This window comes from Belliella baltica DSM 15883, assembly GCF_000265405.1.
Lineage (GTDB): Bacteria > Bacteroidota > Bacteroidia > Cytophagales > Cyclobacteriaceae > Belliella > Belliella baltica.
The window spans coordinates 2,298,026-2,355,696 of the sequence record NC_018010.1 but is presented as its reverse complement, the minus strand read 5'-3'; the positions used below and the strand labels follow the sequence as shown (position 1 = coordinate 2,355,696).

The 57,671-nt window shown below is 37.3% G+C and carries 41 protein-coding genes (2 of these 41 running past the window's edge); 16 read left to right on the top strand and 25 right to left on the bottom strand.

What is annotated here, in order from left to right; translation table 11 throughout:
• A protein-coding gene (locus BELBA_RS10800; RefSeq protein ID WP_014772727.1) for an ATP-dependent Clp protease ATP-binding subunit crosses the window boundary here: on the top strand, positions 1-1,388 show its 3' portion. The gene continues 1,144 nt to the left of window position 1, outside the view; the window shows 1,388 of its 2,532 coding nt (coding positions 1,145-2,532); its start codon lies off the left edge, out of view; it ends in the stop codon at positions 1,386-1,388.
• 71 nt (positions 1,389-1,459) lie between these two features.
• Positions 1,460-1,702 (top strand): VF530 family protein, encoded by a 243-nt coding sequence (locus BELBA_RS10795; RefSeq protein WP_014772726.1) that lies wholly within the window; start codon positions 1,460-1,462, stop codon positions 1,700-1,702.
• Between the two features lie 72 nt (positions 1,703-1,774).
• Here the strand turns inward: BELBA_RS10795 and BELBA_RS10790 are convergent, their stop codons facing one another.
• Entirely contained in the window at positions 1,775-2,857 is a 1,083-nt protein-coding gene (locus BELBA_RS10790; protein ID WP_014772725.1) for a BamA/TamA family outer membrane protein, read from the bottom strand.
• A 126-nt stretch (positions 2,858-2,983) separates the two neighbouring features.
• On the opposite strand from BELBA_RS10790, the gene BELBA_RS10785 reads away from it, so the two are divergent.
• Positions 2,984-4,222, top strand: a complete 1,239-nt coding sequence (locus tag BELBA_RS10785; protein WP_014770852.1) for an IS256 family transposase — start codon at positions 2,984-2,986, stop codon at positions 4,220-4,222.
• A 133-nt stretch (positions 4,223-4,355) separates the two neighbouring features.
• On the opposite strand, the gene BELBA_RS10780 is transcribed toward BELBA_RS10785, so the two are convergent.
• The gene (locus tag BELBA_RS10780) at positions 4,356-5,276 is read right to left on the bottom strand and encodes an IS1595-like element ISBeba1 family transposase (RefSeq protein WP_014770856.1); all 921 of its coding nucleotides are present in this window, start codon (positions 5,274-5,276) and stop codon (positions 4,356-4,358) included.
• 167 nt (positions 5,277-5,443) lie between these two features.
• On the opposite strand from BELBA_RS10780, the gene BELBA_RS10775 reads away from it, so the two are divergent.
• The 5 genes from BELBA_RS10775 (at position 5,444) to BELBA_RS10755 (ending at position 9,129) form a co-directional block, all read left to right on the top strand.
• Entirely contained in the window at positions 5,444-6,289 is an 846-nt protein-coding gene (locus BELBA_RS10775) for an SDR family oxidoreductase (RefSeq protein ID WP_014772724.1), read from the top strand.
• 18 nt (positions 6,290-6,307) lie between these two features.
• Positions 6,308-6,880, top strand: coding sequence for a pentapeptide repeat-containing protein (locus BELBA_RS10770; protein WP_014772723.1), 573 nt, complete (start codon positions 6,308-6,310; stop codon positions 6,878-6,880).
• A 114-nt stretch (positions 6,881-6,994) separates the two neighbouring features.
• Positions 6,995-7,426 (top strand): DUF1801 domain-containing protein, encoded by a 432-nt coding sequence (locus BELBA_RS10765; protein ID WP_014772722.1) that lies wholly within the window; start codon positions 6,995-6,997, stop codon positions 7,424-7,426.
• 45 nt (positions 7,427-7,471) lie between these two features.
• Positions 7,472-7,891 carry a DUF5655 domain-containing protein gene (locus BELBA_RS10760; RefSeq protein WP_014772721.1) on the top strand — a complete coding sequence of 140 codons (420 nt, stop codon included), beginning with the start codon at positions 7,472-7,474 and terminating at the stop codon, positions 7,889-7,891.
• A gap of 137 nt (positions 7,892-8,028) precedes the next feature.
• Positions 8,029-9,129 carry a glycoside hydrolase family 43 protein gene (locus BELBA_RS10755; RefSeq protein ID WP_014772719.1) on the top strand — a complete coding sequence of 367 codons (1,101 nt, stop codon included), beginning with the start codon at positions 8,029-8,031 and terminating at the stop codon, positions 9,127-9,129.
• Positions 9,130-9,250: 121 nt separating this feature from the next.
• On the opposite strand, the gene xylA is transcribed toward BELBA_RS10755, so the two are convergent.
• Genes xylA through uxuA form a run of 4 tightly spaced genes read right to left on the bottom strand, consistent with a single transcriptional unit; the run spans position 9,251 to position 16,228 of the window.
• Positions 9,251-10,564: a xylose isomerase gene (gene xylA, locus BELBA_RS10750; RefSeq protein ID WP_014772718.1), complete on the bottom strand. Its 1,314-nt coding sequence runs from the start codon at positions 10,562-10,564 to the stop codon at positions 9,251-9,253.
• Positions 10,565-10,609: 45 nt separating this feature from the next.
• On the bottom strand, positions 10,610-12,103 hold the full coding sequence (locus tag BELBA_RS10745) for a xylulokinase (RefSeq protein WP_014772717.1): 1,494 nt from the start codon (positions 12,101-12,103) through the stop codon (positions 10,610-10,612).
• Positions 12,104-12,157: 54 nt separating this feature from the next.
• Positions 12,158-15,010 carry a glycosyl hydrolase 115 family protein gene (locus BELBA_RS10740; RefSeq protein WP_014772716.1) on the bottom strand — a complete coding sequence of 951 codons (2,853 nt, stop codon included), beginning with the start codon at positions 15,008-15,010 and terminating at the stop codon, positions 12,158-12,160.
• Between the two features lie 42 nt (positions 15,011-15,052).
• On the bottom strand, positions 15,053-16,228 hold the full coding sequence (uxuA, locus tag BELBA_RS10735) for a mannonate dehydratase (RefSeq protein WP_014772715.1): 1,176 nt from the start codon (positions 16,226-16,228) through the stop codon (positions 15,053-15,055).
• A 792-nt stretch (positions 16,229-17,020) separates the two neighbouring features.
• Between uxuA and BELBA_RS10730 the strand changes: the two genes are divergently transcribed.
• The 8 genes from BELBA_RS10730 (at position 17,021) to BELBA_RS10695 (ending at position 26,632) form a co-directional block, all read left to right on the top strand.
• The gene (locus BELBA_RS10730) at positions 17,021-18,058 is read left to right on the top strand and encodes a LacI family DNA-binding transcriptional regulator (RefSeq protein WP_014772714.1); all 1,038 of its coding nucleotides are present in this window, start codon (positions 17,021-17,023) and stop codon (positions 18,056-18,058) included.
• A 33-nt stretch (positions 18,059-18,091) separates the two neighbouring features.
• Positions 18,092-20,218 carry an alpha-glucuronidase family glycosyl hydrolase gene (locus tag BELBA_RS10725; protein WP_014772713.1) on the top strand — a complete coding sequence of 709 codons (2,127 nt, stop codon included), beginning with the start codon at positions 18,092-18,094 and terminating at the stop codon, positions 20,216-20,218.
• 237 nt (positions 20,219-20,455) lie between these two features.
• Positions 20,456-21,205, top strand: coding sequence for an SDR family NAD(P)-dependent oxidoreductase (locus BELBA_RS10720; RefSeq protein ID WP_014772712.1), 750 nt, complete (start codon positions 20,456-20,458; stop codon positions 21,203-21,205).
• Between the two features lie 26 nt (positions 21,206-21,231).
• Complete coding sequence (locus BELBA_RS10715) at positions 21,232-22,350, top strand: endo-1,4-beta-xylanase (RefSeq protein WP_014772711.1); 1,119 nt, start codon at positions 21,232-21,234, stop codon at positions 22,348-22,350.
• Positions 22,351-22,528: 178 nt separating this feature from the next.
• Entirely contained in the window at positions 22,529-24,343 is a 1,815-nt protein-coding gene (locus tag BELBA_RS10710) for a 7TM-DISM domain-containing protein (protein WP_245531054.1), read from the top strand.
• Positions 24,344-24,510: 167 nt separating this feature from the next.
• Positions 24,511-24,819, top strand: coding sequence for a helix-turn-helix domain-containing protein (locus BELBA_RS10705; RefSeq protein WP_014772709.1), 309 nt, complete (start codon positions 24,511-24,513; stop codon positions 24,817-24,819).
• The gene (locus BELBA_RS10700; RefSeq protein ID WP_014772708.1) at positions 24,816-26,054 is read left to right on the top strand and encodes a type II toxin-antitoxin system HipA family toxin; all 1,239 of its coding nucleotides are present in this window, start codon (positions 24,816-24,818) and stop codon (positions 26,052-26,054) included. The genes BELBA_RS10705 and BELBA_RS10700 overlap by 4 nt, the downstream gene beginning before the upstream one ends.
• 47 nt (positions 26,055-26,101) lie before the next feature.
• Positions 26,102-26,632, top strand: a complete 531-nt coding sequence (locus BELBA_RS10695; RefSeq protein WP_280956348.1) for a 6-bladed beta-propeller — start codon at positions 26,102-26,104, stop codon at positions 26,630-26,632.
• A gap of 229 nt (positions 26,633-26,861) precedes the next feature.
• Here the strand turns inward: BELBA_RS10695 and BELBA_RS10690 are convergent, their stop codons facing one another.
• The 19 genes from BELBA_RS10690 to BELBA_RS10600 form a co-directional block, all read right to left on the bottom strand.
• The gene (locus tag BELBA_RS10690; protein WP_041779624.1) at positions 26,862-27,698 is read right to left on the bottom strand and encodes an alpha/beta hydrolase; all 837 of its coding nucleotides are present in this window, start codon (positions 27,696-27,698) and stop codon (positions 26,862-26,864) included.
• Positions 27,699-27,804: 106 nt separating this feature from the next.
• Positions 27,805-29,286, bottom strand: coding sequence for a Gfo/Idh/MocA family oxidoreductase (locus tag BELBA_RS10685; RefSeq protein WP_014772705.1), 1,482 nt, complete (start codon positions 29,284-29,286; stop codon positions 27,805-27,807).
• Positions 29,287-29,409: 123 nt separating this feature from the next.
• Positions 29,410-30,567 carry an endo-1,4-beta-xylanase gene (locus BELBA_RS10680; RefSeq protein WP_014772704.1) on the bottom strand — a complete coding sequence of 386 codons (1,158 nt, stop codon included), beginning with the start codon at positions 30,565-30,567 and terminating at the stop codon, positions 29,410-29,412.
• Between the two features lie 46 nt (positions 30,568-30,613).
• A complete protein-coding gene (locus tag BELBA_RS10675; protein ID WP_014772703.1) occupies positions 30,614-31,978 on the bottom strand; it encodes a glycoside hydrolase family 43 protein in 1,365 nt (454 codons plus the stop codon).
• A 41-nt stretch (positions 31,979-32,019) separates the two neighbouring features.
• Positions 32,020-33,996: a glycoside hydrolase family 97 protein gene (locus BELBA_RS10670; protein WP_014772702.1), complete on the bottom strand. Its 1,977-nt coding sequence runs from the start codon at positions 33,994-33,996 to the stop codon at positions 32,020-32,022.
• 74 nt (positions 33,997-34,070) lie between these two features.
• A complete protein-coding gene (locus BELBA_RS10665) occupies positions 34,071-36,173 on the bottom strand; it encodes a glycoside hydrolase family protein (protein WP_014772701.1) in 2,103 nt (700 codons plus the stop codon).
• Positions 36,174-36,244: 71 nt separating this feature from the next.
• The gene (locus BELBA_RS10660; protein ID WP_014772700.1) at positions 36,245-37,189 is read right to left on the bottom strand and encodes an alpha/beta hydrolase; all 945 of its coding nucleotides are present in this window, start codon (positions 37,187-37,189) and stop codon (positions 36,245-36,247) included.
• A gap of 55 nt (positions 37,190-37,244) precedes the next feature.
• Complete coding sequence (locus BELBA_RS10655) at positions 37,245-39,020, bottom strand: glycoside hydrolase family 43 protein (protein ID WP_014772699.1); 1,776 nt, start codon at positions 39,018-39,020, stop codon at positions 37,245-37,247.
• An 87-nt stretch (positions 39,021-39,107) separates the two neighbouring features.
• Positions 39,108-39,944, bottom strand: coding sequence for a sialate O-acetylesterase (locus tag BELBA_RS10650; RefSeq protein ID WP_014772698.1), 837 nt, complete (start codon positions 39,942-39,944; stop codon positions 39,108-39,110).
• Between the two features lie 15 nt (positions 39,945-39,959).
• A complete protein-coding gene (locus BELBA_RS10645) occupies positions 39,960-42,356 on the bottom strand; it encodes a glycoside hydrolase family 95 protein (RefSeq protein WP_245531053.1) in 2,397 nt (798 codons plus the stop codon).
• Between the two features lie 138 nt (positions 42,357-42,494).
• Positions 42,495-43,898, bottom strand: coding sequence for a family 43 glycosylhydrolase (locus BELBA_RS10640; protein WP_014772696.1), 1,404 nt, complete (start codon positions 43,896-43,898; stop codon positions 42,495-42,497).
• A 6-nt stretch (positions 43,899-43,904) separates the two neighbouring features.
• Positions 43,905-45,473 carry a glycoside hydrolase family 43 protein gene (locus tag BELBA_RS10635; protein WP_014772695.1) on the bottom strand — a complete coding sequence of 523 codons (1,569 nt, stop codon included), beginning with the start codon at positions 45,471-45,473 and terminating at the stop codon, positions 43,905-43,907.
• Between the two features lie 275 nt (positions 45,474-45,748).
• Entirely contained in the window at positions 45,749-46,897 is a 1,149-nt protein-coding gene (locus BELBA_RS10630; protein WP_014772694.1) for an endo-1,4-beta-xylanase, read from the bottom strand.
• Between the two features lie 60 nt (positions 46,898-46,957).
• The gene (locus tag BELBA_RS10625) at positions 46,958-48,151 is read right to left on the bottom strand and encodes a cellulase family glycosylhydrolase (RefSeq protein ID WP_052307625.1); all 1,194 of its coding nucleotides are present in this window, start codon (positions 48,149-48,151) and stop codon (positions 46,958-46,960) included.
• Positions 48,152-48,501: 350 nt separating this feature from the next.
• Positions 48,502-50,622 (bottom strand): endo-1,4-beta-xylanase, encoded by a 2,121-nt coding sequence (locus tag BELBA_RS10620; protein ID WP_014772692.1) that lies wholly within the window; start codon positions 50,620-50,622, stop codon positions 48,502-48,504.
• 27 nt (positions 50,623-50,649) lie between these two features.
• Positions 50,650-51,681, bottom strand: a complete 1,032-nt coding sequence (locus tag BELBA_RS10615; RefSeq protein WP_014772691.1) for a DUF5627 domain-containing protein — start codon at positions 51,679-51,681, stop codon at positions 50,650-50,652.
• A gap of 49 nt (positions 51,682-51,730) precedes the next feature.
• Positions 51,731-53,506, bottom strand: coding sequence for a RagB/SusD family nutrient uptake outer membrane protein (locus BELBA_RS10610; RefSeq protein ID WP_014772690.1), 1,776 nt, complete (start codon positions 53,504-53,506; stop codon positions 51,731-51,733).
• A 12-nt stretch (positions 53,507-53,518) separates the two neighbouring features.
• Positions 53,519-56,548: a SusC/RagA family TonB-linked outer membrane protein gene (locus BELBA_RS10605; RefSeq protein WP_014772689.1), complete on the bottom strand. Its 3,030-nt coding sequence runs from the start codon at positions 56,546-56,548 to the stop codon at positions 53,519-53,521.
• 36 nt (positions 56,549-56,584) lie between these two features.
• Positions 56,585-57,671, bottom strand: partial view of a RagB/SusD family nutrient uptake outer membrane protein gene (locus BELBA_RS10600; protein ID WP_014772688.1) — the 3' portion only. The gene runs 827 nt beyond the window's last position; 1,087 of the gene's 1,914 nt are visible here — the last part of the coding sequence; its start codon lies off the right edge, out of view; it ends in the stop codon at positions 56,585-56,587.

The following is a 57,671-nucleotide window of genomic DNA, read 5'->3' as shown; positions in this document are numbered from 1 at the left end:
AAGATAAGTACGAAGATCACCACAACGTGATCTATACAGATGCAGCAATTGAGGCCTGTGTAAAATTATCAGATAGATATATTTCAGATAGATTCTTGCCTGACAAAGCTATTGATATTTTGGATGAAGCAGGGGCTCGCGTGCACATCAATAATATCCACGTACCAGAGGATATCCTCAAATTGGAAGAAGAAGTTGAGCAAATCAAAGTAGAGAAAAACAGAGTCGTAAAAAGTCAGAAATACGAAGAGGCTGCACAATTGCGAGATAAAGAGAAAAAACTCTTAGAGCAATTGGAAACTGCAAAATTGAAGTGGGAGGAAGAAAGCAAATCCAAAAGGTACAAAGTTGAAGAAGACAATGTAGCTGAAGTAATAGCGATGATGACTGGAATCCCTGCTAAAAGGATTGCACAAAAAGAAGGTGCAAAACTACTCAATATGGCTGAAGAGCTTAAGGGGAAAGTCGTAGGTCAGGAAGATGCAATCAAAAAGTTAACTAAAGCTATTCAAAGAACTAGAGTTGGGTTGAAAGATCCTAAGAAACCAATCGGTTCTTTTATTTTCCTTGGCCCTACAGGTGTAGGAAAAACAGAGTTAGCCAAAATGCTCGCAACTTATCTTTTTGACAAAGAAGATTCCTTGGTTAGAATTGACATGTCCGAATACATGGAGAAATTCAGTGTATCGAGATTGGTTGGAGCACCTCCAGGATATGTAGGATACGAAGAAGGTGGTCAATTGACGGAGAAAGTCAGAAGAAAACCATATTCGGTTGTTCTTTTGGATGAAATTGAAAAAGCCCACCCGGACGTTTTTAATATTCTTCTTCAAGTCTTGGACGATGGGATTTTGACTGATGGATTAGGAAGAAGAGTTGATTTCAGAAATACAATCATAATTATGACATCAAATATCGGAGTGAGAGATCTGAAAGATTTTGGTGCAGGAATCGGTTTTGCAAATAAAGCCAAATCTGATAATATGGATGAAGTAATGAAATCTACAATTCAAAGCGCTTTAAAGAAAGCCTTTAGTCCTGAATTCTTGAACAGATTGGATGATGTAGTAGTGTTTAATTCACTAGACAAATCACATATCCATAAAATCATTGACATCAGCTTGACTAAATTATTTAGTAGAATTACTGATCTAGGGTATAAAATTGAATTGACTGAGCCTGCTAAAGATTTCTTGGCAGAGAAAGGATATGATCAACAGTATGGTGCTAGACCTCTAAATAGAGCTATTCAAAAATATCTAGAAGATGCCTTGGCAGAAGAAATCCTTAAAGGAGAATTGTCTGAAGGAGACATCATAATGGCGGATTATTCTGGAGAAGGTGAAGAACTTAGTATAACAGTAAACAAAAAAGAAAAAGCTGAATAAAATCAAGCTTGATCAAAATAAAACAAAAGCAGTTAGAAATTCTAGCTGCTTTTTTTGTTTAAATTTGCTCCATGAATGATAATAATAGAGAATCAAATCAAATAAATAATCCTTTACATGGTGTAAGATTGATTGATATGCTAGAGTACTTGGTAAATTACTATGGTTGGAATAGTCTAGGTGCAAAAATCAACATCAACAGCTTCAATAATAATCCTTCTATCAATTCAAGTTTAAAGTTTCTCCGTAAGACAGATTGGGCGAGAAAAAAAGTCGAAGATCTCTACATTCGAACCAAAGAGAGAGAAAGCTGAAAATAATTAAGAAATTCTCTAATTATTTAAGGTGTTTAAATTTATAACAGAAAAAGTAGCCCAACTCTAGTTTTAAAAAGCTTCGCCAAAAGTCAGGTAAATTCTCAAATCTTCATTTGGGGAACTAGCAATATCGAGCCTTAGGTTTAGCTTTTCCTTTTTGCTCAGCTGAAACCTTCCACCAATTCCATAAGTGAACTTACTTTGGTCGATTTGAAACAGATTTTCTTTTGAAAAGACATTTCCAATACCCGAAAAAGCCGCTGCTCCCCAACGGGGTAAAAACCTCCATCTATACTCAGCTTGAACTAAGGCAAGTCGTTCATCTCTAAATTTCCCTTCAAACAACCCTCTTAAAAGCCGATTGCCTCCAACTAGTGGTAATCCGAAAAAAGGAGGCTGACCAGTTATAAACTCCCCATAAACATTCCAGACAAATACAGATTTTTTACGGATTGAATGTACACTTCGAAAATCTACCAGCCAGCGATTAAAATTAAATTCACTACCGATTGAATTGTGAAATGTTTGGAAACTCGCTTCTGCAAAAAATCCTTTTGTAGGATAAATTTGGCTGTCACGGGAATCATAATAGATCATAGGCCCCAAGCCACTGATCCTCCCTCCTTCTCTTCCTCTGATATTTTGATTATCCAATATTCCGCCTTCTTCAATTGAAGTGATTTCAAAATCGTCAAAATGATAGCGAAGTCCGAGATACAGATTAGTTCTTAATTTTCTCAAATAATCAAATCTCAACCTTGGAAAAGTGGCATCAAATCGCTCTCTGTCTATTTCTTGAACATTTGGGCCTATTCCATAGAAAAAATAAACATAACGATACCAACCAATTTCTCCTGCAAAAAGCTGTTTATTTTCAGTTGTAAAAACCCTCCAACTTCCATATGCTAAAAATTGGTTGAATAACGTATATGCTCCACCCAAGGCTATCTGACTTTTATAAGTTTCAAGTAAAGGGTTACCAATTTTAAAATTCCCAACTGCTCCTACACCAAAAGACCAAGAAGTCTCAGGGGTGTAATATACCAAAGGTAAAACTGAAATTACAGGCTTTGTAGAAATTGAATCTTCTTGTGCAAACAAAGTACAAGTGAATAAAAAGAATAAAAACAAGCACCCAAATCTTAAGATCATATAGCAATGTACGGATTTTATGAAAGTAGGAGATTACTTTTTGATGATTGAAAAACTATTTATAGTAGATAAAAAAATAAAATTCAGAGACTGTTCATTTAAGTGTGTCTGCTAACTTTACACAAGATGAACAAGAAAAAGACAATTGAGGATTTATTAAATGATCCAAAGATGAGTGACCGTCTAAAAGAGCGGTTATACAGCAAGAAGGGCTTGCTGGGCAAAGAGAGCCCCTTTAGTGAGATTTTACAACAAATGGTGAATACCATGCTTGAGGGAGAGATTGAGAGTTTTCTATTAGAAGAGCGGGCCTCTGGCCATGTTAATAAGCGTAATGGCAGGACTCCCAAGCGAGTGGTGAGCGATGCCGGTTTTCTGGATATTTCTACTCCCAGAGACCGTAATGGAGACTTTGAGCCCGAACTGGTAGGCAAACGTGAACGTGAACTGAGCAGCGGCCTTGATGATCAGATACTGGCGCTGTATGCGCAGGGTAATTCAGTGGAAGACGTAAGACGTCTGCTGGAGGAGATTTACGGGGTGAGTATCTCAGCAGGCCGTATCTCCCAGATTACCGATAAGGTGCTCCCTGAGATTCAGGAATGGCGTACAAGAAGCCTTCAAAGCTTTTATCCCATCGTGTACCTGGATGCCATACACTTCAAAGTACGCCAGGAGGGCAAATACATCAGTAGCGCCTTCTATACAGTATATTCGGTGGATTGGGAAGGGAATAGGGACGTATTAGGTCTTTACATCAACTCGGGCGGAGAAGGAGCTAAAAAATGGGGCCTGGTAATGGAAGATCTTAAATCAAGAGGAGTAGCCGATATTTTGGTGGTCTGCACGGATGATCTACAGGGATTTTCCGAACAGATTCAGGAAGTGTTCCCTGCTTCAGTTGTCCAAAAGTGCATTGTTCATCAAATGAGGAATTCGCTGAAATATGTGGATGAAGCTGATAAGAAGGCTTTAATAAAGGACTTACGTCAGGTATACACCTCCACCACTGAAGAAGGTGCGAAAACAGCATTGTCAGCCTTTGAAGCCACATGGGGCAAGAAATATAAGTATATAGTACGGCAATGGCGTGACAACTGGACTGAGCTGATGGCATTCCTGGATTTTCCTGTAGGGATGCGGAAGATGATCTATACAACAAATCCGGTAGAGGCCCTACATCGGATCATGCGAAAACTGATAAAAAGCAAAGCTGCATGGGCATCGGAAACAGCACTGTTAAAGCAGCTCTATTTATCGATCAGTCGGAACGAAAAGTCATGGAAGAAAAATGCAAGGGGATGGACTTCCATCCAGCGTGAAATCATGGAGCTGTACCCGGATAGGGTGCCACAAAAAAACTGAATTTTCAGCCTACTGTCTTAGTTGCCTTAAGGCAACTAAGACAGTAGGCTGAAAGAAAGATTAAACCTTAGACACAGTTTAATGAACTATTCCAAAATTCATTAAAATTTCTAATCTTTATTCTCTAATATGATTATCCGCTTGTATACAAGTAGGGGCAAATGCTTGCAATAACCAATCTGTCAAATAGTTTTTCACCAAAGTATCTTCGGTTTAGTTTGTAACAGAATTCATTGAGATAGTTTTGAAGCATCTTTTCTGAAACCATATGGTACTTCTGCAGATCTCTTTTGAGGTTACTTATTGCTATATGTACCCATTTGAGATTGAACTTACCTTCTTTTGTGGAGGATAGTTCGCTTACATGGACATCGATACAATCTTCTAGGTTAGAATAAGTCGTACTTTCATCAGTCTGAACCACAGCTTTCTTGTCAATCAGGCCTTTTATCAGTTTTTCGGCTGTTTTTGCCTTCAAGTTATCTATTTTGACCATCTTGAAATATCTGCAGCTTTTGTCCTTTTCTCCGGTAATTAAGTCTTCAAGAATAGATGATTCAGCCATGACAGCAACGGAAGCTTGTTTTTGACTTCCGCGTCCTTTCTTCAGCTTCATCCTTTCCGAAGATTTTGTTGCCTTGCTTACAAAAGCCTCATCATATTCAACCATATCCTCTAGTTTATATTGGCTATCACGTTTACCCATTGCTTCTCGGAGCTTGTGGTACAGCCTGAAAACAGTCTCGTATCTACTATGCCCCATCTGCCTCTGGAGTTCCAGGCAGCTAAACCCCTTCTTGGTTGCACTTACAAGTGTCATTGCAAGCAACCAGATCCTTAATGGCAACTTGCTGTTTTCCATAACGGTACCATTCTTCAGGCCTGTCCTAAATTCACAATGTTTACATTGAAACATATTGAGAGAATTAAGCCAGTAGTGTTCTCTGGACTTACATTTCTTACAAATAATGCCTTCCCTTTCTCTTTGTTCCTTAAAGAAATGAATGCAACTTGCCTCATCTGGATATCTTTCATTGAATTGTAGGATAGTCATGGCTTCTTTCTTTATTTCAAGCCAATTAAACACTTAAAATACAGCCCTGAAAGTTATTGACACGTATTGTCAAAGTATAAAATTTGCCTACTTGTACGTAGGCGGATATTCATATTCTCTAATAAGCTTTTAAATTTAACTCAAATTGTAATCAAAAACTCATCAACATGAACCAACAGCAATCAAGCCTTGCGGGCAAAGTAGCAGTAATCACTGGTGGATATGGAACATTATGTCAGGCTTTAGCTAAGGCTTTAGCCGATCAAGGCGTCAAGATTGCAATACTTGGAAGAAACCTTGAAAAGGCTCAAAATTTCGCATCTGAATTGAATAAACTAGGCGCAAAAGCTATTGGAATCAAAGCAGATGTACTCAACAAAGAGGAACTGGAACAGGCAAATTTTGAAATAAAAGAAAAACTTGGACCTTGTGATTTTTTGATCAATGGAGCAGGCGGAAACCATCCAAATGGAACTACGACAAAGCCTATCATGGAAGAGGGAGATTTGGAAAACAAATCACTGAAGACTTTTTTTGATCTAGATTTAGAAGGTTTCAAATACGTTTTTGACTTAAATATGCTCGGAACCTTGCTTCCCACGCAGGTTTTTTCAAAAGAAATGATTGGAAGGGCTGAATGCACAATTATAAATATTTCATCAGTTGCTGCAATAAAACCCTTATCAAAAGTACTTTCCTATGGAAGTGCAAAAGCTGCTATCTCAAATTTCACGGAATGGCTTGCTGTACATTTTTCTCAAATGGGAATACGTGTCAATGCAATCGCTCCAGGATTCTTTTTGGCTAACCAAAATAGAACTTTGTTAACGAATCCTGATGGGTCATTGACTCCAAGAGGTCAACAAATTATTCAAAATACTCCTTTGGGAAGATTTGGTAAACCAGAAGATTTGAATTCTACATTACTTTGGCTTTTGGATCCAAAGTCGGCTTTTGTAACAGGAATTATAGTTCCTGTAGATGGTGGATTTACAGCTTACTCAGGAGTTTAAATTAGTCGTATAAGAATCATGTCTCCTACCTACTTCCAAGATCAAAAATTCAGTAATATTAATTTTATCGACAAACCTTTATCAAAAGGTGAATATGATGGCTGTCAATTTCTAAATTGTAATTTTTCGTCAATCAAGCTCTCTCACTATAGATTTTTGGACTGTAAGTTTGTCAACTGTAATTTATCCCTCGTAAAAACAGATAAAACAGCATTCATTGAGGTTAAATTCTCAGAATGTAAAATGTTAGGAATAAGGTTTGACAGTTGTGAAAGCATTGGACTTGATTTTTCTTTTGACAATTGCCAGCTGGCAAATAGTTCTTTTTACAATCTAAAGATCAAAAAGACGAAATTCAGTAATTGTAATTTGCAGCATGTTGATTTTGGATCAACGGATCTTTCTGGGGCTACATTTGAAAATTGTGACCTAGGCCAAGCAATATTCGAAAATACGATTCTCGAAAAGGCTAATTTTTCTACTGCCTACAATTTTAGCATTGATCCTGAAAATAATAAAATCAAAAAAGCTCGCTTTTCTTTAAATGGATTATCAGGCTTATTAGGAAAATATGACTTAATAATTGAATAGGAAATTTATCATTTTCGAATGACTAAAAATAAGGATTTTAAAGTCATACATGCTTGCCTTTTTATAAGGAGAAAATTAATCTTAAATTAATGTTTTAAAATTAATAGAAATACCATGGCTGAGCTTAAAACACAAGAAAACGATGCAAATGTCAAGAAGTTTATTCATGAATTTGCTAATTCAGAACAGAAAATTACGGACAGCCTTATACTTCTAGACTTGATGGAAAAAGTTACAGGTTTTGAACCAAAGATGTGGGGACCTTCTATCATCGGATTTGGTAAATACCACTATAAATCAGAAAGAAGTAAGCAAGAAGGCGATTGGCCTTTGGTGGGATTTTCTCCAAGAAAAACTGCTATTTCACTCTATATATATTCTGGAGGTGCAAATCAGGATGATTTGTTAAATAAGCTAGGAAAATTTAAAATGGGAAAAGGTTGCATTTATGTTAAAAAACTTTCAGATATAGATCCAGAAATCCTGAAAAAAATGGTTCTTTCTACTATGGATTTTCTACAAAAAAAATATGGGAAACTAGGATAGAATTCACAAAAAAATAAACATTCAAAAAACTCAAATCAATTATTTATGACTTGGATCTGTCCAAAATGCGAAAGAAGACTAAGATTTTCTAATCAATATCACTCTTGCGTAAATCAGGACTTAGATTCACTTTTTGAGGGGAAAAACAAAGAATTAATTTTCATTTTTGACAAAATATTATCTCACGTTGCTGATTGGGAAAATACACATATCAGCACTACAAAAAACTGTATTGTATTTGTCAATACCCAGACATTTTTGGTCATAAAACCTATGCAAAAAGTCTTAAACATCAAATTCTATTCAACTGATCCAATTCAAAGTCCTTTAATTTTCAAAAACACCAAATATCACAATAGAGATGAATGTCATATTCGAATTTCATCCCTTGAAGAAGTGGCTCCACAAATAATAAAATGGATTAGAGAATCCTATGATATATTTCAAAAAGGCGACTCCAATTAGATCAAATTTACCCCACTTGGTTTGAATAAAGAATATTCATAAAAATCACCCCAAATATTATCATTTTTAATTTTGAAACCGATTTCATTTATCATATTTTAGATTTTTAATAAAACATACTTAAAATCAATCTACCTATGAACCTAAAATCAACAAGAAGTTTGATCGCTATGTCAACTGCTTCTCTCTTGTTGTTTTCCTCTTGTGGAAAACAAGAAAGTGCAGAAGAAACTGTGATTGTAGAAGAAGAAAAAAGCACTTTCTTATCCCCACCATTGATCAGCCATATATACACAGCTGATCCTTCTGCACATGTTTTCGATGGAAAAATTTACATCTACCCTTCCCATGATGTGGAATCAGTAGTGGAAGAGGACGATTCAGGAGCTCATTTTAACATGAGAGATTATCATGTTTTCAGCATGGAAACTATCGATTCAGAACCTGTGGATCATGGCATTGCGCTGGATGTGGATGATGTTCCTTGGGCAAAAAGACAAATGTGGGCACCCGATGCCGCTCAAAAAGATGGGAAATATTATTTATACTTCCCTGCGAAAGATTATGATGATATTTTTCATCTAGGAGTTGCAGTAAGTGATAGCCCAACTGGACCTTTCACAGCGCAACCTGAACCAATGAAAGGATCCTACAGTATTGATCCAGCTGTATTTCAAGATGGCAATGATTACTTTATTTACTGGGGAGGAATCTGGGGAGGTCAACTGCAGAAATGGAGAACTGGTGAGTACTTGTCGACAGGGGATTCACCTTATGATGATGAACCTGCTGATGACGAGCCTGCAATCAGCCCAATGGTCGCCAAACTTAGTGGTGATATGTTAGAATTTGGTGAAGCGCCTAGACAAATTGAAATTTTAGATCAAGATGGCTCACCGATTTTAGCTGGTGATCATGAGAGAAGATTCTTTGAAGCAGCTTGGGTTCATAAGCATAATGACAAATATTATTTCTCTTATTCCACCGGAGACACACATAACATCGCTTATGGCATTGGAGATTCTCCTTATGGTCCATTTACCTACCAAGGTGTGATTTTGAAGCCTGTCCAAGGCTGGACAAATCATCATTCAATCGTTCAAGTGGATGAAAAATGGTACATTTTCTACCATGACACAGAAATATCTGGAGAAACGCATTTGAGAAATTTAAAAATGACTGAATTGACTCACAATGCTGATGGTTCTATTAATACTATCGAACCAATATTGAAATAAGATAATCACTTGTATAAGAAAAAGTTGATTGGTAATTAGTTAAAAAGTTAACAGTACAACTAAATAAAAGCCCTTTCAAATCACTTTGAAAGGGCTTTTTACTAATAAATTTCGGATCAACTTAAATAAACTGATTCAAGATATTCTCATATCTCTCTTGCTTTCCACTTGTTTTCTTAGGTTCACCAACAGCAAGTGCATGTGTTCTAAGGTCTTCAAGGGTAAGTTTGCCATTTTCGAACTCATTTCCTTTACCGACATCAAATGACGCATATCTCTCTTTTCTTAAAGATTTGTAGTCAGATTTCTGTAAGATTTCGTCTGCAATGATCAATGACCTTGCGAAAGCATCCATACTTCCAATGTGTGCATGGAAAAGATCCTCCATATCAGTTGAGTTTCTTCTTATTTTTGCATCAAAATTCACTCCTCCTCCATCGATTCCGCCGCCTTCAAGGATGACAAGCATTGACTCGGTAAGCTCTTGAAGATTGATTGCAAATTGATCTGTATCCCAGCCGTTTTGGTAATCTCCTCTGTTGGCATCTACACTTCCCAACATCCCTGAATCAACTGCTACCTGTAACTCATGCTGAAAAGTATGTCCCGCCAAAGTTGCGTGATTCACTTCCAAATTCAATTTGAAATCTTTATCTAACCCATGTTGTCTCAAGAAACCAACTACAGTAGCAGCATCGTAATCATACTGATGTTTTGTTGGCTCCATAGGCTTAGGCTCTATCAGGAAGTTTCCTTTGAAACCTTTAGATCTAGCATAATCTCTAGCCATGGTAAGAAATTGTGCCAAATGGGAAGTTTCACGCTTCATATCCGTATTCAATAAGGACATATATCCTTCTCTACCACCCCAGAACACATAATTCTCACCACCAAGTTTGATCGTGGCATCTATTGCATTTTTCACTTGTGTACCTGCCCAAGCCAAAACATCAAAGTCAGGATTGGTAGAAGCACCATTCATATATCTTGGATTTGAAAACACATTTGCAGTACCCCAAAGTAACTTTACTCCTGTTTCCTTTTGCTTTTCCAAAGCATAATCTGTGATGATTTTCATGCGCTCTTCGTATTCCTCAATGGAATCACCTTCGTCTATCAGGTCAACATCATGGAAACAATAATAAGGCGCCCCGATTTTCACAAAAAATTCAAATGCAGCATCCATTTTATCTTTTGCTCTTTGGACAGCATCCTCGCTAGCATCCCAAGGATGAACGATTGTTCCAGGTCCAAATGGATCACCACCAGTTCCACAGAATGAATGCCAGTAAGCAATCGCAAATTTGAAATGCTCCTTCATGGATTTTCCTGCGACAACTGTATTTTCATCATAGAATTTGAAGGCAAAAGGGTTTTGAGACTCCCTCCCTTCAAATTTGATTTTGTCAATATTTGGGAAATAAGTTTTTGACATTGGATTGTAGATTTAATTTTTGATATTTTATTTTATAATTTGATTTTAAGATTTCAAAACGCCTTTTAAAGCTTCCTGCCATTTCATATAGACTTCTTGATAGCTTTGAATTTTAGCTTTTTCTGGTTCCAGCGAAGCAAGTTTTTCCAGCCCAACAAATGCATCCTCTATTCCAAAAATACCTGCTCCAATTCCAGCTCCTCGTGCAGCACCTTGCGAGCCATCTGTATCATAAAGTTCTAGAGCTACTTCATTCATATTGACAAATGCTTCTCTGAATAATGGACTCAAAAACATATTCGCATGACCTGCTTTCACGGTATTGAGATTCAGTCCCATTGATTTCATGATATTAAAACCATAAGTCAAAGAGGAAACAATTCCTTCTTGCGTCGCACGAAGCACATGTCTATGATCATGATTCAACAAGTTCAATCCATTCAAATGAGCTCCAACATGCTTGTTTTCCATGATTCGCTCTACGCCATTGCCAAATGGTATAAAGCTCAAGCCTTCTGCTCCAATCGGAACTTCCGCAGCTAACGCATTCATCTGAGGGTATGAAATGTTATCACCACTCAATAATTTCTTCACCCAAGAATTCAAAATCCCTGTTCCATTGATGCAAAGAAGTACACCGTAGCTTGGATTTTCCTTAGAATGATTCACATGGACAAAGGTATTGACGCGAGATTGAGGATCGTAAAGCGGCTTGTTTGCTACTCCATAAACGGTTCCAGAAGTTCCTGCTGTCGTTGCGAGTTCGCCGTCTTTGAGCACATTGAGTGAAAATGCATTATTTGGTTGATCTCCCGCACGGTAAGTAATTGGAATACCTGCTTCTATTCCCAAGATCTCTGCACTATCTGCGTTTACTTTTCCTTGATTCGAGAAAGAAGGAACTGCCTCAGGAAGAAGTCCTTTGTCAATTCCATAATGATCCAAAAGATTCTGCGCAAGTCCATTTTCCTTGAAATCCCAAAAAATCCCTTCAGACAATCCTGACTCAGAAGTAAGAATTTCACCTGAAAGCTTCATGGCAATATAATCTCCCGGAAGCATGATCTTGTGGATTTTTGAATAATTTTCCGGTTCGTTTTCTTTAACCCATTTCAATTTGGAAGCAGTGAAATTACCAGGTGAATTCAACAAATGAGGAAGGCAATAATCTGATCCCAAGGCTTCAAAAGCTGAATTTCCATAGTTCACAGCTCTACTGTCACACCAAATAATCGAAGGCCTGATCACGTTTTGATTTTGATCGACGAGAACAAGGCCATGCATCTGATAGGAAATCCCGATGGCTTTGATTTCACCTTTTTGAACATTAGCAGATTTGACGATTGATTGCGTCGTCTCCACAATGTTTTTCCACCACATCTGCGGATCTTGTTCAGCCCAATCTTTCTGAGGTGCATGAATAGGCATTTCTACCTTTGGAAGACCTTCTGACGCAACAGCTCTACCAGTATCTGCATCGAGTAATGTTGCCTTTACCGAAGAACTCCCTATATCATATCCAATTAATAACTTTCTCATTTTTTGATAATTAATCTAGTTTTTGCCTATTGCAACAACTTTATCTCTATTCTCTTAATACTTAAAGAAACTCTCTTTTGGTCCAAGATTGCTTTCTTGCAAACCTCCAGCATCTATGATTATTTTCTGGAAAACTACTCCTGGATTGACCATATACAATTTGAGCTGATTGTGACCTTTTTGAAAATTCAGCTTTCTTTTCGTCACATTAATTGAGTTGGAAACCCAAGTATCCCATCTTCTTTGTCTTTCGTTTTCATGAATCGAGACCAAAATCGGTTCACCTTCATTGGCTGCAAGTCCATATTGAATTCCTTTCTCAGCATTCAAATAGTTTAAAGTAGGACCTGTCAAAACATTTACTTCATATTCCCCGGCTTCTTCAAACCAAACATCATATGTCAAATAGCTACCCTGTATCGTATCTGATTCCGTAAAAGCAATTTCCGGAGTAGCCATTATTGAGTTGCCAGTTTTACCCAAGTCCTCTACAACCTGCCATCTAACTGGATTCTCTTCGTATTTAGAAGAAAAGTGATCCGCTTCCATTGCGAGGACTCCGAATGAAGGCACGAATCCTTTAAATGATTCCTCAATTTCATAACTATGAATCGGAACTTCCACCTTTACCTTATCTTTTCCACTTCTTATTTCAAATTCAGCTATGGATTTTCCTTTTGGAGCGAGTGACCAATCAACTTCAAGCACAACATCAACCTGTGTTTCTATTTCTCCTGATTCTAAGCTGGTTTTTAACCATTTTGACTTATTGTTGATTTTGAAATCAATAGATGATTCACCTCTGTTGAACAGCTCCAGTTTCACTTTTTGATTGTCAAAAGGAGATAAAGTCACTGATTTGAGTGATTTACTTTCCGGGAAAAATGCTGTGCTTTCTGAAATTGAAACACCTAGTGATCCTTTCTCCGGCACTTCTAGGTAATCTATCTGTGGAATTACATTCGTTCGGGGTTCTTGCCAACTTGTGTAACCAATATGGGTCTGATCCATCATGTGTGACCATTTTCCATCGGCAAGTGAGTTATTATAAAATGCTGAAATCAAAGCATCATTTTCAAAATAAGTTTTGACTTCGTCAGCTTTCTTATTCGTTAGATTTCGGCCTTGCGCATGATACAATTCATTTAAAGCCGTACTTTCATAAAGTCGGTGAAGATTTGCAGATGCTTTGATTGGATGTTCTACCAATTGGTAATAAGCGTCGTGATAAGTAATCGCGAGTTTTGATTTTACAAAATCACTCAATATTTCAAGTTCCTTCCATTCTTCCGAAACAGAAGACATTTCATTATAAAAATGAACACTATATGTTTTATGATTCAATAGTTCCGGCTTTCTTCTCCCACTCAATTTTCCAAATCCTGAAACAAGCTGAGCAATCTCTGATGCATACTCCGATCCGAACTGATTTCCTACCCAATCCTTGGTGTACTGCGAAATCGAAGTGGAAGGCATCGCATCGGGATTCCATGCAAAATCCAAGAAAAAAGAAATTGGCATCTCCATTGGCTTGATATCTCCGACATTGACTACCCAAAGTTCATCCACTCCATGTTGATAGGTCCGGTTCATCTGCTCCCAAATTTTTGGCAACGGATTCGTATTGATCCACTTGTAATTTCTCGGACCACCAACATAATCAAAGTGATAATACATCCCATAACCACCTTTTCGGTCTTTTGCTCCAATAGCAGGAAGTTTGCGGACATTGCCCCAGTTGTCATCACATAACAGCAGTGTGACATCATCAGGAACTCGCATTCCTTTATCATAGTACTCTTGAACTTCTTTATACAATGCCCAAAATTGTGGAGTTTCAGAAGCTGGTTTCCCAGTTACTTCTTCTATGATTCTTCGTTGATCCGCAACAATTTCTTCAAGCAATGCTATATTATTTTCTTCACTCATGGGCTCATCACCATCACCTCTCATACCGAGCGAAACAGTAGCTTCCATACTCCCCTGTCTTTCCATGCCAGTTTTCCAAAAATCCTGCAAGACTTTCTTATTGGTCTGGTAATTCCAATCTCCTTCACCGTACTTTGACCATTCAGCATGAGCTCGCATCAAAGGTTCGTGATGTGAAGTACCAATCACAATACCATATTTATCAGCCAAAGGCCCATTCAAAGGATCATCATCATAAAAAGCGCGACCCCACATGGCTGGCCATAGATAATTACCCTGCAATCTTAAAATCAACTCGAAAACGTGACCGTAAAATTTATGGTTAAAACCACCAAATTTTTCTTGTGTCCAACCCGATAAAGCAGGTGCCTCGTCATTGATAAAAATCCCTCTGTATTTTACTGCTGGTGTTCCTTTGGAATAAATCCCATGATGAATAAAAATAGCAGACTTTTCCTTTACAGGAACATCTGCCCACCAATTCCAAGGGGAAACCCCGATTTGCTTTGAAAGCTCATAAATGCCGAAAATCGTTCCTCTTTTATCGCTTCCTACGATTACTAAAGCTTGATCAATTCCTGGAAGTGGATTTTGTATGGTTTGAATTTGAAATGTCTCCCATTTGTTTGCTAGATGAGAAATTTCGATCCTTCCCTTTTTAACCAATTCATCAATCAAAATACTTTCGCCCAACTGCCCAATGATCAAAACCGTATTTTCCGCTTCTATCCCCCTTTTCAGATCAGCGCTTTTACCTGAAACAGCTTGAATATCCTTTTGTAAATTTTCAACTGCCAAAAGTATCCCCTCATCAGTTCCATCGAAGATAATTGGCGCAGCAGTTCCTTCAACCAACGGAAAGCTGTTTAAAGAGGAATGCGTAGATACAAATTGAGGAATATTTGATTGCGCATAAATTGAACTCCACATAAAAATGAAGAGGTGAAAAATAAATAAGCTTTTAAAATACTGGTTCATTGGTTAGGTTTAAGGTTAATTGGAAATCAGTTTTTTGTTAGTCTAGCCATCTAGCATCATTCTCTTTATCCCCATTTCCAAACCTCTTAACTCTGCAAGGCCTTTTAATCTTCCGATCGCAGAATACCCCGGATTTGTCACTTTATGTAAATCATCTAGCATTTGATGACCATGGTCTGGTCTAAATGGTATAGGCTCAATTCTGTTTTCGTTGAATTTGATCAATTCTTTCATAACAGCAAACATATCTACATCACCATCCAAATGATCCGATTCATGAAAATTCCCAAAATGGTCCTTCTTAACATTTCTCAAATGGGCAAAATAAACGCGATCGCCTAAATCATGAAGAATTTTCGGAATATCATTGAATGCACCTGCTCCCAAAGAACCGGTGCAAAAACAAATGCCATTGAAAGGTCGATCTACAGCATTCAAGATCCATTTGAGATCTTCATGATTCGAAGCTATTCTCGGTAATCCCAAAATTGGAAAAGGCGGATCATCTGGATGAATCGTCATTTTCAAATCATAGGACTCACAAACATCGGCAATAGCCTCTAAAAATAATGCGAGATTTTTTCTCAATCCGTCCTTTCCTATATTCTCATAAATAGCCAAGCTTTCATGAAGCTGTTCCAAATTCACACTTCCTTCTGTGGGAACCCCCATGCAGATTATTTCATTTAAAGCAGCTACTTTTTCAGGAGTGTAAGTATCCAATCTTTTGTTCAAAATAGAAATCACCTGATTGGAGTAATCTGCTTCTGCTCCTTCTCTTTTGAGCATGTAAATATCAAAATAGGCCAAATCAGCCCAATCTAAACATAAAGCTTTTGCTCCATTTGGTAAAGCAAAGTTCAGGTCAGTTCTCGTCCAATCTAAGACAGGCATGAAATTATAGCAGATTATTTTTAAGCCCGCTTTAGCTAGATTCTTGAGAGATATTTTATAATTTTCTAAAAATTTTGGCGCTTCGGCACTATTTGTTTTAATCGCTTCATGAACAGGGACTGATTCGACAACTAACCATTTTAGACCTGCTGCTTCGATGATTTTTTTTCGTTCCAAAATATCATCTAATTCCCAAATATCACCATGAGGCACATGATGGAGTGCTGATACCACCGCAGTAGCTCCAGCTTGACGGATATCCTGAAGACTAACAGGGTCATTGGATCCGTACCAACGCCAAGATTGAATTAGACTATTTCTCATTCACTATTTTCACTTCAATTAATACGAGCTTTTCTTAGATATTCTTGTTTAAACTGACCAAAAATCAATTCACCGAACTTTAAAAAGTAAAAGTGAAGAGTTTATATTTTTTGGACATAAATAAAACCGGAAGTTCCCAGAAGGAACTCCGGTAATGAATAATAAACCCTAATATTTATTGAACTATGTATAACAGCTGCATTTTGAAATTCAAATTGCAGCATGCACCAAAGTTTGATCCAAAGAAATGATATGCATTTGGCTTTTGTTTTGAATTACATCTTTATGAATTCTTCAAAAACTAATTCCCAACAAATAAGTTGAGAAGCATTTCACTTTCGAATTATAAACTTGAGAAAAAATAAATAAAAATGCAACCGATTTCATTTTTTTATCAAAATTTTCTTAAAAGTGTCAAGATTTAGAAATAAAAACTTGATCCTTTCAGATCATAGAAATACTATTTTTAAAAGAAAATCAACTCATTATTCAATTAGTTAGAATTTCCATTTTTCTCTATTTTATTAAGGTTTTTACAGTTAAAAACCTTAATATCAAAAGTATAACTTTAATAAACTTGGCTTTTGAAAGAAGTCTGTTGATAATTTCGGAAAAGAGAATAGCGAAATTCTTAAAACATAAAAAATATAAATACAACCGATTTCATAAAAAAGCTTTGAAATAAATCATAAAAAGAATACTTTTGAACGATACCTATTTTTATGTCTTAGAAAAATGAATGTTTATTATCTTACAAAGAACTGAACATTTGTCATAAGATTAAGATCATTCATGGAGAAAGAAATAACGATATACGATATAGCAAAAGGCTTAGGAGTTTCCCCTACGACTGTAAGTAGGGCATTGAACAATCATCCTGCTGTAAAAGAGAAGACAAAAAAGAAAATCTTCGATGCTGCATCTGAATTAGGTTATCAATCGAATATTTTTGCAGCAAACCTAAGAAGCAAAAGAAGTAATAACATTGGGGTAATTGTTCCTAGCTTAAAAAGTAACTTCCAAGCTTCTGTACTTGCTGGAATGGAAAAAGTAGCGAGTGAAGCAGGGTTTAACTTGGTCATAAGTCAATCTTTGGAATCAAGTGAAAAGGAAATTGCAAATACAAAGTCAATGTTCAATAGTAGAGTTGATGGGCTTTTGATTTCTTTGGCAAGTGGTGCTGAGAATTTGGAGCATTTTTCACCCTTCTACAAAAAAGGGATTCCAGTTATTTTTTATGATAGAATTGCAAATACTGATATTAGTACGGGTGTTTCGATAGACAATATTCAATCGGCACAAATTGCTACAAATCACCTGATAGATCAAGGTTGCCGAAGAATTGTACATGTCTTAGGAAGTACCGAAGTGAGTGTTTATGCAGAAAGGCTCAAAGGGTACAAATATGCCTTAATTGACAAAAACATTCCTTTTGAAGACAATCTGGTCATCGTGTTGTCCGATATTAATGAGGAAGCTGGAGAAGAGATTGTCAGCCAAATCTTAAAAATGGACCCACTACCCGATGGGCTTTTTGTTTCTAATGATGCTTGTGCCGCTAGCTGTCTCAATCATCTAAAAATGAATGGCATTCGAGTTCCACAAGACATGGCTTTGGTCGGCTTCAACAATGAAATTATCTCAAGATTAGTTGAGCCGAAAATTACTACAATCAATTATCCAGGATATGAAATGGGAGAAGTAGCGATGAAAAACCTCATTAACCATTTAGAAGAACCTGATACAACAACACTTCAAAATACCAATAAAATTACGCTTAGATCAGAATTGATCATCAGAGAATCGTCTTTGAAAAAGCCGAAATCCTGATCATACATTGAACAACAACCTATAAACCACAAAATGAAATTTTTACCTTTTAGTATTTTCTTCCTGTTTCTCTCATCATTCGTCCTTGCTAATGATGGGTATAAATTATGGATGCAATATTATCCTATTGAAAATGCGGAAAGTTGGCAAAAAGAAGGAATTGCGAAGTATCAGATCAATGCAACTTCCCCAACATTAGCAATCATTAATGATGAAATCAAAAGAGCTGGGAAAGGATTTTTTAATTTCGAGCCAGCTGAAAACCAAGAGAATCCGAAACTGATTATCTCAAAATTATCTGATTTAAATTTAACTACTTTTCAAATTAATAAAGAAAAAATTACAGCTTTAGGTGAGGATGGATTTTCAATTTCTAAAAGTGAAAATTCAGAAACATTAATTCTTGCAAATACGGATATTGGTTTGCTTTATGGCACTTTTTATTATCTTCAATTGATCCAAAAAGGATCTGAAGTTCCAAAAGAAGGTATTTTTCAATCGCCAAAAATTAAGCATCGTGTGCTTAATCACTGGGACAATTTGGACAGAACTGTTGAGAGAGGATATTCAGGATTCAGCATTTGGAATTGGCATAGACTTCCACGTCACATTGATCAACAATATCTCGATTATGCTCGAGCAAATGCCTCTATTGGTATCAACGGAACCGTTTTGACCAATGTCAATGCAAATTCTCTAGTCTTGACTACAGAATATTTAGAAAAAGTAAAAGCTCTAGCAGACGCCTTTAGACCTTATGGCATCAAAGTATATCTCACTGCAAGATTTTCATCCCCAATTGAACTGGGAAGATTAAAAACTGCAGATCCATTAAATGAAGTCGTTCAAAATTGGTGGAAAGAAAAAGCCAAGGAAGTTTATGATTACATTCCTGACTTTGGTGGTTTCGTTGTAAAGGCTGATTCTGAAGGGCAGCCTGGCCCACACAATTATGGAAGAACACAAGCAGATGGAGCGAATATGCTTGCAGATGCAGTAGCTCCGTTTGGTGGAATTGTGATGTGGAGAGCATTTGTTTACAGTGAAAACACTCCCGATGATAGACATAAGCAAGCATATAATGAATTCAAACCCATAGATGGTGAGTTCAGAAACAATGTCATTGTTCAAGTTAAAAATGGTGCAATTGACTTTCAGCCTAGAGAACCTTTTCATCCGATGTTTGGAGCAATGCCTAACACTCCATTGATGATGGAATTCCAGATTACCCAAGAGTATTTGGGACACGATACACACTTGGCATTTCTCGCACCGATGTATGAGGAGGTATTGAAAGAAGACACTTTTGTAAATGGTAAAGGAAGGGAAGTTGCGAAAATTGTAGATGGGAGTTTGGATGGACATTCACTTTCTGCCATGGCAGGAGTTGCCAACATCGGTACAGATAGGAATTGGACTGGACATCATTTTCACCAAGCCAATTGGTATGCTTATGGAAAACTTGCATGGAATCCTTACGAAAATTCTGAAAAAATAGCAGACGATTGGCTCAGACTAACATTTAATAATGACGATACTTTCATTACTCCTGTAAAAGAAATGATGCTTGAGTCACGAGAAATGGTGGTCAATTATATGACTCCACTTGGTTTGCATCATATTATGGCCGAAAGCCATCATTATGGCCCGGGGCCATGGGTGACGGGTGGATCAAGAGCAGATTGGACTTCTACTTATTATCATCAAGCTTCTGAATCGGGAGTTGGATTTGACAGAACCAAGTCAGGTAGCAATGCGCTTGGACAATATTCAGAGAATCTGCAATCAGTTTGGGGAAATATCAATTCCATTCCTGAAAAATACTTGTTATGGTTTCATCATGTTCCTTGGGAACACAAACTTCAAAATGGAGAAAATCTTTGGAACAATCTTGCCCTTCACTATCAAAAAGGAGTAGATGAAGCTAGAGCAAATGTCAAGCTTTGGGAATCCATGAAAGGAAAAATTGATCAGGAGCGATTTGAACATACTTTGTCTTTTATGAAAATTCAAGCCGAAGAAGCCGCTTGGTGGCGTGATGCCTGTCTACTCTATTTTGGTCAATTTTCGAAAATGCCTTTACCATCTGGTGTAGAATCTCCGAAGCATAATTTAGAATATTATATGAATTACAAACCGAAGAATGTGCCGGGGATTTAAGATTTAGTTAGAAGGTTAGGGGATTAGAAGAACTTGTCCGCAGTGGCGGATTAAAGATTAAAAGATTATGGGACAGAGATAAACTCTGTTGAGATATAGGTTTCCATGAATTTACTATTCAAGAGTTTGTTATTAACTATTATCACATCTTGTGTCCTATATCTTGAATCTTTCGTCTTGGGCCTAAATTCCCAACTTTATCTAAAATTTAAAATTAAGCAATAAAACAGTACTTGAATGAATCAACATACTCAAAAAATAGCGATTGTCACAGGTGGTGCATCAGGACTCGGTTTGGCGACCAGTCAAAAATTTGTCAAGGAAGGAATCAAAACCATCATCATTGGTAGAGATCAGCAAAAACTCGATGATGTAAAAGCTGAACTAGGTGATTTAGCACATACTATTGCATTTGATTTGAGTGATTTAGAGAAAATTCCAGAGCTCATCGAAAGCATCAAAAGTGAATTTGGTCAGATTGATATTTTGGTCAATAATGCTGGAATCAATATGAAGAAAAACTTCCTTGAAGTTACTAATGAAGATTTCTACAAAGTGATGAATACGAATGTATTTTCTGTATTTGCAATAAGTAGGGAAGTGAGTAAAGTGATGGTAAAACAGGGACTTGGATCTATTGTAATGATTTCATCCATGACAGCTAAATATGGCATTCCAAAAGTAATTGCCTACACGGCAGCAAAAAATGCAATCGAAGGCATGACCAAAGCTATGGCCGTAGAATTATCTCCATTAGGAATAAGAGTGAATTGTGTAGCACCTGGTTTTATAGTCACTGCGATGTCTTCAAAAGCATTGGATTCAGATCCAGAACGAAAAAATAAAGTATTGGGAAGAACACCCATGGGGAAAATGGGAGCTCCGGAAGATGTGGCTGAGGCAGTTTATTATTTTGCTACTAGCTCCTCTTCTTATGTGACTGGAACAAGCCTAGCTGTAGATGGAGGAAACTCAATTGGATTTTAAAATAAGCAAATCATAAAAAGAACCAAATGAAACCATTTCACATAAAATCACTTTTATTTAGCCTTACACTTTTACTCAGTTTTGACACGGTTAGTAGTCAATCTTTGAAAAAGAGCTATGAACAATTCTTCGATATTGGAGCAGCAATAGGAGTTAGAGAAGCTAGTGGAACAGAAAAAAGAGCTTACCCAATTTTAGATAAACACTTCAATAGCCTCACTCCCGAAAACTTAATGAAATGGGGTTCCATTCACCCAAGATTGGAGGAATATAATTTTGGTCCTATGGACAATTTGGTTGAGTTGGCTGAAAAATTAGATGCGCGAGTAGTAGGACATACACTTGTTTGGCATAATCAGACTCCAAATTGGGTTTATGAAGATGAAAATGGCGAACTTCTTTCAAAAGAAGCTTTGCTGCTGAGAATGGAAGATCATATTTCAAATGTAGTCAGCAGGTACAAAGGAAAAGTTCATGGCTATGATGTAGTCAACGAAGCGTTTTTTGATGATGGACAATACAGGACTTCAAAATGGTACAATGCAGCTGGAAAAGATTTTATCAAAAGAGCATTTATCAAAGCAAATGAAATTGATCCAAACACAGAGTTGTACTACAACGATTACAATATGTGGAAGCCAGAAAAAAGAGATGCAGCCATTGAACTGGCAAAAGAACTTAGAGAAGAAGGAATTAGAATCGATGGAATTGGCATGCAAGGGCATTACGGATTAGAATCTCCTAGCATCGAAATCATCGAAGCTTCAATCGTAAAAATTGCAGAAGCTGGCTTCAAGGTCATGTTTACAGAAGTGGATATTGATGTGCTGCCAAATCCTGTCAACAGACATGGCGCAGATATCGATGCTACCTTTCCCGCAGACGAAAAATATAATATTTACAAAGAAGGATTACCTGAGGAAGTTCAAAAGCAGTTGGTTCAACGATACAAGGAGTTATTTGAGCTTTTCAAAAAACATGAAGATAAGATAACTCGAGTTACATTTTGGGGAGTGCATGATGGTGGGAGTTGGCTCAATAACTGGCCTATGCCAGGAAGGACGGCTTATCCACTATTGATAGATAAAGACTTTAAAGAAAAAAAAGACATCATTGATGCTTTGATCAAAGTAGCCGAGAAATAAAGAGAAACAAAGAATATAAAACCGAATCTTGAAGGTAATAAGAAAAGAAATATACATGAAGATTATCTACTAAAATTTAGAAAAGTTGAATAATAAGAATAGATATCGTATCAAATTGCTAATATTCTTCATAGTCATTTTCACGACTAAGTTGTATGCAAAAACTGAATCGGGTTCAGTGATACAACTAAATGATAGTAGTTCACAAATTCATATTACAACACACTTTGACTATTTTCTAGATACTACTTCCAAATATGCTATCGATGAAATAGCCAGTAGTAATTTTGAAGATCATTTTCGACGTGTCACCGATCCACATGTACTATTTGATTATTTAGATTCTCATATTTGGCTACGAATTACTATCAACAACAATCAATCAATACATAATCACTCTTGGTATCTAGAATCGTGGGGATTTGATATCAAAAACATCACTTTTTATTTTCCAAGGCCAGATGGGACATTTGAACCATCGACGGCAGGATTTGAAAGACCGTTTAATGAAAGAAATGTAAAACATAAAAACTTTAACTATTTCCTAGATCTTAGACCATCGGAGACAAAAACATACTTTTTAAAAGTCAAAAGAAGCTACAACCAAGAGTTTAGCTTTCATCTTAGAACTAATGAAAAATTCTTGTCACATTCTCTCAATGAATACTTTCTTTTGGGAATATATTATGGAGTTTTAGTAATTATTTTGACCTTCAACCTGTATCTTTTTTACAGACTAAGAGACACGCTTTATCTCTACTTCCCCTGTTTGATTATTGCTTGTATATGGTTTTCGCTTGGAAGAGATGGGTTAGGATTTCAATATCTCTGGCCAAACTCACCTTGGGTCAATAAGCTGAATAATGAGAAAGTAATCGAGTTGATCATCATCCTTGCTACATTATTATTCTCAGAACGATACATTCAGAAATACACAAAAAACAAAAATGTTATGAAGCTTACTGTTTGGGCTATCATGCTCAAGCTACTTCTTTTTGTCAATCAACTATTTATTTTCGAGTTAAATTACATCCATTATATCGTTATCACGATTATCATTTTGTTGGTTCCTTTTTCATTAGGATTATATTCTTTGATCAAGGCAAAGATTTATTCTTGGTCTTATGTTTTTGCTTATTTATGTTTGTTTCTCGTGATAGTCTATTCTTATTCAAGAAGTATTCAATTGTTTGACAACCCTGTACTTAACTGGTATTTCGTTTACCCTGTGATTTTTGCTGAGATGATTCTATTTTCTTTCTCAATTTTCAATCAGCTTAAATTTCTTCAAAACCAATTTTTGGAAGCAAATGCTGAGAAAACTATCGCTCTAGAGAAAAACAATCAACTCACACAGGAATTGAATTCAAAACTCAAAGAAAAAGTAAGAGCCAGAACAGAGAAAATAGAAAAAATGGCTGCTGACCTTGCGCAAAAAAATGTTGAGCTGCAGACTACAAATGTGAAATTACAGGAGCTGAATTCTCAGGTAACTCAATTGAATAATTATCTGCAAGAAAACAATGAGAAACTAAGATCAAGTGTTGAAGAAGTAACCAAGGATTTGGCCCTAATGAAAGGGCTCGGATTTGACGATTTTAAGAATGTTTTTCCAGATAAAGATACTTGTCTCAAATTTCTATCCGAATTGAAATGGAAAGATAAATATCATTGTAAGAAATGCGAATACAATAAATTTACAGAAGGACCAAACCATGGAAAAAGATGTAGGAATTGCAATTACTATGAATCTCCTACTGTGGACACTTTATTTCACAAGCTTAAATTCCCTATAGAAAAAGCGTTTTACATTCTTTATCTCTCAAATAGAAAAGACGTTGACCTTACTCTCAACGAGCTTTCTGAGATTCTCGAATTGAGAAGAGAAACCTGCTGGGCATTCAAAAATAAAATCTCCCAAGCGATGGAAAAAGTCGGTCACAATACAGACCTGAATGGCTGGGAAACGCTGGCATTGGTGCATTTGGAATAGAGAAGAACTGACTAATATTTTTAAGCCAACCCCAAAAGTTTTTATTCTAAAAAAACTTAGGCATTTCGTTCTTATCGATTCTTATACTTTTTAAATTCTTAAAGAAAAAAGATATATTTGTGATATTATAGTGTTAGTAACATCCTAATATCAAAATAAGTAATAAAATGATATCACTTATATCCCCTTCAAAAGCACAGCAAAAAATAGCAGCAAATATCAGAGAAAGGAGATTGCTTTTGGAATTAACCCAAGAAGGTTTAGCGGAGCGATCAGGGGTACCACTTGCTACATTGCGTAAATTTGAACAAAAAGGAATGATCTCTCTCGAATCTCTTCTAAAACTTTTATTGGTTGTGGGTGGACTGGAAGAAATTGTAAATACACTAAAACCACAAAAATCGAAATTTGCATCTATTGATGATGTTTTAAAAGAGCGGAATCAAGTTGAGAGAAAAAGAGGACATAAAAAATGACAGCTCAAATTTCAGAAATTAAGGTTGGAATTGATTTTGGTACTGGAATAGATCCTGTTGGAAGACTTGCTATCCGTGATCAAACCATCTACTTCGAGTACGATATGAAATTTGTACAGAAGGGTATGGAAATCTCCCCATTTCGTCTGCCACTGAGAAGTGGAGTAATAGAATTACCAAACCGTCCATTTGACGGATTGGCGGGAGTTTTTAGTGATAGTCTTCCAGATGGCTGGGGTAGATTGCTCTTTGACAGAATGGTTAGATCTCAGGGATTTATACCAGAAGATTTTTCACCTTTGGATAAATTGGCTCATGTAGGTCTTTATGGCATGGGAGCTTTGGTTTATGAGCCAAGTAATACTCCTGAGGATATCAATGAAAGAATTGATTTGGACCATTTGGCATATCAAACAGAAGAAGTTTTGAAAGGAAGTTCGGAAGAAGTTATAAGCGAATTGCTTTCATTAAACGGATCCTCAGCAGGCGCTCGTCCAAAAGCACTCATCGGAGTTGATTCATCTTTCAAAAATATTGCTTTCGGTGCTCAATCAATTGAAAAAGACTTTGAGCCTTGGCTAGTAAAGTTCCCAAATTCCCAAGATGGAGATGACTCAGGAGCAATTGAATTTATATACGCCAAGATGGCAAAAGCAGCAGGTGTTTTTCTGCCTGAAGTACATTTATTTCCTTCTTTAAAAGGACCAGGATTTTTTGCGATCAAGCGTTTTGATAGAGAAAAAGATAAAAGATTTCACATGCATACAGTAAGTGGTTTACTCCACAGTGATTTCAGAACTCCTTCACTTGATTACGAAGACCTTCTTAATTTAACAGGACAGATTACCAAAGATTTCCGTGAGGTTGAGAAAATTTATCGCTTAGCTATTTTCAATGTATTGTCTCATAACAGAGATGATCATGCGAAAAACTTTAGTTTTTTGATGGATTCCTCAAGGAATTGGAAATTTGCTCCAGCTTATGACCTTACCTTTTCAAGTGGGCCCGGTGGAGAACAAAGTACCATGGTTATGGGAGAAGGTAAAAAACCAAGCATCAACCATTTGGTAAAACTTGGTTTGGATGCAAAGATTTCAAAAAATAAAATTGAAGAAATCATTGAGCAAACAAAATCTGCCTTAAATCAATGGGAACCCTTAGCTAAATTCTATGGAGTAAGTAAATCGAATATTAAACTTGTGAAAAGTTCGATTGTGGAATTAGTAAATTCATAAACTATTTAAAGTTTATTTTTTCCATACAAAAGTAGATTTGTTGACCAATTAATACTTTATCCCCTATTAAAGCTAGAGACGGGACGTTGTTGTACAGAAGGTTTTTAAATGATACCATTTATAAAATTGAGTCCCAAATACCAAGTCCATATTTGGTATTGGATCATGGTGAAAACTCTTTTTCATTACAAAAAAATCTTTCAAATAAAGAAATAGATGATTCTGAATTGGAAGGGAAATTATCCAATTATGCTATCAATCAGTTATATCTTGAAAACTCAACTCATCAACTGGTTTTTTTCTTTAACAAAGCAACTCCGTATTTTGGGATTAAAAATAAAAAGTCTGATAAATCTGTATTAATTGAGTTCATGAATTTTGAAAATGATATTACTTTCACTCAGAATTTCGCATTTACTCATGTCTCTGACGATTCTTTCATTGCAACTGTTGACCCTGCATTTATTTTCATGAATAAATTGGATACTTCTGCCTACCCAGCAAGGATGAAAGAAATTTTAAAGACCCTTGAAGAAGGAGACAATCCTATCTTATTGATTTCTAAATTTAAATTTTGAACTAGGATAGGAATTAAAAACAGTAATTCATAAAAACAGCCTACGCTATTGCACTATGATTGATGTACGAAGTGACATCCGTAAGTAAATTAGACAAATAAATTGTAGCGAATAATTCGGAAAAGTCAATAACAACAAATGATTTAATTATCATGGGTATATTATTTTTTTGGCTATTGGTGTGAAAGCGGATTATCATATTTAAAAAATTCAGATAGCAAATAATTTCCTAAAATATCAACTGCGCAAAATAATACAACTCATTTTTCCAATACTCGAAATTATGGTAGTGGTCTGGAATGATTCTGTAGATATGTTCTATTCCCTGTTCATTCAGAAAATCATGTGTTCTATTCGAGACATTCATCAAATTATCCTGATCTCCACAACTCAAAAACAACAACTTCAAGTTTGCCTTAGTTGCCTCAGGTTTGGGAAGTAAACCCTCACCTTGTTTTGTATTTGGAGCCGGTGAAAATGAACCAATCCAAGCAAAATCTTCCGGATGATTCAATCCAAAGTTCAAGGATTGTCCTCCACCCATCGATAATCCGGCAACTGCCCTATTTTCAACTCCAGATTTCACTTTGTAATTTTTCTCTATAAAAGGAATCAAATCAACCATCAGATCCTGTTCGAAAGTAGCAAAAGCTTTTACTTGCTCCTCTCCGAAAATATTTCCTTCAGCGCGGTCATTTTTCATGGCGCGACCATTGGGCATGACGATAATCATTGGCTTTACCTTATTCTCCGCATAGAGATTGTCCAAGATGATTTCTGGGTGTCCTTGATCTAGCCATTCCCTTTCATCCCCTCCTATTCCATGCAATAAATAAAGTACCGGGTATTCCTGAGTAGCAACATACCCTGGCGGAAAATAAATGTTTGCAACTCTGTCTTTTCCAACTGTTGTGGATGGATAAGAGATTTTTTTAACCTCTCCTTTGGAAATCCCTTCTTGAGGTTTATCAAATCCATTTGGTGCGATGATATTCGAATCTTGTGCAAATGAAAAATTTGATATCAATGCAATGAACAAAATGGCTGGTAATTTTAGACTTTTCATAGTGTTTTGTGAGTTTAGGAATAAGATTATCCTTTTGTTTATAGGCATAAGTTTATTTTGATTGAAAACATAATCAAAGTTTAAACTCTTGCTAAAGCTATATCAATCATATTTTGTAATACTCTTCCCAACCTTTTCTTGGTGGAGTACCATTCAGCAGCTCATTTGCCACTTTGTTATTGGTAATTACCTTGTTTTTTCTATCAAATTTCAGGTTAGTATTCATCTGTTGAGCCAAGACACCAAGTGAAAATATTTGGCTTAATGGTCCTGAGATTTCAAAAGGCGACCTTGTTTTTTCTTCGCCTTTACAAGCTAAAAGGAAGTTTGCAAAATGGTTGGAGCTACTCTCGGGAACTTCAGGTAAGTTTCCTTTCATGTCATTGGCAGCTACTTCTGGAATGATAGAAAGTGTACTTCCATGTGATCCTCCCTTGAAAGTCAAATCTTTGCTATAGATGATTTTTCCTGGATTCAGGGTCCTTTTTTCAATTTGACCAGTGCCTGCCGCAGGGATATCATCACTCAACTCTGAACTTCCGTAACCCTCAGGAATTGGAGGTAAATTTTCCAATCCATCATACCAAGTTACATTTACAGCTGGCATTTCATCTCTTTTTGGAAATTTAAAATCAAGTGTAGTGGCTTGAGGATAAAAGAGTGGATTATGTCCATCCAATTTTACTGCATTGATTTCTTCTGGAAGTCCTAAATCTAAATATCTATGGAAACTATCCATGATATGTGCACCCCAATCTCCCAAAGCTCCCATTCCGAATTCGTACCAGCACCTCCACTGTCCATTTGCAAAATCCTTATTGTAATCATGATGTTCGGCTGTTGTCAGCCAAAGATCCCAATCAAGTGTTTCTGGTATTGGCTCTGCCTTTGGATAGCTTGTATTGGAAGTATCCCAACCATGCCATCTTCTTCGGCTATTCATATGGCAAGTAATGGCGTGAACATCTTTGATGATTCCAGCATCTACCCAAGATTTGAATTGAAATGAATTAGCTTCCGAATGACCTTGATTACCCATTTGGGTCACTACACCATATTTCTTGGCAGCCTTCATCATCAACTCTACTTCTTGAAATGTCCTTGCCATAGGTTTCTCGACATACACAGGTTTTCCAGAAGCCATTGCATGCATGGTGATAGGGAAATGCGAAAAATCCGGTGTACAAATCACAGCGGCATCAAATTCAACTTCACTTTGATTAAAAAGAACTCTAAAATCCTTATACCGTTTTGCTTTGGAATGCTTTTCGAGAATATTTACTGTATGCGGAGCACCCATATCTACATCACAGAGTGCCACAACATTTGATAAACCTGTTCTACCAAAATCGTTGATCACTTGTTCTCCTCTATTACCAATTCCAATACAAGCCAGATTGACACGATCACTTGGCACTTTGGAAGCCATTTGGACAATTTCACCAGCTTTATTTCTAATTTCTGATTTGGAAAATAAAACATGACTCGGGATAATATGAAAAGCACCAATTGCTAAGGCACTTTTCTTGAGAAAATCCCTTCTGTCTTTCTTTTCTGTAGGTTTCGATTGATTCTCTTCTTTTGACATCTCTTTGAATTTAAGTTTTAAGTTCAATCTATCTCTTACTTAATTTGAACAGATACCAGCTGTATAATTCTCTAATCTCTTATTATTAAATGACTCTTACTAAGCTCGTGATCTTTTCCTATGTTAATTTAGCAACTTTTGAACTTCAAAATAAGCAGGCTTAGGCTGTAAATTTTCATCGAGTAAAAAAGGAAAAGCCTTTCTTCCAGGCTGATCGAGCCAAGATGCGTCATCGCCAATTCCCCAAAATGTAACTCCTGTGATGACATCTTTGTAGTCCAATAAAACTTGAAAAATCATGCTATAAGTCTGCTTTTGTCTTTGTGAAAAGGTTTCTGTATAAACCATAGAACCTTCTTCATTACTGGATAAATATACAGGAAGATCCAATTCTGTAATTTGAATTTCTACACCGAGTCCTCTAAATAAATCTAATGTAGTCCTGATATCCTGTTCTGAGGTCTCTATCATCCAGTGACCTTGTAGTCCTACTCCATCGATTGGTATATTGTTATCTTTTAACCTCTTGACTAGATCATAAATCTTATTTCGCTTCCAACTGAAAATGGAATTGTAATCATTATAAAATAGCTTCGCTTCCGGATCTGCTCTGTGGGCAAAGACAAAGGCTGAATCAATGTAAGATGGTCCAAAAATTTTATACCAAGGAGAATCTTCTCTATAGATTATTTCCCCATTTGGATCCCAGTCAGACATTGCTTCATTGACAACATCCCAAGCATAAACATCGCCCTTGTACCTTGACATAACAGTTGTGATATGCTCTTCTAATTGTGCTGAAGCAACTTCCCTTGACAAAAGTTCTCCATTTTCATCATAAAACATCCAATCAGGAGATTGTGAATGCCAAGTCAAAGTATGCCCCCTTACTTGCAGATTGTTGTTTTTAGCAAACTGAACAATCCTATCTGCTCCTTCCCAAGTATAGACCCCTTTATTCCGCTGCAAAGATTCTGGCTTCATTACATTTTCGGCAGTCACACTATTAAAATGTTTGACCAATGCCTCTCCATGAATGGTCGCAAGGTCTGCATGCTGAGGAGTAATCGCTGCACCGATTGGAAAATAATCCTTAAATAATTCTTTCAATGGAATGGCAACAACTTCTTCCTCCTTGTCATCATTTTGATCTTTTGGGTCCTCAATAATAGGATCAATCTCCTCCGTAGAATTACAGCCGAAGGTGTAAACTGAAAATATAATTATGGTCCAAAAATTAATTCTACATTTTTTCATCAGCGTAACATTTACTTTAAACATATTTAATCGTAATATTTTTGAAGTCTATCAAACTTCTCTTTTTTCATCATTTAGAAAAACTCCAATAGTCAAAATACATGATATTGCTTTGTGCTTTTCCTTTAAATACAAAGTATAAATCATGAACTCCTGACACATTTTCAATATCGGTATTGATCAATGCCCACCTATCATCTCCCCCTGTAAGTGGGACTCTTACACTAGCTAACAACTTCCCATCTTTACCATCAAGCCTTACCTCCATATTCACATCACCATTGTGGATGGTCCCTAACCTTGCCGAGAACTTTGAAGCGCCCTCTGATCGGAAATCAACTCCAGCAACTTTGGTATAGGCTTCATTTCTTGTGGCAATAATGAAATTTCCAACTACCTCATTTTGCTTTGCTTTTACACCTTCTGACCAAGCTATTGTTTCTGCTTCATTCTTCACATAAGGATTGATTGAGCCAAGACTTTTAGTTATGCCTTCTGTCATTTTCATCGGCACTATGGTTCCATCATCATTGAAAGTAACTTCTTCCACAGCAACAGACCTATTGAATCCACTCCCACCCGGCAGTGCTCCGTTGTGGTAAAAAAGATAGGTTTTGCCTTTGTAATCGATGATCCCGGGATGATTCGTAAAACTCTTACCTTCAGCGGGCATCAGCACTCCTTGATATTTCCATGGACCAGTTGGGCTATCACTTGTCGAATAACCCAGATGCTCTGGAAGTTCTCCAGCGGCAAAAAGTAAATAATACAAATCATTTCGCTTGTAAAGCCAAGGGCCTTCTTCATAAGTTGTAGGTCTTTTGGGATCATCAGCCTTTCTTTTTCCGAAGGATTCAATTGTATTGGGAAATTGACCAACTTCGCCATCGAGAGAAATCATGTCTTCGTTGAGTTTTGCAAAGTAGCAAACTGGATTCCCCCACATCAAATACGCCTGTCCATCATCATCAACAAATACAGTGGGATCAATATCTGCACTGGAATTACTGATCAGTGGCTTGCCCAAAGGATCGATAAAAGGCCCATAGGGGCTATCAGAAACAGCTACACCAATTCCATTTTGATTATTTTTATCAGTAATTGGAACATACATGTAGAATTTCCCATCACGTTCGGTGCATTGTGGTGCCCATGCATTCATTTTTCCCCAAGCAAATTCTTTGTATGACAAAACAGCTCCGTGATCAGTCCAATTGACCATATCTTCAGTGGTGTACAGTCGCCAATCGTTCATTGTAAACCAAGTCGATTCATCTTCATCATGGGATGTGTAGAGATAGACTTTGTCATTGTAAACCATCGGTGCAGGATCTGCAGTGAAGGAGGTTTGGATAATTGGGTTTTGCCCATAGCTATTTCCAAACTGAAGCAACATGATACAAAAAAGAAAAAATGGCTTAAGATTAAGTTTCATAGTAAATGGCTTTAAATCAAATATTTAAAATTTTATCCGGTTTAGTGATTCGTGATCACAAAACCTCCTTTTGGTTGAATGGAAACTGAATATGAACCATCCTTCCCAATTTCGATTATGTCTAGTTTTGGCTGTTTATTTTGGTCATCGTTGTATAAAGAGACTTTCTTCCCTTTCAGCATTTCTAGGTTGATAGCCAAAGTCTTGACACTTTCTTCCGCATTGACACCTGCGATGTACCAATGTTCACCGCTTCTCCTTGCGATCACAGTGTACTTTCCAGGATAGCCATCAATGAAAATTGTTTCATCCCATGTAGTCGGGAGTTTTCTCAAAAAGTCTAATTCAAACTCTGGAACTTCAGTGAGATTATTCGGTGTCAACCCAAACATCTGTACCGGATTTTGAAAAAGCACACCCGTTGCTAATTGGAAAATATCAGTCGTCAAGCGTTCTTGACCCCTTTGATTTCCTTTATTTAGAAATTTATTCAACAATACCCCACCGAACTCCATGCTTCCAACAGCATTTCTGATAAATGGATGAAGAGTTGCATAAAATGCTTCTTTCTCTCTCGTATCTTGAACAAAAACCAACATTTCTGAAGCCAACACAGCTTCACTTCCTACAAAATTCGGATACATTCTCTCCCAACCTCTTGGAAGGGTTGCTCCATGAAAAATAACCATCAAACCATAATCATTGGCCTCGACCAAGATATCTTCGTAAAGGCGCATCGTCTCTTGCTTGTCTCCTCCAAAAAAGTCAACTTTCAAGCCTTTGACACCTACTTCTTTCAGCCATTTCATTTCTTTTTTTCGAGCAAATGAGGTATTCATTTTGTTCAAAGGAGTCTGAAATGCATCATTGGCGGTACCGTTAGAATTATACCATAAGAAGACATCAACATTCTTGGAATTGGCATATTTGATCAAATCCTCCATGCGGTCGTAACCGATTCTTTCATCCCACCAAGCATCAATCAAAATGTATTCAAAATCCATAGCAGCTGCCAAATCAATGTATTTGACTTGGTCTTCATAATTCATGCTGTTGTCCTGCCAAACAATCCAACTCCAAGTTCCTTTTCCATATTGATAAGGCTGAGATGCTTCATACAATGGCTCCACAACATCAAATGTTACGGTTGTCTCAATAATCGGCTTTAAGGTCTCTCCCACTGTGATCGTCCTCCAAGGTGTATATCCCGGAAGTCCAATTTGTGCACCTGTATCTCCAAATCCATTGTTTTGCTCCATTTGAGGATATTCAACAGTGTAAATCCCATCTTTAAAACTGCTCAAATGCGATCCATTGTAGTTACTTCCCACGCCAGTTTCTGAAATCAAAACCCAAGCTTTTTCTTGTGTTTGGAAAAGGGCTGGAAATACGTAGCCGAACTTAGCTGTTGTTTTTTCTATTGGCATATCAACACTGTAGCCACTTTCGTAACTTGGAGCTGTCCTTGCAAATCCTGTCATTGGTGTCATCATCGGCGACACAAAAGCGGTAGTTGAGGCAGGAAATTTAAACCCAGTTATTTCTTCTTTTACTACTGTTGCTCTTGTATCTCCCCATTTTGGTAATTCATATCGGAAAGCAATGTCATTGTCACTGACTTGAAAATGGACTGAAATTTCCTTTCCATCTCCATTTTTTACTGTGTAGGTAAGCGTATTGGCTTTGTAGGTAATAAAAGATTTTTTGATTCTATCCTGCTTGTAGCTCTGTTCAATTTTATTTTCCGAGAACTTGACGAAAGTCAAATCTGAGGTAAAGTCACCTTCATTAGTCACAAGACCCAATGGAGAATTATCCAAAATCAGTTTTTCACCATAATTAATAGAATACATCAACTCACCTCCATCTATATAGATGCTTAAATTCACATTTCCATTAGGACTTTGAACAATACCAGACTCTTGGGCAAAAGAAAATGTAGTTAGTGCAAAAAAGCTAATTGCTATCAACATGCTTAAAATTCCTACTTTCAACTTGCTCTTTTTTGAAATTTCCATTTACTTTTCTTTTTAAAAATGAATTATTGAACAGCACTGACACCTTCCTCAGTTTGAATCACTTTTTGGATAGCTTAAATGAATCTGACTTTGTAAGTTTTGATTACTCCTCTGTAATCACAAGTAACTGTTGCTTCTCCTTCTTCACTTTCAGCCTGTTCAATTGAGATTTTCACAGATGGATTATCAGATTTGGCAGTTACTTTAGGATTTGAATCCGATCCGGCTGGAAGGCTTGCATTCACTTCATAAAGACCATAACCAAGGATGCCATTTTCATTTGTGGATCTTACGGGTGTTTCTGGGACTTCTACAGCTTCACCATTCACAGATATGCTGATTTTCGGTGCTACAGGTCTTTTCAATTCCTTACCCTTAGCACTAAATCCTAATCCAAGTAATTCAAACAAGCCTTCATCGCTTCCAGCTTCAGCTACTAAAAAGATCGCGTTCTTTTTATCCAATTGATCCACATATTGTGCGACATCGATTGTAAACTGAGTTGCTTCTTGCTTAGAATTAGCTGGCACCTCGATCACAGCGATCTTAGTACCTTTCCAAGTATCATTTGCATAAGGACCATCTATCCAAACATTGACTTTGAAAGCTTTGTCTGTCTTTGGAGTAAGGAAAAGATTGAAAGCTGTTTGATTTCCCGCTTTTGTTCCTTCAAATGCTTTGAGTCCATTTTTATCTTCAGCAAGACCTCCAAAACCAAAGTATTTGTAACCAATAATGTGTCCGTCTTTGACTTGCGTAATCGGCATGTGATTGTCCCAAATGTCCCAAGAATCCTGCTGTATACTGATATCAGAAAGATAAGCGGCATAGCCTGCTGAATAATACTGATATGGATCTAAACCATACATATGGAAACCTTCAGAAGTCACCTCAGCACCTTTGTATTCTCTGCCTTGGCTGTCTTTGGCAGTCCATTGTTTGTTTTCGGCATAAGGATCATAGGCTCTAATTCTGGCACCTCCACCTTCTGCAACGGGTTTCTTATCCACTTCAATACTGATAGGTGCAACTACAGGCTGACGGGCAAAACCAAATCCTCTAGGTGGCTTATGGTAAAACACATACCATTGCCCATTGATCTCTTCGATACTTCCATGGGTATTGTGCCCACCGTTGGTAAGAATGATACTCGTTCCATCTTCATTTAAAACTGGCCCTCTTGAATCCACCAATACACCTCCACTTTTCCATGGACCGAGTGGAGAATCCCCAACTGCATATCTCAAAGTAGAGTTTGTACTGCTCACACCATAGTCAGGGCCTGAATAGCCACTAAAAACTGTAATATATTTATTTCCGACTTTTCGGATAGAAGAAGCTTCAAAGAAATTGAATGTACCCAAATCTTCTTCTTCGTAGATATTTGGATATTGAGTTCCTTCTGGATCTCTTAAAGAACCATATCTATTACTAGCAGGGAGAAAATAAGGAATCACTTCAGTACCAGGTCTGATGGAATACATAGTATTCTGATCCAATTCTGCTGCCATAGATCTCTGAAACCCCCAAAATGCATAAGCTCTAAAACCGATTTCAAAATCAGGATCGTTTGGATCATCAATGTTTTCAATATAGACAGCAGGATCAAATCCCAAAATACTACCTTCGACAGTTCGCTTTCCATCTTCTGTCATGTTGATTGGTGTAAAAGGGCCATCTGGTCTTGAGCCTTTGGCAACCATCGCTTCTCTTCCAGGTCCTCTACTATGCGGATATAAATAATATTCTTTGGCTCCATCTTTTCTTTTGACTTCAACCAAATCTGGTGCATACATCACATCCCACTGACCATCTATTTCATAAGTGAAAATCGCCCCTTCATCTCTCCAGCTTGTCAAATCTTCTACAGGTGCTGACCACATCCTGATATCAGGACCACAATAACTTGTAAATCTTAGATCGTGTGATCCAATAATGTATGCTCTATATTTCCCAGGATTATCTGGGTCTTCAAATACTCGGGGCTCTCCGTCAGGAACATGCTCCCACAAAGGGAGGTATGGATTACCAGCAACAGTATGGACGTATTTCCCATCTTGAACCAAAATTGTCTGGGATTCTTCTTGGGCACATGAAACAGATACAGAGAACATGACCAATCCAAGTGCTAGATTCAATAGGTCTTTTGCTTTGTAGAAAAGCGATAACTTTTTCATAGAATAGGTTTATTCGTGAGATTAATATTTCTATTTTTTCTTATTAACTAAAGGTAAATCCTATGCCCCCATCACTCCGATGACTTAGCTTCAAGAAAGCTATTGACATCCAGCCAGTGAATAAAGGCATCAAACCAGCGGTTACTTGTCCGGTTGGGATTTCCCAATCCGAAACCGTGACCACCATTTTGATAAAGGTGAAACTCTACAGGTACACCTGCTTTGTACCAGGAATCGATGATCCCAAACTGCCCCCTGAAGAGGAAATCATCACTTGCGATCACATTGAACATTGGCGGTGCATTTTTTGGCACCACCACTGATCCCATACCGCCATAAATAGGTCCTATAAAGGCCAATTTCATAGATTTAGAGTTCAAAGTACAGTGCATAGTAAGTCCAGCGCCAGCCGAAAAACCAATCATACCTATTCTATCCGTATCCACTCCCCACTCTTCAGCTCTTTCTACAATCATCGCATAAGCAGCCTCAGCATCTTCGAGTTGGTCAGAAAGGTCTCGCTGTACTAGACGAGGTCGTGGTTCTTCGTTTTGTGCAGGATTAGCTGCTGCATCGGAAGTTCTGTTCATGGAATTTCTAAAGTCGTCCAAGGATTCTGGAGTTGGATGAAGTCTGTACTTGAGCACAAAAGCCGTGATTCCTTGTGCTGCCAAAGCTTCTGCCACTTCCCACCCTTCGTTTTTCAATGACAGCCATCTGAAGCCTCCTCCGGGAGCTACGATTACAGTCGCACCATTTGCTTTTCCTGGTTCTGGTAAAAATGGAGTTAGTGTTGCAACTGTGATATTACGAGCCATTGGATCGCCCCATTGCTTGAACCAAGACTCTAATGCGGGCTGATCATCGACTCCACCCGTACCTAAAGGAATAGCATTAGGTTCATCGGGAGTTGCAAGTGGATAAATGGTTCCATCCTGAGCTATTGTAGATTTTGTGCAGAAAATTAAAAAGACTAAAATGGAAGATATTCCTAGTGATCTAAGTGTATTCAGCATAATTAGGTCATTTTGATTAATTTTAAAATGTATAATCGGATACTTTCACTCGTTTCTATTCTACTATCGCATCATTAGCAGTAGTTGCATACAATCCAATCAAATTACCAGTAAATCCACCTGCAACATTTGTAGAAAGAATATCGCCTGAAACTTGACCTCCTAGATTTTTGAAGGTATTTCCATCTGTAGAATAGCCAAATTCATAATTATCTCCATCAGCCTTCACCTGGAGTGAAATAGTTTTAGAAAGGTCAATTTTAGCGCTCGCCAAGATCTCCGAACTCACTTTTCGATCTCTACCTCTTCCTTTGGCTTCAGTTCTTTGAAGAAGCAACATGTAATCATTTCCGACCTTGGTAATTCCAAAAACATAATTGAACGCTTCACTTTGAGCACAAACTATTCCTGCAAGGTCTTTTTCGGATTGTGGTTGGTAATCCATCGTCATGTTGAATTCAAACTTTTTGTGCTGCTGTCTGTAGAACAAAGTCGATGTAGGCTTCACTTCTTTGATGTTGACATTGAATGGATTGATTTGGAGCCCATTTTTCGTGAACTCAATAAAATCTTCCCTTGGACCTCTCAATCCGATCCATCTGAAATCAAGTTTTTCAGAATCAAATTTTTCTGTGTAAACAAAGTTTCCATTCGGAAAAAAGCCATCCTGACCAGTCTTATTCTCTGTAACTCCTGCTGGCATTTTCAATTTTGGCTCCATTGGAATTAAGCCATTTTCGAATACCGGCCATTCTCCTGACCAATCAACTGGTAGAATAAAAGTCTCTCTACCTGTATTTACCCTGTTTTTATCATTCGGTCTTATTCCTAAAAACACCCCATAATATTTATCATCAGGCCCTAAAACCAAATCCGCATGACCTGCCCAATCGACTTTATTGTTTCTATTATTTCCAAAATAACGTTGTGTCAAGATTGGATTAGAAGGTGCTGGGATAAAAGGCCCCATCGGATTATCGCTTTTGAAAATCACTTCACTGTGATTTCCGCCAGTTCCGCCTTCAGCACACATCAAATAATACATCCCGTCTTTTTTGTAAAGATGAGGAGCCTCAATCCAGATTGGATTTTTTGAAGGATCAACTCCCCCATCAACAATTATTTTATCTGTACCTGCGACAACTTGATCATTTTCCAAATCATACTCCCAGATTTTGATAACGCGGTGTCCATCATATCTTTCTTCGCCTCTATTTGGTGCGTCGTTGTGCACAACGTAAGCTTTCCCATTATCATCAAAGAAAATTCCAGGATCAATTCCATCAAATTTTAATTTGATAGGATCACTCCAGCCTTGAAATGGATCTTTTGTTTTCACAACTATATTCCCGAAATCACCAGCAAACTGAGTTGTGATCATGTAAAATGTATCGTTATATGGATTATACTTGATATCTGGAGCAAAAACACCCATTGCAATTGCAGCATCCTGTACTTTGAGCTGAGATTTTCTATCCAAAACATGCCCTATCTGAGTCCAATTCACCAAGTCTTTGGAGTGGAAAATCGGTACTCCCGGAAACATTACAAAAGAAGAAACTACCATGAAATAATCATCTCCTTTCCTTGTGATGGCAGGATCAGGGTAGCATCCTTGAAGAAGAGGATTGTAAAACTCACCTTCCAGGAGTGGATTGTCTATGTAAACTTGGTCTTTCCCTTCATAGACAACTTCAGAAAAGACGGGTGCATTACTTTTCTTGTTTTGGCTAAATCCTTCAGAAAAGGATAAGAAAACCATTAAAACAGCTAAAATCGTAGGTTTGAGTTTATTCATGTTACTGGTATATTTATAAGCTTTATTCTTCATTACTGATGATTTTTTTAGGATTATTGAAAAGTCAATGATCCAACTACTTATCGCTCTTTGGATTTTTTGAGTTTATCTTATTCAATTTCAATAATTCAAGAGGGTCAACATTTTCATTCCATATCTTTTTCCAAGTTCTCTATATCCTGCAGCAGAAAAGTGCAATCCATCATCTACAGCTTCACAGTCTTCAGAAGAAATCACATGCGCTTGAGGAATTACTGTTGGTAATGTTTGAATGATTGGATTCATGCTTGCACACTTTCCTCCTTCATCCTCACTGACCATTTCTCCTGCAAGAAGAGGAAGTGCATCCGGATCCATACCCAAATCAGAAAGAATAGTATCATAGACTCCTTTGACTTTTTGAGGCCATGATTGATCCCCTGTATTTGATTCTCCTTGGTGTAGAAGAATTCCTTTGATCACACCATCTTTTTGGGCAATTTTTGCAAGTTCGATTAGTCTGCTGTAAGGGTCTCCATCATATTTTTTCACGGTATTTTGGAGCCAGTCCGGTGAAGAGGCCACGTATGATTGATGATTTCCTTTATCAAAAAGCTCTATTTTCGATCCTCCTACAGATACATTGATTATTCCAACTTTGATGTTTTTTGGTAAGTGCTCTGTCAATGTCCTGCCAAAATAATCCGCTGGACTCAATCCTGTATCACATCTTGTAATTGGAGCGACTGCAGGGTACCACTGCCCTTTTTTTCTACCAAGATTCTCACAATCCACAGCTTGCAAGACCTTGAATCGTTCATCTTCAACAGTATCTTGTTCCTCAAACTTTGCAAAACCTTCCATATTGGACTGTCCAAAACTCAGAAAAATGTAGAAGTTTTCATCTTGGGCAAACGTATTAATCGCAAAACTCATGAAGAAAGTGATTGCTAAAGCTTTAATTTGGTATAGTTTCATAGTGATTTATTTTGGCTACTTTTTTAAAGAAATGACATATTCCTTTCCTTTGACAGTTTGGAGATCGTATTCATAAATCGGTTTCAGGTTGGTAGTTCCAAGCTGACTTTGATCTTTGATTAATGCAGGTTTGATTTCTGGAGTTTGGTAAAAAGGATTTGAATTGATATCCTCGACAGTAGAAAGTCCCTTTCCTTCCAAGGGATAGTAGGATCTGATTCTACAAACACCTCCCAAATTTGATAGAATAGATACTTTTTCTGGCTTCGCATTTTTCCAATCAACTGAAACCTCAAATCCTCCTCTGGCTCGAAGTCCACAAACAGATCCATTTTCCCAAGCATCAGGAAGGGCTGGCAATATGTGTATTGCTCCGTCATGACTTTGGACTAACATTTCTGCGATTCCAGCAGTACATCCAAAATTTCCATCAATCTGAAATGGAGGATGCGAGTCAAATAGATTGGGGTATGTTCCTCCACGCTCCTTACCATCAGGAAGGATTGCTGGGCTCAATTGATCCTTGATCAGTTTATAAGCATGATTCCCATCTAAAAATCTTGCCCAAAGATTGACTTTCCAACCCATTGACCATCCTGTGGATTCATCTCCTCTGGCGAGCAAAGAAGTCTTCGCTGCCCCAAAAAGCTCGGGAGTTCTGTAGGGAGAAATTTGGTTAGAAGGATACAAGCCATACAAGTGGGAAACATGTCGGTGGTTGTCTTGTGGATTATCCCAATCTCCCATCCATTCTTGAAGCTGTCCCCATTTTCCAATTTGCATAGGAGGAAGCATGGACAGTTTTTCTTTCATTTCATTGATCAAATCATCCTCATCTCCTAAAATCTCAGCTGCTCTAATCGTCTTCGTAAATAGATCAAAAACCAATTGATTGTCCATCGTATTACCAGCAGCTACAGCTGAATTATGAAATTGGTAAGGAATATTTTCAGGTGAAACAGATGGAGAAACCACCCAAAAACCTGTTTGAGGATCTTTTACCAAAAAATCTAAAAAGAAGGTGGCTGCTTCTTTAGCAACAGGATATACTGATTTCAAATACTTCTCATCTCCGGAAAAGTCATATTTCTCAAACAAATGTTGAGAAACCCAAGCTCCTCCCAATGGCCACATACCAGCTGCTGCAAAATCAATTGGGCCAGTTACTCTCCATAAATCCGTGTTGTGATGCAAAACCCAACCTCTAGCGCCGTACATATTTCGGGCAGTTTGCTGACCTGATTCTGACAGGTCTTTTGCCATTTGGATAAATGGCTCGTGCAACTCGGAGAGATTGGTGATCTCAGCAGGCCAATAGTTCATTTCCGCATTGATGTTAACGGTATATTTACTGTCCCAGGCGGGGTTCATTTGATGATTCCAGATTCCTTGAAGGTTTGCAGGCTGACCACCTGGTCTCGAAGCGGCAATCAATAAATATCTTCCAAATTGAAAATATAAAGCTGCTAAGTGGGCATCATTCCCTTCAGCAAACTGGGCGATTCTTTTATCTGTGGGTAAATTAACAGCATCAGATTTCCCTAGATCTAATTGAACTCGATCAAATAAATTGCGATAATCTGTTACATGCTTTTTATAAATCCTTTCAAAATCATTTTCGATTGCTTTTTCTAATAATGAAGTGGATTTTTCAGATGCGTCTGCAGATATGTCTTTATAATTAACAAAATTCGTGGCGATAGAAATATAAATTGTGACCTCGTCAGCTTCAGAGATAATAATCTCTTTGTTCTCTGATTTAATACTTCCATTCTTATTGACAAACTTCACATTTGCCTGAAATTTAACTGCTCCTTTGATCCCTTCATGATCACTTGAAATTCCTGACATAATCAATTGATCTTCCCCTGTTGTAGTGATTTCAAAAGGTCCAGGTCGATCCATTGTTGCGGAAAAACTGATAGATTTGGGTTTATCAGCTGTAATTTTTGCGACAATAACCTGATCAGGAAAAGAAGAGATTATCTTGGTTGAAAAATTTACTCCGGATTTCTTGAAACGATTACTGACAACAGCATACTCCAAATCCAGCTCTCTGTAGTAATTCTCTACCTCACTTTCATCTTGATATTTTAGTTTTAGATTTCCTATAGTCTGATAAGGCATCCCGTGTGGGCCTCCAAAAAAATTTTGATCTATCGTATCTTGAGCTTGCACATATTCGCCATCAAAAATCAACTTTCTTACTCCCTCAAGTGCTTTTAATGCATTTGGATTGTCATTTCTATAGGGATGTCCCGCATAAAAAGTGTTTTCATTCAATTGGATAACCTCTTCCTGAGGATTTCCAAAAACCATTGCACCCAAGCGACCGTTTCCTATTGGCAAAGCCTCAACCCACTGTTGCGCAGGTCTATCATACCAAAGCTTCATATCGGGATCGATCTCCACTTTCTTTTCTTGACAAGAAAATAGTGGGAATATAAGAAAGGTTATAAATAGAAGTGGACTAATAAATTTCTTTATCCAACAAGCTGTTTGTCCATTTATCTTTTTGGTAATCAATTTGATTTGCTATTTAAATACACCTTACATTTTCTTAAAAGAAATCCAGTCAACTTCTACATTTCCAGTTCCATTGAAAACAAGAAAAAGATCATGAATGCCTGAAATTTCTGATTCTAATATGGCCTTGTGCTCATCCCATTTTTGAGCTTCGCTGATATCTATCGTTGTGATTAATTTACCATTCCCACTTCCAAGTCTAAATTCAAGATGCCCATTTGCCTCTTTTGCATTGATTTTAGCTAGAAGTACATTTGGTTCATCATTTCCAAAATCAACTTGATTGTATCTTACCCAAGAGCCATTTTTATCAAAGACTGACTTCCATCCCAAAAATGGATTAGATTCATCAATGAATTCAATATCATATCCTTCATTGCTTTTGGCACTGTATCGATCCAATTTAATTTTATCATTTGCTGCTGTCAGGCCTATGCCTCTCAATGTTGGTGTAATTTTTTTGATCAGCCCATTTTCATCAAAAAACAGACTATCTGCCATTACTGACCTATTTTTGTCAAAGTCTGGAGAATAATCATTGTGATGATAAAAGAAGTACCATTGATTCTTAAATTTTACTACTGATTGATGATTGGTCCAACAGTTTGTCGGAGATTCGTCCATGATGACTCCTTGATAAGTAAATGGACCTAGAGGATTGTTGGCGGTGGCATATTCTATTCTCTCTGTATTATTGGCTACATGGGGATAAGTCATGTAATAAATCCCATTCCGCTCAAAAAGAAAAGGGCCTTCTTTTAAGCCTTCATCAGGAAATTGTGATAACACGACAGGTTCAGACTCTAACTCTTTCATGTTAGCACTTAGCTTTGCACCATAAAAATGATGCTGAGACCAATACAAATAAGCTTGTCCATCTTTGTCAATAAAGACATTTGGATCAATACCGTTGACTTTAGCGATAGGAAGTTTCTCTGGAACATAAGGTCCATCAGGTGAATCTGCAACAGCAACACCTATTTTGAAACTTGATCCATTTATTTCGGGATTATGACCTTGTAAGTGATGACCATTTGCTTTGCTTGGGAAATAGAAATAATATTTTCCATCTTTTTCAATTCCGTCTGGAGCCCAAATGCTAAAAGATTCTGAATCCGCCCAAGGAACTTGATATTGACTTAAAATCATTCCGTGATCTTCCCAATCAGTAAGATTTGAAGTAGAAAAAACATGATAGTCTTCCATACAAAACCAATTTGGTCTGCCTTGAGTAGAATCACATTTAATATCATGTGAAGCAAAAATAAAGAGCTTATCACCTATTACTCTAGCTGTTGGGTCTGCTGTAAATTGATCTCTAATCAATGGATTTTGACCAAAACTTATTTCCGAGATAAACAAAAATAGCAGACAGATTAAACTGTAAGGTTTTATTGAAAGCTTTTTGTTATAAATGCGTCTTTTCATTTTCAATTAGAATTTTATTTGATCATTGATTTTGAAAAAATCGAAATCTGCATGACCTCCCGGTTGTACAGTTGAATAATAAAACATCCCAAACCTGTATCCCATAAAATGTGGAAGTGTATATTTCATTTGAAGGATATCACCTAGCTGACTCCAATTCTTACCATTATCTAAACTGTAATAGAATTTTGCTTGATCTTTTCTCTCTTTAAAATCACAGACTGCCCTGAGCAATATTGAATTTCCAGTAAATGATAAAGACTCAATTTCCTTTTCAACTGAATCTTCAGCACGACTCATTAATAATTCTTTCTTCCCGTCATGAACCCGAACTCCTATCAATCCATAATCTTTCTGAAGTAAAGAAAGTCCAGCAAAATCTCCTTCTTTCATGCCAGCCAAATCAAGTTTGATCGTCCCCATACTTTCTGGACCAAAAGTCCTTTGGGTAAGCATATTCCTAGCTTGAAGAATGTCATGATCAATTCTATCTGTCTTTAGTCGCAGAAAACCCTTTTTTCTATCAATAGACCAAAGTTCAGCCGCTGGGTTGTGATTCCACTGCCATACTAATGGAAGGTCAGGTTCTCCTTTTTTTCTCTTAAAATCATCAGATGCTACGATTCCTGGCATCAGACCTTTGCTTTTGGGCAGATCAAGTTCCATGGGAACTTTACCATCTTCACCTAATACAGGCCAGTCATTTTCCCAAGTCAATGGAACCAAATATGGTATTCTTCCTACAGCTCCATTATCTCTAAAAAGATATGCAAACCAATTTCCATCAGGAGTATCAATCAAGCCACCTTGCGCAACACCTTTGTCTTGCAGTGCAACTCTTCCTTCATAAGGTCCATTGATATTATTAGCTTTGTGAATAATCACTGTCCGCATTCCACCTCTCGGCCAAGCTATATTGAAAAGGTAATATTTATTATTTGCCTTGAAGAGTTGAGCGCCTTCGGCTGGAAGTCCAACATTGCTCCCAGCTGGTTCTGTGGCATTTTGAATCAGTACTTTTTCTGAATTTGGCTTGATTCCGGATAAGTCACTTTCTAATTCGACCATTTTGATCGTTCCTGCACCCCAAATCATGTAAATTTTATCTTCTTCAAAAAACAAAGTATGATCATGCAATGAAGGACTGAATTCAATTGATTTCCAAGGACCATTTTCTATATCCTCGGTAGAAAAAATATAAGTTTTGCCAGTATTTCCAGAAAAGGTACTTACATAATAATATCCATTATGAAATCTAAGGCTACTAGCCCAAGAACCTTTACCATACATTTGTTTCCCATTTTCCAGCGTCAGATCATCTGAAACACCCAGCGTTTCATATGCATAACTTACAATTTCCCAATTCACCAAATCTTTGGATTTCATGATGGGAACACCGGGATTCATATGCATTGTGGTACTACTCATGTAGTAAGTATCACCTTCCCTAATGATCGAAATATCGGGAACATCGGCATGGATGATGGGATTGATGGCTTTTTGACCAAAAACCGAATGGCAAAAGAAAGCGATAAATAAAAATATAATGGATAATGTCTTTGAATGCTGGTTCATTTTTCAACTGGATTAATAGAATCTCCATACACTATAAATTGTATATGGAGATCCATTAGGTTCAATAGGTTTGTTCGGTGTTTTTATTTTAATATTAAACTTCAACTGTTATTTATAACTTATCCATAGTTTAAATCTTGGTCCTTGGATCCTTGGTTTATGTCCTGAAAACCAATTAAACCTTGGAAGATTATATCAGTAAATTTTGTCTATTGAGACACAGGCCAAGGGTAGATTCTAATGGCCTGTAAAGACACAGACCATGGAAAATCCCATCAATACTTTGCAGCCAATTCCATAATCTCACTGACCACACTTTTTGGAGTATTGTCTCTGTTGAAAAGCAAAGGATAATCTGTTCTTCCCCTTACTGGCCAACCGTTTTTCCAAGAGTCACCATCGTTGATTCCCCAAAGCGTCACTCTAGAGATTTTGTCATGGTGGTCCAAGAAAAGTTTGAAGAATGCCAAGTAACGGTCATCAAACTGTTTCTGCACATCCTCAGGCAATCCTTCGGTGTAAGGATTGAGGCTTTGCTGGTATTCTACATTGGTAGCTACATCAGCTCCCATATCTCTTCTTGGAGAAGGCAAAACAGTGAGATCCAATTCCGTAATCATCACATTTACTCCTAGTTCAGAAAAGGCTAGAATACTTTTTTCAAATTCCTGAATTGTAGGGTATTCCAATCCAATATGTCCTTGCATACCAATCCCATCAATTTTGACACCTTGAGACTGAAGCTCTTTTACCATTTTGACTACTCCCTCACGTTTGCCAGAGTTTGCCATTGAGTAATCATTGTAGTAAAGTTCAGCCTCTGGATCTGCTTCATGAGCATATTGGAATGCGAGTTTTATAAAATCTTTACCAAGGATTTTGTAAAATTTACTTTCTCTCCACGATCCATCATCCAAAATTGCTTCATTGACGACATCCCATCCTTTCACTTGACCTTTGTATCTTCCCACCACTGTTTTGATGTGTATTTCCATTCTCTTTGCAAGAACTTCCGCACTTACATCTTTTCCTTCATCATCAACAAAGAACCATCTTGGGGCTTGAGAGTGCCATATCAAAGTATGCCCGACAATATGGAAATTGTGCTTCTTACCAAATTCAATAAATTTATCTGCCTCAGAAAATTTAAATTCCCCTTCTCTAACCTGAATCATACCACTTTTCATGACATTTTCAGCTACAATTGAATTGAAATGAGTTCCAAGGACATTGATTGCTTCTTTATCTCGTTCATGAATATGATGACTTCCCATAGCAGCACCAACATGAAACTTGCCTGCAAAAGCATCCTTTAATGTAACCACTGGATTTTTATCTGATTTCACTACACAACCTAGTCCAATCAATATCACGAGGAAGAGTGAAAACCCAATTCTGATTTTATCTCTTTGATTCATTTTCATTTTTTACTGGGTTTTATAAGGTTTGATATATAATATTTTTAACATTGACTTTCAGTTAAATCAATCGCAAATCTCTTTCACAAAAGCATATTCCTTGAACCATTTATGGACTGGGTAAGCACAAGCTTCTGGATCTCCTCCATAAGCAAGATCTCCATCAAGATGTCCATCATGAATTAAATTTTCAGGAGAAAGAAGGTTCCAACTCACATTTCCAGATTCATCTGCTAGCATTTTGAAATTTGCTCCAAAACCCCATGAACCTGCTGTACCTGTGACTCCACCTTTTCCCCATACCCCATATTGCTCAGGTCCCCAATCTATTTCAGTAATAGCGATTGGAGCAATATCAGCTACTGGTTTGATGTGTGTATTCCAATTTCTTCTGAATGTGATCGGATCATTGTTTTGTTGTCCCCAATAGCCTGGATAGATATGTACTGCATAGCCATAATTGTTGTCTTCTATGGGGAAATCAGGAAATCCACGATAATGTGATTGATAGCCTGAACCTGGAATCCAAAGGATGTTTTCAGCACCATTCTCTCGAATCACATCTACCATAGGTTGAAAAAATAGCTTCAATGCCTCAAAATGTGCAGGAGTATCGCTCCCATACACTCCATTGGTTCCTAAAATATGAATTGGCTCATTTGCCAACTCAAACATTACATGTGCTTTGTTTTTGAGTTCAGAATGATTAGAAAGGTGGTCCCAGATCTTCATTAAATATTCAAAATATTCATCCCCTACCGCAATCTGATGCGGCGCAACTCCTGGTGGACGAAGAATCACATACATTCCACGCGTCTTTGCGTGATCTACTAATGGAACAATGACATCATTAACAGCTGTCATAAACCTATCAAAACTAAATCTTGAAATATCATTTTCAGGAATAGGGTCTCCAGGTGTATTACTCCAGTAAGGATCTATGTGAAGTCTAACCATATTGAGATACCAACCTTCTTCATCATTAGTAAGCTTGTCCATCACTCCTTTATTGTAATTGAGACAGCCTTCTATATCGTAATTATTCCATCTCCAAACACCGACATGTCCTCCATTAAACCAAGGACTAGGTGTAATCGCCACTCCGTGTAAAAGCACTTCATTTCCACAAGGATCCACAAGTTGTCTTCCTTGAACTTTTAAAAGTGGAGTCGCAAGAGGCCAATCAACATTCATACTCTCTTGCTCGTCATCAATGATTGCTACTTCCTCATCGATAATTTGATCATCAACGTCCTCCATTGTATTACAACTAAATACAATGAACAAGAATAAAACCGTTGAAAATTTAAGAAGTCGCATGATTTATGAAATAGGTTTGAGAGTTTCTTTTAAGTGGATTAGATACTAGGTGGAGAAAATTTGGACAGTTTAATTCCTGAGAGCACAATTTTGCTTATGCCTCTAATTAGAATTAAATCTTTATGAAATCGAGTCTTATGCTAATTCAAATTGACTTGAAGTCGTATTGATGAAAATTAAAATCGAATTTCAAAATTGAAATAGTAGTAATTTTTGTATGCCTGAGAAATTAGACTAAGAAAATGGAAAGGTTGATTTTAGAGAGTTCATCAACCTTTCCATTTGTACAATTATTTATTGATCAAACCATTTGCAAAACCTGCATAAGAAGGCTTACGCTTCAGACTTGTATCCCAAAGACCTTGTCTCAAGCTGTTATCAGATTCGCTATCAATCGCACTTCCTAGTGTGATACCATATCTTTGAGAAGCGGGTACATGTTGTTCATAAAGGCCAACTACTTCTTCATAAATCTGAGCCTGTCTTTCTAACATAGTTTGTGTAGGTTGTGTCGTCATGAGACGCACTTCCAAACCAGAAATTCTGATTCGCTTCCCAGTAGCAGCTAACATTTGGAACATGGTAGCAATGTTTGATGTACTTGAATTCAAATTAAGCTGCATTCTCGTACCAATACCATCTACTTGAGCACCATTATTTTCCAAATAAGTCACATAATCGATTAGCCCTTGACATTTGTCTAGATTGGCTTCCAAACCACTTTCATTGATGAATAATATATCATCTGGATTTCCATTTTGACGAGCAAGTTGAAAAGCTTTCACTCCGTATTCTTTCCCAACATAATCTTGCCAATAAAACTCACCTCCACCTAAGGTTCTTCCAATTCCAGATCTTAATTCAGAAGGATTATTATCATCCATTGGTTGATCAATCACAGTTCTGGCTTTAATGTAAGTCTTTGTAGCGCTTACAACATCGGTCAACCAGCGCTCCATTTGTGAACTTATGATTGAATTCTTCTCTTGAGCTGTTTTCTCTACGATTGTCGTTGAACCTCCAGAGGCATTTGCATTGCTGAGGACAACTTTATCGATGTACACCGTCCCCGCAAATTCACCATAACTAAAAATCAATCTATCCCTATCATCTGCAGTAACAGTAGTATATACATTTACTAGTCTCCAATCTTGGGTTACGAATACTTGACCGAAACCATTTGAAGAATAGTCAGGACTTTGTAATTCTAGTCTTATCACCCCATCTGCTGTACCTTTTACCCAAAAACTCAAATTATAAGTCTCCCCATTTCTCACAGGCTCTGCAAGCTGATAAAGGGTTTGAACTTCCCAAAAACCACCAGTTGTAGAAGGGTTTGTTACAAAGAAAGCTCTTCCTTCACCCCCTACTCCTTGTCCATCTGGTGTAACTCCTCTTTCAGAATTGTTACCCCAGCCTCCCCATGCTTCTCCAGTTTCAAAATCTCCTCCATTGACTAAATTATTAACGATTGCATCGCCGTCAATATCATAAACATAGAGATTGTTGATGTCTAAGTAATAAGTCACAGATGGGTTGTAACCCGTTTCTAATTGGAATTTGAAAGAATCTCCTTCAAATGAATTAACTCTAAACCTGATCTCTTTCCAAGAAATACTTGTAGTGAAAGTTTCAGACGGGGTACCTGAAGCCGTCCAATCTAAAACCGGTTCATTTTCACTTAACCCTTCAAATGTAAATCTTGCTTCTCCAGGCCCATCAGATTTTATAAATGCTAAAACCTCGTAGGTTTTCCCAGGTATCACAGTAATATCTGGAGATTTGAAACTAACACTATTAGGAGCAGATACTGAAGCGCCAACTTCTAATTTCACTGCTGGCACTCCGTTGCCCATTCCCTCGGTAGCTTCAAGTGAAACTCCAGAACTCGCCGTCCAATCATTAAATTCACCTGATTTCAAACCATCTAAATTCAATTCATTCACAAAAGCAGGTGATTCTACAATCAATGGAGAAAGTAATCCATTGAGATAACCTGAATTCTGGTTTGTATAAGAAATTAAGGACGTCCCAAAGACATTTATATTCTTTTGTGCAGCTACTTCAAGAAAACTCTCGGCATTCACAAGATTAATAGATCCATCATTTTGAATCAGATCTTGATGAGACATACCTGTACTAGGGGTGAATTCATTAAAATTCATATTCACAAATCTATACTTCAATCCAGTTGAAGCATAATCTGTCAATGGCATAGCAACTCCTAATTTAAAATTAGGATAGCTTACTGTATCAAGTAAGGTTCTGAGAGGTGCATAGCTATCAATCTCTTCCTGCAAAGCAATACTCTCAGGTTTTTCAACATCAAATTCAAGAGGGTCTAAATCAGCACAAGCGGTAATCATACCCACAGAAAGCGCTAAGAGTCCAAATTTTTTAAATTTTTCCATACCAATTTTTCTTTAAATGTTAATTAACTATTTCAAAACTGGGTTAAAAGTTTCTAGTCCTACTCCTCTATTTCTGAGAACAAGCGTATCTACTGTTGTCATTCTAAATTGAGGATGATCGATTTCATATTGTAAGTAGACAGCATCTCTATCTTTATTTCCCCAACTTCTCTTTTCTCCTTTGGACACAAAAGACCCTGAACCTGTTGCTGTGACTCCTTCAGTAGCTGAGGAGATCGTACAATTCCCTTGAGCATCAAAATCCAAATAAAGATCAGTTGTGATATTCTGTCCACCAGCACCTTCTACAGTCAAAGGGAATCTAACTCGAGTCAAAGATTCAGTAAATAGGTCTTTCAATTCATCTTGTTCTACGTATTCACTTCTTCTAGTTATTTCTTGACTTAAGCCCTCGAAACCTGATTTGCCAGTGATGTTGTCTTTTCCTCTTCTTAAATAAATACCATGATATTCATTGATATACTTAATTGCATAAAGCACAAAATCCTTAGGAACTACATCCCAGTCTCCGATTACATGTGGGTTGGGATTAGGTAAAGTAGAACTACCCACAAGGATCGTATCTGCATTATCCACACTTGTGATTCTCAAAGGAACAACATAAGTGTTTTTAATAGCAGCCGGATCATTGAAGAAAGCACCAGTCAATTGAATCTCTACGCCTCCAATAATTTGACCTTGAGGAATGATTATTTCAGAAGCAGAAAGCTGAAAATATTCAGACGGCAAAGGCAAAATCTCATCGCCACCTTCCGAAAAAAGAAGGTTCTCCGTAAGTGATTCGTCAACTTCAATCCCCAGGCGGATCTGCTGTCTATTTTCATAAACACCACCTGTGGTCGCCATGACTCTGAATTTTCGTTCATTATCTAAGGTCGTGTCAAAGATGTCTTCACCAAGTGTAATCGTCCTTACAGGATATTGATGAGCAAAATACACTGATTGAAAGTCAAAATCAGGAAACTCCCAATCTTGGTTTACACAGGAAGAAACTCCTAAAACCAAGCATACAATTATTATTTTTAAACTATTTTTCATTTTCGAATTCTTTATTGATCAGCCATTTTCATAATCGATAGCATTTATTTTACCAACCCGTATTTTGACGTAAAGCACTATACTTTAATATCTCGCTCAATGGGATTGGACCATACTTCATATAAGAACCAAAAACTCTATTTTGAACATTAATAACTTGATAGCTATTATTTTGAATTCTCATTCCTCTTGCAGTCTCGTTTAGTTCTTCATTCCATCTTCTTAGATCCCAGAATCTAAATCCTTCAAAGCACAATTCGAGTCTTCTTTCGTTTCTAATCAGTTCTCTCATCGCATTTTGATCACTTTTAATGGATTCCAAATAGGCGTCTCCATTGCCCAAGCCAACTCCGGCTCTTTGTCTGATCGCTTTGATGACATCATAAGCTGAATAACTATTAGGACCTGTACCCATTGGCCCCCAAGCTTCATTTGCAGCTTCTGCATAGATCAAATAAATCTCTGTATATCTAATTCTAGGCATGATATGAATTTGCCCATTGACAGATACAGGGTTCAAATTAACATCCTGTCTAAGCAACTTTCTCATGTAATAGCCAGTTCTTGTAGATACTTCTACTCGGTTGATCCCGTCATTTGTACCTCCATCAGCAGCTGTATTGATTACTTGATTATTTGGACCAGCTGTGCGACCGTTGGAGATGATAAATTCATTGAGTCTAGGATCTCTGTTTGCATAAGGATTATTAGGATCATAATTACTCGAAGGATGAGTAAGAGGAAACCCATTAGCATCAGGAAAAGCATCGACTAAATTTTGAGTCGGGTTGAGTAAGCCATTACCAAATTGAGTTGGAGGAAAATGTGCTGCTTCCAAATTACTAGTTGGACCACCCAAAGAAGCTCTCCAAAGAATTTCGGATGGATTTACACCTCCACCAATATTATTGATTTCTCCAGCATTGGAATACCAAGTCAATCCAGTAGGTGACAAACCTGATACACCATTATTGAGATCAAGGACATCAGCTGCAAAGTTGGCTGCATCAGCCCAAGTTGTGGTATTTCCCTGACTGAATGCGGGACTTGCTGCCATCAAAGCGGCTTGTGCTTTGATCGCCATTGCAATTCTTCCACTCATAAGTTGTCTTGCATCTTCACCAAACACCCGATTATAATCATTTCTGTTTGCACCTAATGCTCTATACTTTTCGGGAACCATTGATTCATCTGGAATATTTTCATAATCCGTTGGCAATAATTCCAATGCTCTTTGAATATCCGCATACAATTGTTGCATAGAGGTCTCAAAAGTACTTCTAGGTACATTGAACTCAGAAGTCAAATCTTGTGGTTCATTTAGAATTTGAACACCAAGTAGTTCACCATCTGACATCCCACCATGTGATTGCAAGAGATGAAACATGAATAAGGCACGTAATCCATAAGCTTCTCCCTTAATTCTATCAGCAAACATTCTGTCCAATAAGCTATTATCAACAGTAAATGAAACTTGCTCAGCTATTTCGATCATGATATTCAAGTATTGAATTGCAGCTTTTGAGTTTGCCCATTGATTAAGTGGGTTGTTATCAGCTGCCCATTGACCGCCTGCCATATTGAAGAATGCATTGTTTTCATTGTTGCTCACAGCATCATCTGTGGCCATATCATTGAAACTCCATCCATTTCTAGGGATTCTAGCATACCCGTTGATAATTAATCCTTGGGCAAATCTTGGTTCATTATAGCTACTTTCTAAGTCTCTATTATTTTGTATGGCAGGTTCGAATAAATCAACGCAACCAGTTAATAAAGCTGAGAAGAAAGCCAAAACGAATATTATATTTCTATACTTTTTCATTTTTCCGATAATTTAAAATTGTGCTGTCAAACCTAGATTAAAGAATCGTGTCTGAGGAGCAGAACCGATATTCATTTCTAGAATTTTACGATTTGGACTTAATGTCAAAAGGTTAGATCCACTTACATATACATTCATCCCTTTGATGAAATTACCACCAAAGAATTGCTCAGTCGGAACTGTGTAGGTAAGCTGAACTCTTGCCAAGTCGAATCTATCAGTACTGTACAACCAAAAATCAGAGTTTCTAAAATTATTGGCTCCATTTAAAGTAGTCAACCTAGGAAAAGATGCTGTTTCAGCAGTGGCTTCGGTCCATCTATCTCTGACAACTTCAGAATATTTTGACTCTCCTGAAATCCAGAAGTATGAACTATTTCTCATTGCATAGGCTCCTCTTCTAGCTACACCCATTGCAAAGAAAGTCCAGTTTTTCATTTGAGCAGTCACATTGAATCCCAAAGTCAAAGGAGCACCAAACCAGCCACCTCTTCCAAGAAATACTTCATCTTGTGGAGTAACTCTTCCGTCTCCATTTTGATCTATATATCGAATATCACCTGGTAATACCTCTCCAAATATTTGGGTAGGAGCAGAATTGATTTCTTCAATAGTTCCAAAGAAACCTTGGTTGCGTAAGCCCCAAATTCCATCTATAGGATTCCCTGTTCTTACTTGATATGGATCTTGCCAATTTTCGCCTCTTTGAAGCGCTTCAGTTTTGTAATATGTTCCTACTATTCCAAAATTGATATTAGCAGAACCTACCTTTTGATTCATATTTAAGTTGAAATCAAATCCTGATCTTAGGTCACTGTTGTAATTTTCAAAAGGAATAAAAGAAGATGCTGGAAATCCTGTGGTGAAGTAACTTGGGTAAACATCACTTCTTTGAACCAACAAGCCTGACATCCTACTTACAAACCAAGATCCATTAAAGAATACCTTGTTGTTGAAAAGAGCGGCATCAACACCTAAATTAATCTCTTCCCGTTTCGGGAAAGTCATAGTAGGGTTTGCACCTCTTCTAGATATCGTGGTGATATTATTCAGTCCATCTTTCCAAGTATAAAATACAGTACCATCACCTTGCTGGGTATAAACTTGTTCGTACAGATAATAATCAGCAATGTCCAAGTCAGTATGCAAAACACCTCCAGATACAGAAAGTAATAAATTATTGACAACAGAAGAACCTTCTAAAAACGCCTCATTACTTACTCTCCAACCCAAAGACATGGTTGGTGAAAAAGCTCTTCTATTGTTTTCTGGCAATCTGGCAGAGTGAATAACAGCACCATTCATCTCAACCAAATATTTATTTTTATAATTATAGCCTAAATGCAAGCCTAAATTAGCATTACTAACTCTGTGGTACATTTGAGAAACTGCAGTTTGAAATCCACCAGCGACTAAAGTTGCTGTAATTTCATGATCCTCTTTGATTACAGTATTATAATTCAGCTGTGCTGACATTGCCATTGTTTGTCTAAACGTATTGCCAGTTATATTCTGAGTTCTCGTACTAGCATCTTGACCGAATCGGGTAAGGCCAGAAATCAAATCTTGGCCTGCGTAATTATTCCATTGTGGTTGAAATACCGCATAATTATTATTGAAAGACAAGTTATAAGATGTCGCATAGTCCAGCCCAAATCTTGAATTGAATGTCAATCCAGGAAGTATATTTTTCAAATCTGCATTTACTCCAGTATTGAATTGGTATTGTCTACTAGTAAATTGACTTGAACCGCCTGCATAAATTCCTGCAATTGGATTGGTTTGTTCGATCTGTGTACCTCCAAGTAAAAATTGACCATTAATTAAATAGCTTGTATTTTCGACAAAATTCATAGACACTGCATCATCTGGCTCAATCATACTTACTGGAATCAGCGGAGAAAATCTATGCGGTCTTAAATTTGCTGCACCTTGCCAGAAATTAGCATTCACACCTCTACCATTATAAAATATCACAGCAGCATCAGCAAATGCCGAAATATTATTGGTAATATTCATATCTACATTACCACGAATATTCAGACGCTCGTTTCTATTTTGAGCTGCTTGACCGAAATCTAGAAGTGATCCTTCAGACCAATAACCTAAATTGGTATAATATCTCGCTCTATCATTTCCACCAGCAATCTCAAGTGTCGCATCATGTCTGCTGTAAGCTTCTTGAAGGTACTCTGGAGAGTAAAAGTCCAAATCTGGATATCTGTAAGGATTGGTTCCAGAAGCATAATTGAAGATCTCTTCACTAGAGAAAAGAGGCAGAAGTCCATCATTGATTCTCGCTTCATTATAAAGTGTCATATATTCCGCAGAGCCTAGGTATTTCGGAATTCCTCTAGGCACATGTACACCTGTATTTGTAGTGAAATTGATCCTTTGCTTACCTGCAGCACCTCTCTTAGTAGTGATTACGACAACACCCTTAGCAGCTCTACTTCCATAAAGAGCCACAGCGGATACACCTTTTAGAAAGGTCACCTGCTCGATTTCTATCGCATTTACACTTCCAATATCTCTAGGAACGCCATCTACCAAAACAAGATACTCGTTATTTCCCCATATGTTCCCATGAAAACCAGGAGCAAAAATCTCCATATTGTCCAGAGGATAGGTGAAATAGTTTTTCTGCATCAATTCAGGAATATTCACATAACTGATGCCTCCTATCAAATTAGCTTGATCTTGCTTTTGATAAGCTGTGTTCACTTGTCTTGACTGCATTTCACTGAAAAGTATAACTTCATCAAGTTGAGCAGATACACGAAACACTTTTGTTTTATATCCTGGCGAACTAACTATCAGTAGAGAATTTGGAATTACCTCTATTTCGAATACTCCATTTTCATCAGTAGTAGAAATCAATTCCTCTTCATCATTCATAATCTCTGCAACTGGAAGTGGAAATCCATTTTGATCTCTCACAGTTGCTCTGACAAGAATGGTTTGATCGGCTTGCGCGAATGCCCACATAGGAGACAAGAGCGTCACTACCATCAAAAACCATATTATATTTTTATATTTCATTATAAGTTTCTTTAGAGTGATTTATTTAAGAAAAAATTACCATCCTGGATTTTGTTTAAACTCTGGATATAAAGTCACATCAGAAACCTTTAATGGTAACCAATAATGTCTTTCAGCCAGTGGTCTCTCCAAAATTACTTCTTCTCTCAAATTGAGCACTCTCATTTCGGCTGGGTCGCCTCCGAGTTCGGAATTAGGATCTCTGTTGAATTCAAGCGAAGTTTTCAAAGTATAGGGTCTTTCAATCAATTGCAACCATCTTCTCAAGTCGCTGAATCGATGTCTCTCGAAGGCAAGTTCGACTGCTCTTTCTCTTTTCAATTCCTCTAGGAAAACATCCGTTGATGTTAAAAATTTATCTAAAACATTAGGCATACCTGCTCTAGCTCTGATCACGTTTACAGCATCTACCGCAGTTTTATCAAAATTACTTGACTTACCAGTAACACTATTATTGCCCATCAATGCTGCTTCAGCATACATCAAGTAAATATCTGCTAATCTCATGTATGGGACATTCAAATGTAGAGCTGCTCCAAAAGCAAAAGCATTATCATAAGTGTTGGCACGAAGTGGTACAAACTTGCGGTTTAGAAACCCTGTAGGACTGCCTGAAACCTCACCTCTATAGCTACCACCTGTGAATAGATTTGCATGACGATTATCCTCTTGATTTGGCGGCATTGATCCCTGTACTACTTGTACACCATCATAAACAATACTACTATAAAATCTAGGATCCCTTCCTTTGAATGGGTATTCAGGATCATAACCAGATTCAGCATCTGCATTAGAGATATTTTCTGGAAGCGGATGTCCATTAGCCATTCCAAAATATCTATTGACATAATTAGCCGTAGGGACAAATTTTGTAGCGTCACCATCTACTATTATTGATGGAAAATACTGTTTTGTTATACCCCAATTCGATTGATCCCCAGACCAGTAAAGTGATCTGAAAATACCCTCAGTACCACCAGATAATGCCCAGTTTTGCCCTAATGTATAGAAGTTGGTATGCCAGTTTTCAAAAGGCATCAACGCATATTGAGTTTGACCACTTTCTACTAATGAAAGTAACTCTCCAAATGCTTCAGCAGATCTTCTGCAAAAATCAGCATTG

What these genes read in the sequence shown, in the direction of transcription:
- BELBA_RS10635 (WP_014772695.1), bottom strand. Translation starts at nt 45,473, where the DNA reads ATGAACCAGCATTCAAAGACATTATCCATTATATTTTTATTTATCGCT.
- BELBA_RS10730 (WP_014772714.1), top strand. Translation starts at nt 17,021, where the DNA reads ATGGAGAAAGAAATAACGATATACGATATAGCAAAAGGCTTAGGAGTT.
- BELBA_RS10670 (WP_014772702.1), bottom strand. Translation starts at nt 33,996, where the DNA reads ATGGAAATTTCAAAAAAGAGCAAGTTGAAAGTAGGAATTTTAAGCATG.
- BELBA_RS10605 (WP_014772689.1), bottom strand. Translation starts at nt 56,548, where the DNA reads ATGAAATATAAAAATATAATATGGTTTTTGATGGTAGTGACGCTCTTG.
- uxuA (WP_014772715.1), bottom strand. Translation starts at nt 16,228, where the DNA reads ATGAGAAATAGTCTAATTCAATCTTGGCGTTGGTACGGATCCAATGAC.
- BELBA_RS10720 (WP_014772712.1), top strand. Translation starts at nt 20,456, where the DNA reads ATGAATCAACATACTCAAAAAATAGCGATTGTCACAGGTGGTGCATCA.
- BELBA_RS10655 (WP_014772699.1), bottom strand. Translation starts at nt 39,020, where the DNA reads ATGAAGAATAAAGCTTATAAATATACCAGTAACATGAATAAACTCAAA.
- BELBA_RS10705 (WP_014772709.1), top strand. Translation starts at nt 24,511, where the DNA reads ATGATATCACTTATATCCCCTTCAAAAGCACAGCAAAAAATAGCAGCA.
- xylA (WP_014772718.1), bottom strand. Translation starts at nt 10,564, where the DNA reads ATGTCAAAAACTTATTTCCCAAATATTGACAAAATCAAATTTGAAGGG.
- BELBA_RS10700 (WP_014772708.1), top strand. Translation starts at nt 24,816, where the DNA reads ATGACAGCTCAAATTTCAGAAATTAAGGTTGGAATTGATTTTGGTACT.
- BELBA_RS10775 (WP_014772724.1), top strand. Translation starts at nt 5,444, where the DNA reads ATGAACCAACAGCAATCAAGCCTTGCGGGCAAAGTAGCAGTAATCACT.
- BELBA_RS10675 (WP_014772703.1), bottom strand. Translation starts at nt 31,978, where the DNA reads ATGAAACTTAATCTTAAGCCATTTTTTCTTTTTTGTATCATGTTGCTT.
- BELBA_RS10725 (WP_014772713.1), top strand. Translation starts at nt 18,092, where the DNA reads ATGAAATTTTTACCTTTTAGTATTTTCTTCCTGTTTCTCTCATCATTC.
- BELBA_RS10620 (WP_014772692.1), bottom strand. Translation starts at nt 50,622, where the DNA reads ATGGAAAAATTTAAAAAATTTGGACTCTTAGCGCTTTCTGTGGGTATG.
- BELBA_RS10795 (WP_014772726.1), top strand. Translation starts at nt 1,460, where the DNA reads ATGAATGATAATAATAGAGAATCAAATCAAATAAATAATCCTTTACAT.
- BELBA_RS10650 (WP_014772698.1), bottom strand. Translation starts at nt 39,944, where the DNA reads ATGAAACTATACCAAATTAAAGCTTTAGCAATCACTTTCTTCATGAGT.
- BELBA_RS10755 (WP_014772719.1), top strand. Translation starts at nt 8,029, where the DNA reads ATGAACCTAAAATCAACAAGAAGTTTGATCGCTATGTCAACTGCTTCT.
- BELBA_RS10765 (WP_014772722.1), top strand. Translation starts at nt 6,995, where the DNA reads ATGGCTGAGCTTAAAACACAAGAAAACGATGCAAATGTCAAGAAGTTT.
- BELBA_RS10630 (WP_014772694.1), bottom strand. Translation starts at nt 46,897, where the DNA reads ATGAAAATGAATCAAAGAGATAAAATCAGAATTGGGTTTTCACTCTTC.
- BELBA_RS10745 (WP_014772717.1), bottom strand. Translation starts at nt 12,103, where the DNA reads ATGAGAAAGTTATTAATTGGATATGATATAGGGAGTTCTTCGGTAAAG.
- BELBA_RS10690 (WP_041779624.1), bottom strand. Translation starts at nt 27,698, where the DNA reads ATGAAAAGTCTAAAATTACCAGCCATTTTGTTCATTGCATTGATATCA.
- BELBA_RS10770 (WP_014772723.1), top strand. Translation starts at nt 6,308, where the DNA reads ATGTCTCCTACCTACTTCCAAGATCAAAAATTCAGTAATATTAATTTT.
- BELBA_RS10610 (WP_014772690.1), bottom strand. Translation starts at nt 53,506, where the DNA reads ATGAAAAAGTATAGAAATATAATATTCGTTTTGGCTTTCTTCTCAGCT.
- BELBA_RS10680 (WP_014772704.1), bottom strand. Translation starts at nt 30,567, where the DNA reads ATGTTTAAAGTAAATGTTACGCTGATGAAAAAATGTAGAATTAATTTT.
- BELBA_RS10615 (WP_014772691.1), bottom strand. Translation starts at nt 51,681, where the DNA reads ATGAAAAATAGTTTAAAAATAATAATTGTATGCTTGGTTTTAGGAGTT.
- BELBA_RS10685 (WP_014772705.1), bottom strand. Translation starts at nt 29,286, where the DNA reads ATGTCAAAAGAAGAGAATCAATCGAAACCTACAGAAAAGAAAGACAGA.
- BELBA_RS10660 (WP_014772700.1), bottom strand. Translation starts at nt 37,189, where the DNA reads ATGCTGAATACACTTAGATCACTAGGAATATCTTCCATTTTAGTCTTT.
- BELBA_RS10785 (WP_014770852.1), top strand. Translation starts at nt 2,984, where the DNA reads ATGAACAAGAAAAAGACAATTGAGGATTTATTAAATGATCCAAAGATG.
- BELBA_RS10640 (WP_014772696.1), bottom strand. Translation starts at nt 43,898, where the DNA reads ATGAAAAGACGCATTTATAACAAAAAGCTTTCAATAAAACCTTACAGT.
- BELBA_RS10790 (WP_014772725.1), bottom strand. Translation starts at nt 2,857, where the DNA reads ATGATCTTAAGATTTGGGTGCTTGTTTTTATTCTTTTTATTCACTTGT.
- BELBA_RS10625 (WP_052307625.1), bottom strand. Translation starts at nt 48,151, where the DNA reads ATGGAGGACGTTGATGATCAAATTATCGATGAGGAAGTAGCAATCATT.
- BELBA_RS10665 (WP_014772701.1), bottom strand. Translation starts at nt 36,173, where the DNA reads ATGAAAAAGTTATCGCTTTTCTACAAAGCAAAAGACCTATTGAATCTA.
- BELBA_RS10740 (WP_014772716.1), bottom strand. Translation starts at nt 15,010, where the DNA reads ATGAACCAGTATTTTAAAAGCTTATTTATTTTTCACCTCTTCATTTTT.
- BELBA_RS10780 (WP_014770856.1), bottom strand. Translation starts at nt 5,276, where the DNA reads ATGACTATCCTACAATTCAATGAAAGATATCCAGATGAGGCAAGTTGC.
- BELBA_RS10760 (WP_014772721.1), top strand. Translation starts at nt 7,472, where the DNA reads ATGACTTGGATCTGTCCAAAATGCGAAAGAAGACTAAGATTTTCTAAT.
- BELBA_RS10715 (WP_014772711.1), top strand. Translation starts at nt 21,232, where the DNA reads ATGAAACCATTTCACATAAAATCACTTTTATTTAGCCTTACACTTTTA.